At 56.4% G+C, this 47,831-nt stretch carries 38 protein-coding genes; 18 read left to right on the top strand and 20 right to left on the bottom strand.

The features are described 5' to 3' along the window. Window positions 1-103: 103 nt before the first annotated feature. From JUK32_RS20435 to glyA, 3 genes are all read right to left on the bottom strand, one after another. Window positions 104-994: a nucleoside monophosphate kinase gene (locus tag JUK32_RS20435; protein ID WP_204140716.1), complete on the bottom strand. Its 891-nt coding sequence runs from the start codon at window positions 992-994 to the stop codon at window positions 104-106. A 157-nt stretch (window positions 995-1,151) separates the two neighbouring features. Further along, window positions 1,152-2,210, bottom strand: a complete 1,059-nt coding sequence (locus JUK32_RS20430) for a glycosyltransferase family 4 protein (RefSeq protein WP_204140715.1) — start codon at window positions 2,208-2,210, stop codon at window positions 1,152-1,154. A gap of 246 nt (window positions 2,211-2,456) precedes the next feature. Next, window positions 2,457-3,740, bottom strand: a complete 1,284-nt coding sequence (glyA, locus tag JUK32_RS20425) for a serine hydroxymethyltransferase (protein WP_309224595.1) — start codon at window positions 3,738-3,740, stop codon at window positions 2,457-2,459. 310 nt (window positions 3,741-4,050) lie between these two features. Here glyA and pds point away from each other — a divergent pair, with 310 nt between their 5' ends. From pds to JUK32_RS20410, 3 genes are all read left to right on the top strand, one after another. Next, window positions 4,051-5,475: a 15-cis-phytoene desaturase gene (pds, locus tag JUK32_RS20420; protein WP_204140714.1), complete on the top strand. Its 1,425-nt coding sequence runs from the start codon at window positions 4,051-4,053 to the stop codon at window positions 5,473-5,475. Window positions 5,476-5,602: 127 nt separating this feature from the next. Beyond that, window positions 5,603-6,532 (top strand): 15-cis-phytoene synthase CrtB, encoded by a 930-nt coding sequence (gene crtB, locus JUK32_RS20415; RefSeq protein ID WP_204140713.1) that lies wholly within the window; start codon window positions 5,603-5,605, stop codon window positions 6,530-6,532. A gap of 41 nt (window positions 6,533-6,573) precedes the next feature. Next, a complete protein-coding gene (locus JUK32_RS20410; protein ID WP_204140712.1) occupies window positions 6,574-7,287 on the top strand; it encodes a M15 family metallopeptidase in 714 nt (237 codons plus the stop codon). A gap of 115 nt (window positions 7,288-7,402) precedes the next feature. On the opposite strand, the gene JUK32_RS20405 is transcribed toward JUK32_RS20410, so the two are convergent. From JUK32_RS20405 to rsmH, 3 genes are all read right to left on the bottom strand, one after another. Beyond that, on the bottom strand, window positions 7,403-7,870 hold the full coding sequence (locus JUK32_RS20405) for an anti-sigma regulatory factor (protein ID WP_204140717.1): 468 nt from the start codon (window positions 7,868-7,870) through the stop codon (window positions 7,403-7,405). Further along, the gene (locus tag JUK32_RS20400) at window positions 7,870-9,537 is read right to left on the bottom strand and encodes a SpoIIE family protein phosphatase (protein WP_204140711.1); all 1,668 of its coding nucleotides are present in this window, start codon (window positions 9,535-9,537) and stop codon (window positions 7,870-7,872) included. The genes JUK32_RS20405 and JUK32_RS20400 overlap by 1 nt, the downstream gene beginning before the upstream one ends. Before the next feature lie 323 nt (window positions 9,538-9,860). After that, window positions 9,861-10,754 (bottom strand): 16S rRNA (cytosine(1402)-N(4))-methyltransferase RsmH, encoded by an 894-nt coding sequence (gene rsmH, locus JUK32_RS20395; protein WP_204140710.1) that lies wholly within the window; start codon window positions 10,752-10,754, stop codon window positions 9,861-9,863. Window positions 10,755-11,058: 304 nt separating this feature from the next. Here rsmH and JUK32_RS20390 point away from each other — a divergent pair, with 304 nt between their 5' ends. Continuing rightward, window positions 11,059-12,243 (top strand): NAD(P)H-quinone oxidoreductase subunit H, encoded by a 1,185-nt coding sequence (locus JUK32_RS20390; RefSeq protein ID WP_204140709.1) that lies wholly within the window; start codon window positions 11,059-11,061, stop codon window positions 12,241-12,243. A 135-nt stretch (window positions 12,244-12,378) separates the two neighbouring features. Here the strand turns inward: JUK32_RS20390 and JUK32_RS28805 are convergent, their stop codons facing one another. Then, window positions 12,379-12,744, bottom strand: a complete 366-nt coding sequence (locus JUK32_RS28805; protein WP_204140708.1) for a transposase — start codon at window positions 12,742-12,744, stop codon at window positions 12,379-12,381. 89 nt (window positions 12,745-12,833) lie between these two features. Between JUK32_RS28805 and JUK32_RS20380 the strand changes: the two genes are divergently transcribed. The 7 genes from JUK32_RS20380 to JUK32_RS20350 all read left to right on the top strand — a co-directional run bounded on the left by JUK32_RS20380 (window position 12,834) and on the right by JUK32_RS20350 (window position 18,199). Continuing rightward, window positions 12,834-13,325 (top strand): hypothetical protein, encoded by a 492-nt coding sequence (locus tag JUK32_RS20380; RefSeq protein WP_204140707.1) that lies wholly within the window; start codon window positions 12,834-12,836, stop codon window positions 13,323-13,325. Window positions 13,326-13,470: 145 nt separating this feature from the next. After that, on the top strand, window positions 13,471-13,797 hold the full coding sequence (locus JUK32_RS20375) for a DUF433 domain-containing protein (RefSeq protein ID WP_204140706.1): 327 nt from the start codon (window positions 13,471-13,473) through the stop codon (window positions 13,795-13,797). Window positions 13,798-13,801: 4 nt separating this feature from the next. Further along, entirely contained in the window at window positions 13,802-14,113 is a 312-nt protein-coding gene (locus tag JUK32_RS20370) for a nucleotidyltransferase family protein (protein ID WP_204140705.1), read from the top strand. Continuing rightward, window positions 14,110-14,454, top strand: coding sequence for a DUF86 domain-containing protein (locus JUK32_RS20365; protein WP_204140704.1), 345 nt, complete (start codon window positions 14,110-14,112; stop codon window positions 14,452-14,454). The genes JUK32_RS20370 and JUK32_RS20365 overlap by 4 nt, the downstream gene beginning before the upstream one ends. Before the next feature lie 21 nt (window positions 14,455-14,475). Further along, window positions 14,476-14,625 (top strand): hypothetical protein, encoded by a 150-nt coding sequence (locus JUK32_RS20360; RefSeq protein ID WP_204140703.1) that lies wholly within the window; start codon window positions 14,476-14,478, stop codon window positions 14,623-14,625. Next, the gene (locus JUK32_RS20355) at window positions 14,594-15,064 is read left to right on the top strand and encodes a hypothetical protein (protein ID WP_204140702.1); all 471 of its coding nucleotides are present in this window, start codon (window positions 14,594-14,596) and stop codon (window positions 15,062-15,064) included. The genes JUK32_RS20360 and JUK32_RS20355 overlap by 32 nt, the downstream gene beginning before the upstream one ends. Before the next feature lie 144 nt (window positions 15,065-15,208). Then, entirely contained in the window at window positions 15,209-18,199 is a 2,991-nt protein-coding gene (locus tag JUK32_RS20350) for a glycerol-3-phosphate acyltransferase (RefSeq protein WP_204140701.1), read from the top strand. Window positions 18,200-18,364: 165 nt separating this feature from the next. Here the strand turns inward: JUK32_RS20350 and JUK32_RS20345 are convergent, their stop codons facing one another. After that, entirely contained in the window at window positions 18,365-19,066 is a 702-nt protein-coding gene (locus tag JUK32_RS20345) for an aspartate/glutamate racemase family protein (protein ID WP_204140700.1), read from the bottom strand. Between the two features lie 110 nt (window positions 19,067-19,176). Between JUK32_RS20345 and JUK32_RS20340 the strand changes: the two genes are divergently transcribed. After that, on the top strand, window positions 19,177-19,965 hold the full coding sequence (locus JUK32_RS20340; RefSeq protein ID WP_204140699.1) for a tryptophan-rich sensory protein: 789 nt from the start codon (window positions 19,177-19,179) through the stop codon (window positions 19,963-19,965). On the opposite strand, the gene JUK32_RS20335 is transcribed toward JUK32_RS20340, so the two are convergent. Then, window positions 19,952-21,025: a DUF72 domain-containing protein gene (locus JUK32_RS20335; protein ID WP_204140698.1), complete on the bottom strand. Its 1,074-nt coding sequence runs from the start codon at window positions 21,023-21,025 to the stop codon at window positions 19,952-19,954. The genes JUK32_RS20340 and JUK32_RS20335 overlap by 14 nt on opposite strands. A 33-nt stretch (window positions 21,026-21,058) precedes the next feature. Further along, window positions 21,059-21,367: a hypothetical protein gene (locus tag JUK32_RS20330; RefSeq protein ID WP_204140697.1), complete on the bottom strand. Its 309-nt coding sequence runs from the start codon at window positions 21,365-21,367 to the stop codon at window positions 21,059-21,061. A gap of 217 nt (window positions 21,368-21,584) precedes the next feature. Between JUK32_RS20330 and JUK32_RS20325 the strand changes: the two genes are divergently transcribed. Next, window positions 21,585-22,160 carry a pseudouridine synthase gene (locus JUK32_RS20325; protein ID WP_239112895.1) on the top strand — a complete coding sequence of 192 codons (576 nt, stop codon included), beginning with the start codon at window positions 21,585-21,587 and terminating at the stop codon, window positions 22,158-22,160. Window positions 22,161-22,395: 235 nt separating this feature from the next. After that, window positions 22,396-24,387, top strand: coding sequence for a serine/threonine phosphatase (locus tag JUK32_RS20320; RefSeq protein WP_204140695.1), 1,992 nt, complete (start codon window positions 22,396-22,398; stop codon window positions 24,385-24,387). Window positions 24,388-24,389: 2 nt separating this feature from the next. Here JUK32_RS20320 and JUK32_RS20315 read toward each other — a convergent pair whose 3' ends face one another. Then, a complete protein-coding gene (locus JUK32_RS20315; protein WP_204140694.1) occupies window positions 24,390-24,848 on the bottom strand; it encodes a DUF6691 family protein in 459 nt (152 codons plus the stop codon). Between the two features lie 50 nt (window positions 24,849-24,898). After that, window positions 24,899-25,318, bottom strand: a complete 420-nt coding sequence (locus JUK32_RS20310; protein WP_204140693.1) for a YeeE/YedE family protein — start codon at window positions 25,316-25,318, stop codon at window positions 24,899-24,901. 210 nt (window positions 25,319-25,528) lie between these two features. On the opposite strand from JUK32_RS20310, the gene JUK32_RS20305 reads away from it, so the two are divergent. Then, window positions 25,529-27,217: an alpha-glucosidase gene (locus tag JUK32_RS20305; RefSeq protein ID WP_204140692.1), complete on the top strand. Its 1,689-nt coding sequence runs from the start codon at window positions 25,529-25,531 to the stop codon at window positions 27,215-27,217. A 237-nt stretch (window positions 27,218-27,454) separates the two neighbouring features. On the opposite strand, the gene JUK32_RS20300 is transcribed toward JUK32_RS20305, so the two are convergent. From JUK32_RS20300 to patD, 6 genes are all read right to left on the bottom strand, one after another. Beyond that, window positions 27,455-29,974: a type II CAAX prenyl endopeptidase Rce1 family protein gene (locus JUK32_RS20300; protein WP_204140691.1), complete on the bottom strand. Its 2,520-nt coding sequence runs from the start codon at window positions 29,972-29,974 to the stop codon at window positions 27,455-27,457. A gap of 485 nt (window positions 29,975-30,459) precedes the next feature. Next, window positions 30,460-31,098: a Uma2 family endonuclease gene (locus tag JUK32_RS20295; RefSeq protein WP_204140690.1), complete on the bottom strand. Its 639-nt coding sequence runs from the start codon at window positions 31,096-31,098 to the stop codon at window positions 30,460-30,462. 246 nt (window positions 31,099-31,344) lie between these two features. Beyond that, a complete protein-coding gene (locus JUK32_RS20290) occupies window positions 31,345-34,356 on the bottom strand; it encodes a hypothetical protein (RefSeq protein WP_204140689.1) in 3,012 nt (1,003 codons plus the stop codon). After that, the gene (locus JUK32_RS20285; protein WP_204140688.1) at window positions 34,341-35,645 is read right to left on the bottom strand and encodes an ATP-binding protein; all 1,305 of its coding nucleotides are present in this window, start codon (window positions 35,643-35,645) and stop codon (window positions 34,341-34,343) included. Before JUK32_RS20285 ends, JUK32_RS20290 begins: the two co-directional genes overlap by 16 nt. 260 nt (window positions 35,646-35,905) lie before the next feature. Then, entirely contained in the window at window positions 35,906-36,700 is a 795-nt protein-coding gene (locus tag JUK32_RS20280; protein ID WP_204140687.1) for a hypothetical protein, read from the bottom strand. Between the two features lie 247 nt (window positions 36,701-36,947). After that, a complete protein-coding gene (patD, locus tag JUK32_RS20275) occupies window positions 36,948-37,325 on the bottom strand; it encodes a heterocyst frequency control protein PatD (RefSeq protein ID WP_204140686.1) in 378 nt (125 codons plus the stop codon). A gap of 402 nt (window positions 37,326-37,727) precedes the next feature. On the opposite strand from patD, the gene JUK32_RS20270 reads away from it, so the two are divergent. Then, window positions 37,728-40,082, top strand: a complete 2,355-nt coding sequence (locus JUK32_RS20270; RefSeq protein ID WP_204140685.1) for a bifunctional (p)ppGpp synthetase/guanosine-3',5'-bis(diphosphate) 3'-pyrophosphohydrolase — start codon at window positions 37,728-37,730, stop codon at window positions 40,080-40,082. Window positions 40,083-40,289: 207 nt separating this feature from the next. Here the strand turns inward: JUK32_RS20270 and JUK32_RS20265 are convergent, their stop codons facing one another. Continuing rightward, window positions 40,290-42,086: a PP2C family serine/threonine-protein phosphatase gene (locus tag JUK32_RS20265; protein ID WP_204140684.1), complete on the bottom strand. Its 1,797-nt coding sequence runs from the start codon at window positions 42,084-42,086 to the stop codon at window positions 40,290-40,292. A 613-nt stretch (window positions 42,087-42,699) separates the two neighbouring features. On the opposite strand from JUK32_RS20265, the gene JUK32_RS20260 reads away from it, so the two are divergent. Both JUK32_RS20260 and JUK32_RS20255 read left to right on the top strand, forming a co-directional pair. Next, a complete protein-coding gene (locus tag JUK32_RS20260) occupies window positions 42,700-43,122 on the top strand; it encodes an NfeD family protein (RefSeq protein WP_204140683.1) in 423 nt (140 codons plus the stop codon). A 390-nt stretch (window positions 43,123-43,512) separates the two neighbouring features. Next, the gene (locus tag JUK32_RS20255; RefSeq protein WP_204140682.1) at window positions 43,513-44,481 is read left to right on the top strand and encodes an SPFH domain-containing protein; all 969 of its coding nucleotides are present in this window, start codon (window positions 43,513-43,515) and stop codon (window positions 44,479-44,481) included. 122 nt (window positions 44,482-44,603) lie between these two features. Here JUK32_RS20255 and JUK32_RS20250 read toward each other — a convergent pair whose 3' ends face one another. Next, window positions 44,604-47,654, bottom strand: coding sequence for a Calx-beta domain-containing protein (locus tag JUK32_RS20250; protein ID WP_204140681.1), 3,051 nt, complete (start codon window positions 47,652-47,654; stop codon window positions 44,604-44,606). Window positions 47,655-47,831: the final 177 nt, after the last annotated feature.

The following is a 47,831-nucleotide window of genomic DNA, read 5'->3' as shown; positions in this document are numbered from 1 at the left end:
TGCTTGGGTGGCTGGGTAGCTGGGTGCCTGGGTCAGTTACGTGTCTGGAGTCGGTACTTTAGTTGCACGCGCATCCCAAAACTGAGTTCTCCCAGCTTCGGATTTACTGCAACAGGTTGGCGATCGCATGGCTGTATTCGGCGTAAGATTTCACGCCAGTTAGGGTCGTCTGTAGCTGTCCATGTTTGAAATATAAGACGGCTGGAATGCCCTGAAGCCCAAACCGCTTGGAAAGTTGGCGATTGGCATCAAAGTCGATTTTCATGACGTTGACGCGATCGCGATATTCCGCTGCCAGTTGGTCGATCAAGGGCGACACCTGCTGGCACGACCCACACCAAGGGGCCATGCAGTCTACGACTAGACACGACTCACCATAAATGAGCGTATCGAGTTCCGCCTCATCGGCAATCAATGGCGCTGCCTCTGACTGCGGCTGACCAATCCCCGCCAGGTCTCTCGCGACCTCCGCAAACGAAAGATTCGCGTTGATTTTGGTCAACTGCTCCTGCTGCTGGTAGTACTCGGTTAAGGGAAGCACCTCTGCTTGGTAGTGCTCTAAGCAGCGCTTGAGCGCGGGTGTCGTCGCCGTTTGACCAGGCTCAGCCGCAAGGCGATTCATCAAGATCCCTGTCATCGCTTTCAAATAAATCACAGTGGGCACCGGACGCCCCATCTTAGTCCACCAATCGTTTAAGCCCTGGGCTTGAGCGACGCTGCGGGGAAATCCTTCCAAAACCCAGCCTTTGAGCACGGCGTCGGGCTGCTCTAGCCGCCGTTTCACTAATTTGAGCGCCACCTCATCTGGCACAGGGTCGCCCGCCGCCAGATCGGGACGCACTGCTGCCGCGATCTCGCCACCATTGGCGATCGCCTGCTGCAATAGCTCTGACATCGATACCTGGGGCACGGCCCATCGCTTAGCGAGGGTCGCTGCATGTTCTGCGCCTCTAGTCCCCGGTGGCGCTAACAGAATAAACTGCTTGGTTTCCATGAAGCGAATACACCTTGGTCTGCATCGGAAGATCCTTGAATAGAGGATACTTGCCAAGCTTTTATCTAGGGCATAAAGAAACCTAAAATTCTCAAACGCTAGTCACTCTAAGCGTAAAACCAGGCCATAAGTCTCCCTGCTGCTGACGCTTTGTCGGCTAACGCGAGAGCTGCTTGACGCGCCAACCCGTGTAGGTCAAGAGTCCGGTGGCCCCCGCCGCGCACAGGAAGCCAGCCGGAATACCCGCGAAGGCTACCGCTAAGCTACCGGCCCACAGAGTCAGCGCATAGATGAACAAAACTGCCCAACGGTGGGATAAACCCGCCTTCAGCAGTCGGTGGTGCAGGTGGCGCTTGTCGGCCACGAAGGGCGAGTCACCAGAACGCAGGCGATCCAAAATAACGGCAGACATATCGAGAATGGGGACGGCCAGAATAATGTAAGGCAGCAACACCGCCACTGTGGTGACGCTCTTGATCAGGCCGATGACTCCAACCCCCGCCAGAGTAAAGCCGATAAAGTAGGAGCCGCCATCCCCCATGAAAATTTTGGCTGGATTGAAGTTGTAGCGCAGAAAGCTCAGACACCCCCCAGCGAGGGCCGCCGCAATGAGAGCAGCTGCGGGTTGAGCCATAAACAAGCTCACGATCAGCATGATTAGAGCCGCGATGCCGCAGACACCAGCGGCTAAACCATCCAAACCGTCGATCCAGTTGATGGCATTGGTCATGCCCACCAACCACACAATCGTGATGGGCAAACTAATCCACACTGGGAGGGACACCAAGCCCACAAAGGGAATTGTCAGGAAGTCAATGCTGACGCCAACATGCCAAGCGATCGCGGCGATCGCCGCCTGCATCAACAGCCGACTCGACGCTGACAAGCCAAACAAATCATCCAGCAGCCCAATCAGAAAGAAGGCAAACCCGCCGAGGGTGACGCCCCAGATTTCATACTCGTCGGTGGGGCTCAAATGGGTGCCCGAGGCGTCAATAAAACCGCCACTCCACCAGACAAACAGCAGCGAAGTCAGCGTGCCGAGAAAGATTGAAATGCCACCCAAACGCACCATCGGTTGAGTATGCACCTTGCGACCGCCGGGCACATCAACCCGACCACATTTCAGACCTATGCGCCGCACAATTGGGGTCGAGATCAAAACGACCGCGCCGGAAATTACAAAGGCCAATAGATGGTAAAGCTGAAAAGGCATAAAAATCGCTTCAACAAAGTCGAAGGGTGGCAATCAGCATTTGAGCAGGAGATTCGCGACCCATACTAAGGCCATTGGCGAGAATTGAACTCTGTTAAGGGCCGATTATTGAGTCTCTTAACAAAATTTAGAATCTTGACAATACTATAAAGCCCCATGGAGGATATGGCAGATCAAAACGATTGTCTACTGTCATACACTCCATAGAGCTGAGTTATCGGAATCGCTGGATTCGCGAACTGCCCTTTAGACCAATGCCGGTTGAGCTTGGCCCAAGTAGGGATACAGCGGGAAGCGATCGCACAGCGCCGCGACCCGCCGCCGACAGTTTTCCCGCACTACTTCATCATCAGGATTCGTCAAGCGCTCGGCGATGATGTCGGCAATTTCCTCAAATTCCTCAATCCCCATGCCTCGTGTGGTCATCGCGGGCGAGCCCAAGCGCAGACCGCTGGTAACAAACGGTGATTCCGGGTCAAAGGGCACCGTGTTTTTGTTGGCGGTGATATTGACTTCGCTCACGAGTCTGTCAGCTTGCTTGCCAGTGAGTCCAACGGAACGCAGATCCACCAAAATCAGGTGATTGTCGGTGCCGCCAGACACCAGCTTTAATCCCCGTGCTTGCAAGCGATCGCCCATCGCTTGAGCATTCGCAATCACCTGCTGGGAGTAGGTCTTAAACTCCGGCTGTAGCGCTTCACCAAACGCCACGGCTTTCGCCGCGATCACATGTTCCAGCGGGCCACCCTGAGAGCCAGGAAAAACGGCCTTGTCAAACTTTTTGCCTAGTTCCGGATCACGGGTCAAAATCAGACCGCCCCGAGGGCCGCGCAGGGTCTTGTGGGTAGTCGTGGTGACGACGTCGCAATGGGGTACCGGATTCGGATGCACGCCTGCCGCGACGAGGCCCGCAATGTGGGCAATGTCGGCCAGCAAGTAAGCTCCTACTTCGTCTGCGATCGCCCGGAATTTTTCAAACGGAATCGTGCGGGGATACGCTGAGTAGCCGCAGATAATCATCTTGGGCTTGTGCTCTAGCGCTAGTTGGCGAATCTGGTCAAAATCTAGCGTCTCGGTCTCTGGACTCACACCGTACTGCACCACGTTGAACCACTTGCCCGACACATTCACGGGCGAACCGTGGGTGAGGTGCCCCCCGTGGGACAAATCCATCCCCATAATCGTGTCGCCGGGCTTTAATAAAGCCAAAAAGACCGCAAAATTAGCCTGGGCTCCCGAGTGGGGTTGCACGTTGGCATGGGCCGCCCCAAACAACTCTTTGATGCGGGCGATCGCCAGACTCTCAACTTGATCAACAAACTCGCAACCACCGTAATACCGCTTACCCGGCAGCCCTTCGGCGTATTTATTGGTCAACACTGAGCCCTGCGCCGCCATCACCGCTGGTGAGGCAAAATTTTCACTCGCAATGAGTTCCAAGTGCTGGCGCTGGCGCTGTAATTCACTGGCCACCATGCCCGCCACCTGCGGATCACTGTCTTGAAGAATGTCCAAAATTGATTGCGTCACAGCTTTCAACCCCAAATAACCGATTCGATGTGTTGCGTATCTCAACTTTCGCGTAGTCGCCCAGTAGTCTTAGTCACCCGTGAGGATCTCGGTCATATGCTTGGCCTGCCCTGGCTAACAAAAACTCTGGATTCATTATTTTAGGAGGTTTATTCCTGAGAAACTACCCTCACCCGAGAATCACAGCGGCCAAAGGGAGGGGATCGCCCAGGAGATTCTTAGAGATTTCTGAGTTTGTTACGAAATGAAACATATAATGATGAAGAGACGGTAAAGCAGGCCAGGTGGCTTGCAAGGGGAATAGGCATTCATGCGAGTTGCGATCGCGGGTGGTGGGTTAGCTGGACTCGCCTGTGCAAAATACTTAGTCGATGCGGGACACACGCCTATCGTGTTGGAAAGCCGTGACGTCTTAGGGGGCTTAGTCGCCGCCTGGAAAGATGAAGATGGCGATTGGTACGAGACGGGTCTGCACGTCTTTTTTGGTGCCTATCCCAACATGCTGCAGTTGATGGAGGAGTTGGGCATTTCCGACCGCCTGCAATGGAAAGAGCACACCTTGATTTTCAACCAGCCTGAGCAGCCTGGTGTTCTGTCTCGCTTTGATGTGCCAGATATTCCCGCCCCGATCAACGTGGTCATGTCGATTCTGCGCAACAATGACATGCTGACCTGGGAACAAAAAATCCGCTTTGCCATTGGCCTGTTACCCGCGATCGTCCGGGGCCAAAAGTATGTGGAAAAGATGGACCAGTACAGCTTGCTGGAATGGCTGCGACGGCAAGGGGTGGACGATCGCGTCAACTCTGACATCTTCATTGCCGCCTCCAAAGCATTGACCTTCATTAACCCCGAAGATGTGTCGGCCACCGTGCCTTTGACCGCCCTGAATCGGTTTTTGCAAGAGCGCTACGGGTCAAAGGTGGCCTTTTTAGATGGCGCGCCCCCCGAGCGCCTCTGTCAGCCGATGGTGGACTATGTCACCGAGCACGGCGGCGAAGTTTTGCTTAATAAACCGCTGCGACAGATCTTGTTGAATGCGGACAGCACCGTTCAGGGGTACCTCGTGCGAGGACTCGACGGGGCAGAAGATGAAATCATCACGGCGGATGCCTATGTGTGCGCCACCTCCGTAGATGTGATCAAGGCATTGATGCCCGAGCCCTGGAAAGGAATTGACGTCTTCCAGAAAATGCAGAATTTGGTCGGTGTGCCGGTCATCAACATCCACCTCTGGTTCGATCGCAAAATGACCGACGTGGATCAGTTGCTCTTTTCGCGTTCCGAGTTGCTGAGTGTGTATGCCGACATGAGCAACACTTGCCACGAATACGCCGACCCAGACAAATCCATGCTGGAGTTGGTGCTAGCCCCGGCTAAAGACTGGATCGATCGCTCCGAGGCAGACATTCTGACGGCGACGATGGCTGAGCTAGAAAAGCTTTATCCGGAACAGCTAACGGGAGAGCATCCCGCTAAGTTGCTGAAGCATCGCATCGTCAAAACGCCGCGTTCAGTCTACACAGCAGCACCTGGTACCCAGGCTTGTCGGCCTGATCAGGCGACGCCGATCGCGAACTTCTTTTTGGCGGGCAGCTACACCATGCAACGCTACCTCGGCAGCATGGAAGGGGCGGTGCTTTCTGGTAAGCTAGCGGCGCAGGCAGTCAGTCAGCGGTCATCATCAGAGGCGCAGGATGCGGAGCGCAATCGTCAACCCGCTTCCGTGGCTTAGCCAAATCCCACGATTCCCAGTCAAATCGGGCTGAATTTCCCGTATTCTGTGAAAGGAAGTCAGTCCGTAATCAGCGGGTCTAAGCGCTGTAGTCTGAAAAGTTCCGAGTTTCCAGCTAACAAGATTAATGCTGCAATTGTCTCACTCGCTGCGGTCTAAAGATTTGGTTCCTAAGGAGGACGCCTACGAGGTTTGCCGTCAGATTACAGCGGAATATTCCAAAACCTTTTATCTAGGAACACTATTGATGACGCCCGCCAAACGTCGGGCGATTTGGGCGATTTACGTTTGGTGTCGTCGCACTGACGAACTCGTCGATGGTCCCCAAGCCGCGCTCACCACAACAGAGACACTGGATCGCTGGGAAAAACAGCTTCACTCGATCTTTCAGGGGCATCCAGTAGAAGATACCGATGTGGCTTTGGTGGATACCCTCAAGCAATTTCCCCTCGACATTCAGCCCTTCGTCGATATGATTGACGGTCAACGGATGGATCTTGATAAGGATCGCTATCACACCTTTGAGGAGCTGGAACTCTATTGCTATCGCGTGGCGGGCACGGTTGGCCTCATGTCAACGACGGTGATGGGGGTTGACTCTGAACAGACTACGGCTCCTTGGCGGCGCTACGGTGCTGTGCCCAACCCAACCCAGGAGGCCGTGGCCTTGGGCATTGCCAATCAGCTCACCAATATTCTGCGCGATGTCGGTGAAGATGCCTGCCGAGGCCGGATTTATCTGCCCTTAGATGACCTGGCTCTGTTCGATTACACCGAAGCCGATTTGCTGAACGGGGTGATCGACGATCGCTGGCGCGCCCTGATGCAGTTTGAAATTCAGCGGGCTCGCAAGTTTTACCAGGAGGCTGAAACGGGCATTAGTCAATTGAGTCCCGATGCGCGCTGGCCGGTATGGGCGGCCCAAGTGCTGTACAGCAAGATTTTGGACGTGATTGAGCAAAACGATTACGACGTGTTCAATCGCCGCGCCTTTGTGCCGACCTTGCAAAAATTGACCTGCCTACCGGGTACGCTCGTGCGATCTCGCATTTTGTAAACGCGCCTCTGTCACTTTATGCTTGTCTTGGTCAGAGTGAAATGAAGCCGTATCAGCACGTTCTGATTGCAGAATGCGGTGAGTCGCTGGTGCCGCTATCGCTAACTGAGTTTGCGGTGGTGACGCCTCACCCATATGTTGAGCGAGGAGCCCCCTATGGCGATCGCTCGCCCTATTGGGTACGCCAGTCGGTCGCGACGGCCCTCACTCAGGCGCAGCTGAACTTGCAGGCTATGCCCCTCGGCTGGCGTCTCCAGATCTTCGACGCTTATCGTCCCCTGGCAGTGCAACAATTCATGGTGGACCATACAGCGCAAGAGTTGGCGCAGCAGCAGGGCCTCGACCTGGCAAAAGTCTCAGACTTAGCAAGGCAAGCCCTCATGGAAGCGGTCTATCAATTTTGGGCGTTGCCCAGTGCCGACCCGAAAACGCCACCGCCTCATAGCACTGGAGCTGCAATCGATCTGACGTTGGTGGATAGCGACGGTCAGCCCATCGATATGGGCTCGCCGATTGATGAAGTGTCGGCGCGATCGCACCCCGACCACTTTCACAACCAGAGTCATGCCTACAGTCAGCAAGTCCATCAACATCGACGCCTGCTGCGACAGGTGATGAGTGAGGCGGGCTTCGAGCAACATCCCAACGAGTGGTGGCACTTCTCCCTAGGAGACCAAATGTGGGCGTGGCGACGAGCACAAGTTACCGGGCAGACGGCGATCGCTCGATACGGCAACATTACCCCAGCGGGCTAACGCCGATTTAGGAACGTGCGCGAAATAACAGTTCCTGTCCTTTCGCAACTGCGCTCCAGCCATCCAGCTACCCAACTACTGCCTTCAACCAGGAATTGGGGTTTCTCCCAAGTCCTTAGGGATGCGAGGGCGTGCGCGGTAGCGAGAGCGACGGAGACAGTTGATCAACGGGCAAATGTGCCTCTAGCCGCAAACAGTTGCCTTGGCCTGGCACCTGAACCTGATACTCCACCTTATCCATCAATCGATTGAGAATCATCCAGCCATAGCCGCCTTCTTGACACTTCTCTGGGGTGGGGGGCAGATACGTACTCAAATCAAATCCTTGCCCCTGATCCCACACTTCGATATGCAGCCGATCAACGGTGAGTTCCAGTCGCATGCAGACAGGCGTTTGGGGCTGATCTTGGTGGGCGTGGCGCACAACGTTGGAATAGGCCTCCACAATGACCAAGCGCAACCGACTTTCCCACTTCGGCCATTCCCCCCAGTCCCCTAATTCGAGCCGCAGGGCTCCCAACAGCCAATCTTCAATCACGGCTAGGAATTTCAGATCGCTGGGGATTCGGAGTTCTGTCCGCATCATGCCATCACCTCCAGCAATAATGCGGTTTGGTCGTCTTCTTGTTCCGTCCGGCCCGCTTGAATGCTGCTGAGGAGCTGATCTAAATCCAGCGATCGTGGATGTTGTTGCAGCAAGGCCCACAATCCCGCTTGTTGCAGCATCGCCGCGCCCCCAGTTTGGGTACTATTCGCCACCGTCGCTTCGGTCAAACCATCACTGGTGAGCAGCAACGTTTGCCCCGGCAACAGCTCAATTTCCCCGGCCGCTGCCGTCCACTCTGGCAAGATGCCCAGCGGCACGCCACGAGTTTTGAGATACAGCGGTTCCCCCTCTGGGTCATTGATTTGGGCCTCTGACCAAACCATCGGGTAAATGTGCCCCGCATTGGCATACCAAACTTGATGGCTGTTCGGGTCGTAGCAGATCAGCGCCAGGGTGATGAAGCAGTTGGTGTTGACCAAATCGTCCCACAGGCTGCGATTGAGATTTTGCATCACCTTGTCGGGGGCGGGCGATCGGTCTTGCGATAGCTCGCGCCGCAGGACCGAAATCGCACTGGCCATAAACAGCGCGGCGGGCACCCCCTTGCCCGACACATCCCCCACCGCCAGCCAAATATGCCCTTGGGGATGGGGGAAGATTTCGTAAAAATCGCCGCCCACTTCCCGCGCGGGAAGGCAGCGAGCTTGAATCCGCACATTTTCAATATCGGGCACGCTTTGCCGCAGCAGATTGGTCTGAATCTGTCGCGCCACCTCTAGCTCCGAACGCATCTGCTGAGTTTGCTGCTGGATACGCTGATAAAGTTTGGCCTGAGAAATCGCCAACGCGATTTGTTCCGCAACGCTATGCAGCAATTGAGCGGTGGCGTCGGCCCAGTTGGCGTCGGCAGCACTGTGATAAAGAGTCACGATCGCGAGCGTGGCTTGCTGATACCGCAGCGGTACCGTCAGCGACACCAGATCCGACGGCTGATCAACCGCATCGATTTTGCCCTCGCCGGTGTGGAGCACGTGCTCACTCACTTCCAAGCTATGGCTGGCAAAGCCGTCCTGCGGCTCAGACGTTGGCGCGGGTAGATTGAAGCTTAAAGCTTGATCCAGCACCGCTTGTTGCTCTTGGACCTCAACGGCGTACAGTACCGCATGAGTCGCGTCAAACGTTTTGCCCAAGGTGGTCACAATCGTCTGGAGCATGCTGTGATAATCCAGCGACTCGCGGATTGCCCGCATGACGTCATTAAAGAAAGATTCCCGCGCGAGCGCTTGGGTGAGGGCCTGAGTGCGCTGCTTGACCACGTTGAACGTTTCCGCCGCTTGCATGACGACCGATTTGAGTTCCTGCGGATTCCACGGCTTCGTAATGTACTTAAAGACTTTGCCAGAGTTGATCGCTTCGACCAGGTCTTCCACGTCGGTGTAGCCGGTCAGCACGATCCGAATGGTGTCGGGAAACTGCTCGACCGTGCGGCTCAAAAATTCGGTGCCATTCATGCGGGGCATGCGTTGGTCAGAAATGATGACGGCCATTTCACCGGCGGTTTCTAGCAGTTCCAGCGCCTTGAATCCATCTTCGGCTCGGTAAACTTCAAAATCACGGCGAAAAGCCCGGTACAACAAGTCCAGATTGTCGGGCTCGTCATCCACCACCATGAGTTTGAGACGGTTCTCGTCTTCCCAAGTCATCGGGAAAGTCCAACTAGAAGGGCAAGAGCTAATGATAGAACGCACATGATGCTGAAATCTATCGCAGCCATATTTTAGATAAAGTTAGTGCTTGTGAGCTTTTGCGCCCACTGGGCAATGCAGCCGACGGGGTTAAAGTTTGCGGCCCTCTGCCGACCATCGTGCAGTGACGAATGTTCAGCAGTCGCGATCGCATGAGCTCATAGCTATATCAGGCTGATTAACGTAACTCAGTTTGCCCAATTTCTGCACAAAGTCATCTTTGTTGATGCAGTGAAGGCGATTCATTCGTCTGAAAAGCCACTGTATATAGATCCCTCGCGTTAATGATCAGCCGGTTTTACTTTTTCGGCCACGCGGAGTTTAGCCGATCGCGACCGAGGATTGGCCTGCACTTCAGCCTCGGTTGCGACCAGTGGCTTTTTGGTCACGATCTTGAGGCGATCGTCTTGGCGAAAGGCATATTTGACAATGCGGTCTTCGAGGCTGTGGAAGCTGATGATGACGAGTCGTCCGCCGGGCACTAACCAGTCGGGAGCCTTGGCGAGAAAGGTTTTCAGTACGTCGAGTTCGGCATTGACGGCAATCCGCAGGGCTTGGAAGGTGCGCGTGGCCGGATGAATGCGACCGTAACGATATTTTTTAGGGACACAATAGGCGATCGCCTCAGCCAGTTCCGTCGTGGTTTGAAAAGGCCGCTGCTCGACAATTTTGCGAGCGATGCGGCGCGATAGCCGTTCTTCGCCATATTCGTAAATCAGGTTGGCGAGGTCCGTCTCGTCCCAATGGTTCACAATGTCGGCGGCGCTCAGGTCTTGGTGTTGATTCATCCGCATGTCGAGAGGAGCCGTCTGGCGAAAGCTAAAGCCCCGTTCTGGGGTATCGAGTTGGGCGGAGCTCACGCCAATATCGGCCAAAATACCGGCAAATTGCTGTTCACCAGGCTGGAATTCGCCAAAGTTGGTGTGATGAAAGGTGACGCGATCGCCAAACTCCGCCAGCTGCTCCCGGGCGGCTTGGAGGGCGATCGCATCTTGATCTAGCGCCACCAGCCGAATTTGGTCATCTCGCTGCAAAATCAGCGCACTGTGTCCCCCACCGCCCACCGTGGCATCCAAAAAACGCCGTGCATCCTGGGGCTTATCGAGATTTAAGCCCGTCAGCACCGCCTCTGGCATCACCGGCACATGCTGAAAAGCGCTTGCGTGATCACTCATGCTTGAATCATCCACCCCAACACCGACTCCATCCACCTCATCCACTCCATTCTCTCTACTTCTACTCCAGCCACCCGCTTTCACACCCAGCCACCCAGCCACTCTCCCGCCGCCCTATAGGCAGCGCCAATCCCATTCCAAAGCTTACGGTATAGAAATGCGTAGAAAATCTGGGGTCAGACCTTTTATATTAATGAAGGGCAACATTTTTCCTAACCCAAGTGTTTGACTTGATCGGGATGTTGTTGTCGCCCTGCCCTCCGAGGCGATCGCCCTCATTGTTGATACCCTTCCAGGCGGATTCATGACACGCATTGAAACCAAAACCGAACCCATGGTGATTAACATGGGGCCGCATCATCCCTCTATGCACGGGGTGTTGCGCCTCATTGTGACGCTGGATGGCGAAGATGTCGTCGACTGTGAGCCGGTGATTGGCTACCTGCATCGCGGTATGGAGAAAATCGCCGAGAGCCGCACCAATATCCAGTTCGTTCCCTATGTGAGCCGCTGGGATTATGCAGCGGGCATGTTCAATGAAGCGATTACGGTCAATGCGCCCGAAAAGCTCGCGGATATCGACGTGCCGAAACGCGCCAGCTACATTCGCGTCATCATGCTGGAGCTAAACCGCATTGCGAACCATTTGCTGTGGTTGGGGCCGTTTTTGGCGGACGTGGGGGCGCAAACGCCATTTTTCTATATTTTCCGCGAACGGGAGTTGATCTACGACCTATGGGAAGCCGCTACCGGCCAGCGGATGGTGAACAACAACTACTTCCGCATTGGGGGGGTCGCCGCTGATTTGCCCTACGGCTGGATTGATAAGTGCTTGGACTTTTGTGACTACTTTATACCCAAGGTGGATGAGTACGAAAAGCTGATCACTAATAACCCCATCTTCCGGCGGCGGATTGAAGGCATTGGCGTCATTTCGCGGGAAGATGCGATCTCCTGGGGGTTGTCTGGCCCGATGCTGCGCGGTTCCGGCGTGAAGTGGGATTTGCGTAAGGTTGACCACTACGAGTGCTATGACGAGCTGGATTGGGAGGTGCAGTACGCCACCGAAGGCGACTGCATGGCCCGTTACGTCGTGCGGATGGCGGAGATGCGCGAGTCGGTCAAAATCGTTCAGCAAGCTTGCCAGCAGCTGCCGGGTGGCCCTTACGAAAATCTGGAAGCCAAGCGCATGTCAGAAGGGCCAAAGTCGGAATGGAACGACTTTGACTATCAATTCGCTGGGAAGAAGATTCCGCCCACGTTCAAGATTCCTGAGGGCGAGCACTACGTCCGTCTGGAAAGTGGCAAGGGTGAACTGGGTGTCTTCATCATGGGCGATGACAACGTTTTCCCCTGGCGCTTTAAGATTCGCGCGGCAGACTTCAATAACCTGCAAATTCTGCCGCACTTGCTGCGGGGCATGAAGGTAGCGGACATCATGGCAATTTTGGGCAGTATCGACATCATCATGGGGTCGGTAGACCGCTAACCCCGCTACCCAGGGCAAAGTGAGCAAAGGGACGTGAGCGATCGCGGCCCTTTTGTGGTTTGAACGTCAATGAGAGCTAAGCGATCGCGGCCAAATTGATAGTGATTCTAATTAAGTATGAGAATTAGGTCGGCTTCAGGCACAGCGATAGTTGGCCACGACTTCATCGAGGGTGGTGCCGCCGGGGGCATAGGCCAAAATCTTTTTCAAGACGGCAAAGTCATGCTCGATTTTGTTGAAACCAGGGGAGTCAGGGGGCAGGAATAACACCTGATGTCCAGCGGCCTTGGCCATTGTGGTGATTTCCTCGGGACAATGAAAGCGGGCATTATCGAGAATCCAGCGCGATCGCGGGGGCCAGATAGGACCACGACGAAGTCCTCGTCCGCCGCCTCGATTTAAACCAAAAATGACATTTAGAAGAAGTTTGTGGGCACAAAGCAGCGGGCACTCTGAAACCGGGGAAAGTCCAAAATCTCCGAACTCTCCAAAAATTATCAAAATCTCAAACCGATGCTCTCACTATTCCTAGATTGGAATACTGACCACCGCCCTCACCCTGCAATGACCCTTGTCAGAGGAAATCGACCATGACTGCCGCCGCAAATCCCCGAAAAGTCAAAAAACTCGCCAAGAAAAACACCTGGATTGCGGGACTGCTGACGTTTTTTATCACCCCCGCTGGCTACTTTTACACCGGGCGTCAAAAGTTGGCGCTCATTGTGCTCGTCATTTGGCTGCCGCTGATCATGGCCGACACTGATAACGAGACCCTGAGCGCTCTGCTAGGTGTACTAGTGATTGGGGCCACTATTGAAAACGTCGTCGCCATCCATCGGGCCAGAGCCGCCGCCAAAGAACTGGGCGTCGATGCCGAACAAGCAGAAGAAACCGGCAATTTAAGAATCGAACTGCTCAAACTCGTGCAGCAAAAAGGCCCGGTCACCATGGCCGACTGTGTTATTCAAACGGGCAAAGAGGTCGATGAGATTCGCTCCATGCTCGTTCAGCTAGAGAGTCAAGACCTGGTGCGATCGGGCAATCGCGACAGCGACGGAGCCGTCATCTACACCATCGTCTAGCGCCTTGGGGCCATCGCCATTCGCAGAGACTGCCCCTTCTTTCCGCAATCATCTATCGAGTAATCAGCATGCCTAAAGTTCCGGTCTTCGCGACCAAGGTGTAAACGCTAGATTTAAGCAAAGCCAGCTTTCCCAGCCCCCCACCATGAACCCCAAACTCGTAGAATCCCTCGTTGAAGCGGTGCAGTCCTTACCCCCAGAGGACTATGCCCTCTTTCAAACCACCCTCAGCGATCGCCTGGGGCGCAAAACCCCTCGCATCGCGGTGTGGACGCTCAGCTTTCGCCAAAAACAGGGAGCCGATGAGGCTGAACTGCGGCACAACTTTCCCGGCCTGACTCCTTTAGATTTAGTAGCCGCGCGGGCATACTACGTCGGTCATCCCGAGGAAATCGACAACCTTATGGCCTCCCGCCATGACAAGGCGGTGGGAGCGGTCGTTGCAACCCCAGCCTTGACGATGGAGGTCTAAGCCGATGTCAGAACTGAGCAACAGTAAAATTCAGGACTTGCTTCGAGCTAGAAAAACCGAAATCCTCGCGATCGCCGCCCGGCATGGAGCCTACAACATCCGCGTGTTTGGTTCCGTAGCGCGTGACGAAGACACCGCTACCAGCGACATTGATCTGCTCGTCGATTATGACTCAACCAAGCGCAGCCCCTGGTTTCCCGTGGGCTTTGTGCAAGAGCTCGAAGCCTTGCTAAATCACAAAGTTGACGTGGCGACCCCTGCCATGCTCAAAGAGCGCATTCGCGATCGCGTGCTGCAGGAGGCGACGCCGCTATGAGGCGAGATGACGAACGACTGCGGGATATATTGGCGGCGATCGCCGCGATCGAGCGCTACCTCCAACCGGGGCGATCGGCCTTCGATGAACAAGAACTGATTCAGGTCTGGGTGGCCTACCACCTGCAAATGATTGGCGAAGCGGCCACCGCTCTATCCTCTGATCTCAAAGCGAGATATCCCAACGTTCCCTGGCCCCAAATCATCGGCCTCAGAAATCTCCTAGTGCATGAATACTTCCGCGTAGATATCCAAGTGCTTTGGGACATTGCCAGCAACGACCTGCCGCCGCTCAAAACTCACATTCAGGCCATCTTGCCAGACTTAGAAACCGACCGCTAACGCCACTCAGGAATCTGACTCTTGACCACGTTTGCTGACATCCGCGCCACCCTCGTTGAGGCCCTGAATATTGACCTCGTTGGTCCCACCCCCAACGATCCCACCCACGCCGAAGAAGTGCTCAAACAAGCCCCCTCCAGTGGTTCTCAGTGGCTTTTTGGCTCCCTTTGACGCACCGGCTGACCTGCGCTCTGACGACGATAGCGATGACGACCTGCCCGAAGCAGTCACCCAAGCCGACACCAGCGAAGACGGCCAAACGCCTGACCAACCCGCCGCTCGCAAGGCCCTATTTCCCGCCTCGATGGGGCTCAGCTTCTTGGCCTCTGGCGCGACGCAGACCGTGGCAGCGACGGTTACCTGGGGCGACTATCTGCCCATCGAACCCGGCCTCGAAGTCAATTTTGAAGATGATCTCAAAGAGCGCAGCAAGCGGCAGAAAAAGCTGGGAATCTGGCAGCGAGTGCCTCAGCAAGCCATCCTGACCGTCACCCTCGAGGCCAGCCCCGAGCCCGACGCCATCGATATTCTCGGTGGTAGTGGCCTTAACCTGGTCACGACCTGTCGTTCCGTCTGCGGCGGCCAGTTTCCCCTCGCGATCGCATTTTGAAGAGGGGCTGAAATTTTGACGAAACAGCGCGGCCGAGCGTGAGTTGCACTTCTGACTGCTGGGATTTGATCTGGCGGAGCCAGCAGCATTCAGCGATCGCGTTACTGTATCGGTGATGATCGACGCTGATGGTGCCTTGGGGGAATGACATTGCCAATTTCTGCTGCTACCGCTGGGGGGCTGTGCGCGATCGCCTTTGGCATCGGCGGCTTGCCGATCATTGCTTGGCTGGTGCAGGGGCTGACCCAGCAAAAATTGACAGAACTCGGTACGGGCAACATCAGTGTCTCGGCGGCGTTTTACCACGGTGGTACCCGGATTGGGCTATTGGCCGTGCTGTCAGAAGCCCTGAAAGGCATTGCCGTGGTGATGTTGGCGCGATCGCTATTGCCTGGGGTCGAAGCGTGGGAAATTATCGCGCTGATTGCGCTAGTCTTAGGACGTTTTATCGTGGGACGCGGCGCTGGCACCACCAACGTTGTGTGGGGCTATGTGGCCCATGACTGGGTGATTGCCGCGACGATCTTTGTTCTGTCCGGGGTAGTGTTCTCGGTGGTGCGGCGGCGACAGTGGGCGCGGCTGGGGGTGTTGGCAATGATCCCCGTATTGGAAGCCATCCGGCGACCGGAGCAGCCCGGGGCGATCGCCGCCGCGACCGGGCTGAGTTTGTTAATTGCGGGAATTTATCAGCAACTACCGGACGATTTGGCCTTGGCGGCCCCAGCGCCCACGGACAACTCTCGTAAGATGTTCCAATACCTGAGAGGACGGGATGTGATTGGGTCACTCAACGATAAACCGCAAGTCGCGTCGATGGGGCACAAAGCGGCCACCCTGGCGGAGCTGAAGCAAGCGGGCTATGCCGTGCCGAGGGGCTGGGTCTTGCCGATGGGGGCAGCGGCGCGATCGCTGATTCAGCATTTAGACCAGGTGGAGACTACCCCCTGGCAACAGTCGTGGATTGTCCGGTCTTCAGCCGTGGATGAAGACAGCTTGGAAGCTTCTGGAGCAGGACAGTACGAGTCGATCGCCCAGGTCACCAGCGCGACGGCACTCGAACAAGCTATCGAGCAATGTCGAGCCGCCTACAACCGGGACGGCGCAGTGCAATATCGGCGCGATCGCGGCTTGGCGGATCAAGCGGGCTTGGCGTTATTAGTGCAACCGCAAATTCAGGGGCAATATTCTGGCGTGGCCTTTAGTCGCGACCCGGTGGAACCTGGCTCCGCCGTCGTCGTCGAAGCGCTGGCGGGCGGGGCCGAGCAGGTGGTGTCGGGACAGGTGACCCCCGAGCAATATCAAGTGACGGTAGAGGCGGCGACGGTGGAGGCGATCGCCCCCGCCGATCTCGCCACAAGTCCAGTTTCTGAGCCAACCTCTGACGATCCCGCCATTCCATCGGCACTCATTCAACAAGTCGCGTTGTTGGCTCGCCACCTAGAGCGGCACTATCACGGCATTCCCCAGGATATTGAATGGAGCTTTGACGGCGAAAAGCTGTGGCTGCTGCAAGCGCGGCCCATCACCACCCTCACCCCAATTTGGACGCGAAAAATTGCCGCTGAAGTGATTCCCGGCGTCATTCGGCCCCTGACGTGGTCGATTAACCGCCCGCTCACCTGTGGCGTCTGGGGACAAATTTTCACTATTGTGTTGGGGCCACGGGCCGATGGTCTGAATTTTGAAGACACGGCGACGCTGCACTATTCCCGCGCGTACTTTAACGCCACGCTGCTGGGCGACATTTTTCGGCGTATGGGCCTGCCTCCCGAGAGCTTGGAATTTCTCACTATGGGGGCCAAATTTAGTCAGCCGCCGATCGCCAGTACCCTCAAAAATGTGCCCGGCCTCCTGCGTCTGGTTAAGCGAGAATGGACGCTGCGGCGAGACTTTGAGCAGGACGACCAGACTCATTTCAGCCCGACCCTGACCCACCTCGAACAACATCCTGCCGCTAAACTCACCGTGGAGGAGCTCTTTGGTCGGGTGGAACTAATTTTGGCCCAGCTAAACCGAGCGACCTACTACAACATTTTGGCCCCCCTGGGCTTTGCGCTCCGCCGCAGCCTGTTCAAAATTCCTGAAACGGCTCTGGATCAACGCCAACAGCCTGAAGTGGCCTCGATTCAAGCGGTGCAGGCACTCGCGCAAACCACTCGATCGCAGTCGCCGACGCTGGTGGCACAGTTGTCCGCGATCGCCCCTGACCTGCCGCCGGAAAAAGTGTGGACGGAATTGACGGCACTGCCTGACGGTGAAACGGTGAGCCAGCAGCTCGACGCGATCGCCCACCGCTACGGCTACTTGAGCGAAGTGGGTACCGACATTGCCGTGCCTACCTGGTACGAAGATCCGCAGCCCGTGCGCGACCTATTTTTGCAATTTTTGCTGTCGCCACCGACCCCCAGCGGAGAGCGCGACCCCGAGCCCCGCGAGTCTTCTACCGACCAAACCGGGTGGAGGTATCGCCAGGTGCAGCCGCGCCTCAACCTCAAAGGGCGGGTGGCAGAAGTGTATTTGCGACTGCTGGCCGAGCTGCGGTGGAGCCTCTTGGCCCTGGAGCAGGCGGCGATCGCCCAAGCCCTGATTGACCAACCGGGGGACGCCTTTTTCCTGACTTACGCCGAACTCCAAGCTGGGTTGAAAACCCAGCAACCGATGCAAGCATTGGTGGCCGAACGGCGATCGCAATTCACCCAGCACCAGGCCTTTTCCTCGGTGCCGTTTGTGGTGTACGGCGACGATCCGCCCCCTGACCCGTCCGCGATCGCCACCGCTCAGCCGCTGCAAGCAGGCGTCTTGCAGGGCATTGGGGCCAGTGCGGGGCAGGTGCAAGGCCCCGTCAAGGTGCTGACATCGCTCAAGCTGACGGCCAAGCTCGCGCCGAATACGATTCTTGTGGTGCCGTATACCGATGCAGGGTGGGCACCGGTGTTGGCCCAAGCAGCAGGATTGGTGGCCGAAGTGGGGGGGCGCTTGTCCCACGGGGCGATCGTCGCGCGGGAATACGGCATTCCCGCCGTGATGAATATTGAGCAGGCCACCCAGCAGTTTCACGATGGGCAGCTCATTCGGTTGGACGGTCGCACAGGAACGGTCGAAATTGTACCGTCCCCGCCCCCTGCCGATGCCTAAAAGAGTCAAAGACAGCCGTTCTCATACCGTTTGCCCTGAGTTAGTTGCCGGGTTAGTCGGCTTCGACGAGCTCAGCCTGAGCGGTATTGCTGAGGCCATAAAGCGGTTACTAAACGGGATGGCAATTTCACTCCACCAACACTGAACCATGCAGCCAAATTGGCGTTAAGCCACTGATGCCAAGGCATATTCCACAGCGGCGGCGGCGTGGAGTGCGGTCGTGTCAAAGAGGGGAACGGTCAGGTCGGCAGCGTTGATGAGTAGGGTGATTTCGGTGCAACCGGCGATGATGCCCTGAGCCCCCTGCTGTTGAAGCTTTTGGATGAAGGCGAGGTAAGCATCGCGGGAGGTGCGATCGATGATGCCCAGGCAAAGTTCATCGTAGATGATGCGGTGAATGACAGCCCGATCGCTGGCCTCGGGCACCAGCACGTTCAACCCATGTCGTTCAATCAAGCGATGTTTGTAGAAGGTCTGCTCCATGGTGAATTGAGTGCCGAGTAGGCCCACCGTCTGAATGCCTTGGGCGGTGATGGCGGCGGCAGTGGCATCGGCAATGTGCAAAATGGGAATGTCAATGGCAGCCGCGATCGCGGGCTCGACCTTGTGCATGGTATTCGTGCAGATCACCAGGAAATCGGCTCCCGCTACCTGGAGCGATCGCCCCGCCTGGGCCAATGCCGCCCCCGCTGCCGCCCAGTCGCCCTGACGCTGCAATTGCTCAATTTCGTGAAAATCCACGCTGTACAGCACAATCTTGGCGGAATGCAGTCCCCCCAGTCGCGCTTTCACCCCCTCATTAATCTGCTGGTAGTACGACATCGTACTTTCCCAGCTCATCCCCCCCAGCAGTCCAATCGTTTTCATCGCGCTCTTGTTGGCAAACGTTGCCTACATTCTGCCAAAGCCTGCGATTGGATAGAGGAGAAAGATCGCGTTGTGAGGCAGGATGGAAACAGGTCATTTGCAGGTGGGTTATGGATACAACCGGGCAGACAAAACGCGGCGGATGGCTGTTAGCGATCGCCACGCCCATTGCCATCATTGGCACCCTCGCCATCAATACTCTGTCGAACTTTTATCCACCTGGGGGGCAAAACGTCGGCGAAATTGCCAATACCGTGCTTGCCGGTGTGCTGATTACTCCCGCCAACTATGCCTTCGCCATTTGGGGCGTGATTTATCTGGGGCTCATTGCCTACGGCATTTACCAGATCAAGCCAGCCAGTCAGAGGGATCCGATTATCCGGCCAGTGGACTGGCTGTTGATTATCGCCTGCATCGCGCAAATCATCTGGATTTTTCTGTTTACCCTGCAATATTTCATCTGGTCAATCGTGGCGATGCTGGGCATTTTGCTACCGCTGATGGGGGCCTACGGCGTGTTGCGGATGGATCGGGTCGATCGCAAACGGCGCTGGTTTGCCATTTATCCTTTCAGTACTTACTTGGCGTGGATCTCGGTAGCGACCATCATTAATGTGGCTTCGGCCCTGTATGACGCGGGATGGCAGGGGGGGGGGCTCAGCGGTGAACTGTGGACGGTGATCATGATTTCGGTCAGCGCTGTCATCGCCCTCGCCGTCATTTTTACCCAACAAGATATTCCCTTTACGCTGGTGTATGTGTGGGCCTACATCGCGATCGCGGCACGCCATACCGACACCCCGGCGATTTCATCCATGGCCTATTTCGCTACCTTCATTTTGGTGGCGACGCTGATTTTGGTGCGCATACGGTTGCCGCGTCGTCTCAAAACAGACTGAGTTGGGCATCGGGCGGCTTTACGGAGTCCCAAGGTAGGGCGGGCAACTCCGGATAAGCCCCCTGCAATGTGTCGTAAAAGTAGCGGGCAATGGCAGGCGATCGCGCTTCATCAGGACAATGAATAAACAGATAGACCGTTTTGCCCTGGCGCATCCAGTCCACCAGGCACGGCACCCACTGCAAAATATAGGATTCGTTGAAATTCAAATCGGGGTGGCTGATGTAGCGCACGAGGGTGAAATCTGCCGTCGTGATGGGCTGTAAGGGCACCTGGGGCTTGCGCCGTTCGGAAGTCAGTTGCGGATCGGGCAGCCCGTCTGCCTGCCCGTCGTACATGGTGCGGGTATCCAGCAGCACGCGACCGACACCGAGTTGTTGCAGCGTATCGTTCAGCCGCTGGGCCTGGAGTCGCTCAAACCAGGCCAGGTGCCGCACTTCCACCGAGATGGGCGCACTCTCACGCGGCCATTGGGTCAGAAAATCCCGCAGGTCGGCAAAGCGATCGGGACTGTAGCTGGGCGGCAACTGCAAAAAGATTGGCCCGAGGCGCGGCCCCAGTCGTTGCAGGGTGGTGAGGAAGGCCAGCGCGTCGTCAAAATGGGGCATCAACGCGCCGCTGTGGGAATAGAGCCGGGGAATTTTGGGACAAAAGCGAAAGGTCTCGGGCGTTTGCGCGGCCCAGCGATCCACCGTAGCTGCATCGGGAATGGAATAAAACGTGGTGTTGCCTTCGACCGTGGTGAAGCGATCGCCATACAGCTGCAAAAAAGCACTGGACTTGGTTCCAGCGGGATAAAAATCTCCGACCCATGCCTTAAACGCCCACACCGCGCAACCAAGATAAAACACCCTGCCCCCTTCGCCACCCCGACCCGTCAGTCTGATGGGTTGAGTCTTCTCGGTAGCGTAACGAATCTTGGCTCCCGAGTCACGCGGCGGAACAGTCGGCCCCCTCGATCGCCGGAACTCGCGCTTCAGAGCAGCTCGGAAGCCGACGATCTCTGACTGCCCTAAAGCAATGTCCCGGAGATTGCCGTTAATGAGCGATCGCCGGGACATGGCAGTTCAAAGTAGCTCAGAATGGCGTTAACTTTAGACCGCTTGGGCGGGCTGCTGAGTAGCCGGAGCCGCACTCGCCGCTTTGGTTTCGGCTTGGGGCTCTACCGCGACAAACTCAATGTGGTTAACCAAGGTCGTGACAAACGCAAACAAGAGAAACGGCAAGGACAGAACCAATACCAAGCCTACCGAAACCAACGCATAGAGCGGTTGACGCGCTCCCATCAGTCCCATCGCTGCGGCCAGACTAATGAGCAAAACCATTAGCCAAGCAATTACCTGGCCATAAATGTCACCAAAGGTCAGTGTGCAGCTAAAGCGATATTTTTGTAACTTATCCATAATTTCTCTGAGATTTAGCAGCGAAGTTATTTATCAGGATATAAGCCTCATTTTCGCTAGCAGCATTTCTCAATATTTTTGAAAAAAACGCAGCAATCAGTTACATCTATTGACGCCATTTCGCAGTGAGGATGTTGTGCCCAAATCGGTAAACCGCGATCGCCGCCCTCGTTCCCGCCACTCAACCCATCGGGCCTCCGGCGGGCCATACCAATACCTGATTTTTTACAAGCCCTATGATGTGCTGAGCCAATTTACCGATAGTCAGGGCGATCGCGCTACCCTCAAAGACTTCATTCCCGTGGAAAATGTGTACCCAGTGGGACGGCTCGATCGCGATAGTGAAGGGCTGTTGCTGCTCACCAATCATGGGCAACTGCAACACCGCCTGAGCACGCCCGAGTATGGTCATCCGCGTACTTATTGGGTGCAGGTGGAGCGCATACCTGAAGCTGCGGCGATCGCGCAACTCTGTCAGGGCGTCATGATTCAAGGCCAGCCAACACGTCCGGCCCAAGTCCGGCTATTGCCGGAGCCCCCGCAGTTGCCGCCCCGCGATCCTCCTATTCGCTATCGCAAATCAGTGCCGACTGCTTGGTTAGAGATGACCTTGACCGAAGGCCGCAATCGCCAGGTGCGCCGCATGACCGCCGCCGTGGGTCATCCGACCCTGCGACTGGTGCGCTGGGCGATCGGCAGCCAGAACCTCGCCGGATTAGCCCCAGGCGAGTGGCGATCGCTTGCCCCCGCCGAGGTGCAACAGCTCCTGGTCGAAAATGCGCTGGCGCGGTAGTCATGGCGGTGACCCACACAAGTTGCGATCCCTCAAAATTGTTTCCGGAGGGGCGATCGTCCCCCTTGAACAGTTTTGAGTTGAGCAATTTATTTTTTCGCGTCAGGGTCGGGCACACTAGGCAAGATAAGATGACTGAATTTGTGTGAATCCACTCATTTAGAATTCTTCCGGTAAGCTATGGTGATACAGCTTTGCCCAATGCTTACCGACATAGCAGTTTAGGTCGCTGGCCATGTTTGTCTGTCCGCACTGCCAATCTGAGAATCCCCTTCAAAATCGGTTTTGCCAAAAATGTGGCAAAGCGCTCAGGGAGTTGCAGGCCATTGTGCTGCCCATTGATGGCCCCAGCGAGTGCTCATCCCAGGAGACCGCCCCGGTAAACTCAATCGATGCGGCCTCGCCGTCAGCGACCGCTGTGGCCACCGTCACCACGTTGCTCACCCCCCAAAATCGCCTCAAAGGCCAAGAACGCTATCAGCTCAGACAACCGACCGATGCCGATAAACCCCTCAGCGGTGCCGTCACCATTCTGAGCATTTTGGACTGTGAGCCGGCTGCCGATTCCCCGCTGGTCGAGTTTTTGGAAAATGCCCCAGACGATCTAGATCAGGCCGCGATCGACCAAATGATTCCCCCGCTGGCCTTTCCTTATTGGGAACTCCAAGAGTCACTGTATCCAGTAGTGCCAGAACTGCAAGCTGCCTGGCAAACTGAGGACTACGCCATCACGGTGATCGAAGATCGCACAACTTGGCGCACATTAATGGATCTGGTCAGCGCGGGGTTAGTGGAGCCCTTGGAGCTTGTGCACTGGTTTTATGAAATCATCGCGTTGTGGATCATCCTGTCGCCCTTTGCTGCTGAAACGAGCATCTTAGAGCCTGACAATCTGCGGGTCGATGACGACCAAATTGTGTGTCTCCAGCGTTTAATTTTCAACCCTGATGACACGCCCCCCACGCTGCCCACCTTGGGGCAACTGTGGCAAACCTGGCTGGCTCAGCTGGCGCTACCGCAATCTGAACGCTTAGATGACCTGGTGACGGATTTGGTCGCAGGGGTTTTAGACGACCCCACGATCGTCCAAAATCGACTGGTCGAGATTGCCGACCACTTATCGGATCCTGCAGCGGTGCCCCCACCCGCCGCCGATGAGGCTGCGCCGCCGCCCGTCGAGCCCGCCGAAGATTCCCTGGCGGCCCCAGAAGTATTATTGGCAGCAGCGATCGCCCCTGCCTCCGAGGCCACCACCATCGCCGACTCACCTCTCCTGGGCGTCGAAGACCTCTTGCTTGTCCCAGAACTCGAAGCCGACCCCAATGACTCCTTGACCGCTGAGGTGACAAGTGATGATAGCAACCTGGGTGACCTGCCCACCATGGCCTTGCCCATGCGACTGTATCGGCTGGATGAGGCCGGGCGCACCCATGTGGGGCGGCAACGGGCGCACAACGAAGATTCCTTTTTTGCCCATACTGAGATTCAACGGGTGAATAATCCGGCGGGCACTCAGATCACTGCCCGGGGACTATACATTTTGTGCGATGGCATGGGGGGCCATTCGGGGGGTGAAGTGGCCAGCCAAATTGCGGTCACCTCCCTCAAAGAGTATTTTGACGAGTATTGGCAAGGTGATTTGCCTGATGAAGATGTCATTAGAACGGGCATTTTGCAGGCTAACCAAGCCATTTTTGACCAGAATGAATCGGAAGAGCGGGCGGGTAATGCCCGGATGGGCACCACTTTGGTCATGGTGTTGGTGCATAACAGTCAAGTCGCCGTGGCCCATGTGGGGGACAGTCGCCTCTATGGCCTGACACGGCAGGGGTTAAGCCAACTCACGGTCGATCACGAGGTGGGGCAGCGAGAAATTAATCGCGGGGTGGAACCAGCGATCGCCTATGCCCGCCCCGATGCCTACCAACTGACCCAGGCCCTTGGCCCCCGCAGCAATCAGGAAATTGCGCCCACCATTACGTCTCTCACGGTTAGCCAAGATACGCTGTTGGTGCTGTGTTCGGACGGGCTCAGCGATAACGAACTGCTGGAGAGCCACGTCGAGTCACACCTCACGCCGCTGATGCGCACCAAAGTGAATTTAGAAGACGGGGTAGCGGATTTGATCGATCTGGCTAACGACCACAACGGCCATGACAACATTACGGCCATTGTGGTGCGCATGAAGCTGCGACCTCATCTCAACGCCGCCAACGAGACAGACTAGGGCTATTTAGTCACGGGCTGTGAGGGGGTCGGTGATTGGGGGGCAGCCAGTCGGGGGGCGATCGCTCGATACGCCAACGATCCGGCAATCATCGCGGCCAGAAAAATAAAGGGATTGGCAATGCCCAGCACCGTTGCGGTAATCGCTGGCCCCGGACAATAGCCGGCAATACCCCAGCCGATACCAAACAGTCCCGCCCCGATGAGTAGCGGGCGATCGATATCGTTACGGGTGGGCAGATAAAACTTGGTGCTAAAAATTGGGTGAGGTCGCCGCAACACAAAGCGAAAGCTAATCAGCGTGACCAAGACGGCCCCGCCCATCACAAAGGCTAGGGTCGGGTCCCAATCGCCTGTAACGTCTAAAAAGCCGAGCACTCGTTCGCGATCGATCATCTGGGATATGCCCAGTCCTAAACCAAACAATAATCCGGCAATCAGGGCTAACCCTTTTTCTCGCATGGTGATGTTCTCCTGAAATGGGTGAGTTAAATGAGTGAGCGGTTGTCGGACTAGAGGCCGATCACGTGGCGCGTGATGAAGACCGTCACAGCAGCAGTGACCATAAAGGTCATGACGGCGGCCAGCGATCGCCCCGACAAGCGTCCCAGCCCGCAGACCCCGTGACCACTGGTACAGCCATTGCCCATACGAGTGCCAAACCCAACGATAAAGCCGCCAATCACCATGGCCCAGGGCGCAAAGGTTGACGTGGGGGTGGGCTGAGGGGCCAACCCATATTCATACCAAGCGCCGCCCCCCAACATGCCGCCCAAAAACCACCAGCGCCACTGTTCGGCTCGGGCAAAGGTCAGCGCGCCATTCACCATGCCGCCAATGCCCGCAATGCGACCGTTAAAGGCTAATAAAATGGTGGCGCTTAGCCCGATCAAGATGCCGCCAATCAGTCCGGCAATCCAGCTTGCTTCCATGACATCATCCCTTGAATAAATGCTTTACAACTATACAGTAATATTTGAATTCTAGCGATCACTTTTTGGGGTGGATCATCCCCTTCGATTCTGCCTTGTCAGACTCGATCCGTAGGCGGCTTTGTGAGATTTCATATTACTTTTAGTTCCCCATAGCTGCTAACCGCCATGATGGAAGGGCGATCGCGCATTATTGCAGGCCCCATTTTCATGATCCAGTCCAATTTTTTTCGTTCTCATCGCTGGTGGGAAACTGGCGTCATCTACCAAATCTACCCTTTGACCTTTGCCGATGCTAACGGGGATGGCACTGGGGACTTGCGCGGCATTATTCAGCGACTGGACTATTTGAATGACGGCGATCCGAAGAGTCGCTCGGCCTTGGGGATCGACGCCATTTGGCTGTCGCCCATCAACAAATCCCCCATGATCGACAATGGCTATGACATTGTCGATTATCAAGACATTTGCCCCACGTTCGGCACGTTAGCAGACTTTGACGAGTTGCTGGCTAAAGCCCACGATCGCGGCATCAAAATCATTCTCGATTTAGTGGTGAACCACACCTCAAATCAGCATCCCTGGTTTGGGGAATCTTGCCGCAGTCAAGACAACCCAAAGGCCGACTGGTATCTTTGGCAGACCCCGTTTGAGGGGCGCGATCGCCCGAATAATTGGCAGTCTTACTTTGGCGGCAGTGGGTGGACCTATTGCGAACAGCGCGATCAGTTCTACTTCCATACCTTCAACCAAAACCAGCCCGATCTGAATTGGCAAAATCCTGACGTCCGCGCCGCCATTTATGACATTGTGCGGTTTTGGCTGGATCGTGGAGTCGATGGGTTTCGCCTGGATGCGTCTAGCGTGTACAGCAAGGATCCCTACTTTCGTGACAACCCGCTGAAATATGGCGCGACCGACAAAAACGATTACAACAATTACCACCACCTCTACGACAAAAATCTGCCGGACAATCACCAAATCATCCGGGAACTCCGCGCCATTTTGGAGACCTACGATGAGCGCGTGCTGATTGGTGAAACCTTCATCGATAACCGCCTCTACGATTCCGTGATTTTTCACGGCGTCCATAATGACGAATTGCACCTACCCATCACCTTTGAATTTCCCTTTAGTCCCTGGTATCCCGGTTATTTACAGCGGGAAATCGAGAAACAAGAAAAGATCAACCCACCCGACGCTTGGCCCTGCTACTTCTTGGATAACCACGATCTGCCTCGGCATCTGTCGCGCTGGGTTGAGTGCAGCCTCTGTGTTGATACCCAAGCGATCGCCAAGGCGGCAGCCACGCTGCTGTTGACGATTCGGGGCACGCCGCTGCTCTATTACGGTCAAGAGTTAGGGATGGTGGACAACACGGAGATTCCCCCGGATCAGCTGCAAGATCATGCCGTGCTGAAAAGCGCTACGGGCGAAACCCCGCCGCCCCGTGACGGTGCCCGCACCCCCATGCAGTGGGATGACTCACCCCAGGCTGGATTCAGCTTCGGTAAAGCGGTCGAGCCCTGGCTACCAGTGCACGCCAACTATGCCGATGTGAATGTGCAGAGCGAACTGGCTGACCCGGACTCTATTCTGAATTTCTATCGGCGGCTATTGCAGGTGCGGAACCATAGCACAGCGTTGCAATCTGGCCGTTGGCGGCCCCTCATCCATTATCCCCATGAGCATCTGGCCTATCTGCGGGAAACCGAGACCGAAACGGTGCTGGTGGCGATCAACTTTGCCTATGAGCAGCCGTTTACTCTAGATGTACCCGTCGATCGCACCGGCTGGCATGTTCTGCTGTCCACCGACTATGAAACCGGTAGCACCATCGATTTGCCCGACCACCTGCAATCCTTTGAAATCAGTCTCCTGCAAAAGCATGCCGAATGATCCACGGCGACCGCTTCATTTCGGTTCAGTGCATGGGGGGCGGACAGGCCACAGCACAGTGCGGACTTTAAATTTCAAAATTCAAAGTTCAAAATGCGGTCGGATTAAGCTTCTGACGGCTCTGGCTGTCCGCCCCTAATCCGTGGACGCGAGGTGCGATCGCGCTTGATTGCTGAAGATGGGGCCGTGCGGTGCGAGCGGCACGATGGCAACGCAGCGTTGGGTTCTGGCAACTGCTCAACCGTTGGCCGTGGCGTCCGGGCTCCTACCCTGCAATTGCGCCAGACCGCCAAAGCCGTAGAGCCAAGCCACAACAACCAGCCAATGCACCACGGTCACCGCCAACATTGACCCGGTGAGGCCGTATAGCACGGTTAAGACCAGTCCAATCCAACAGGCCAGCAGCAACAAACGGCGATCGCGCAATACTCCTCCAGCTTGGGGCCGGAGCCAACTGAAGGCGAAGTGGTACAGCACAAATAAGCCAATACTGAGGGCCGCCCACGCTAACCAGCGCCATGTGGGTACGCCTTCAGTCGGGTGCGGTAATAAGCTGACCCGGAAGATGATTTCCTCCAGCAGAGCGGGTATAAAAAACAATTTGACTAAATTCAGCACCGCTTTGAGCGGATTGTCTACGTTGAACTCAGCATGCAGCAGGCCGCTCCGCCGCCCGTAACTGAGGGTGACAGCAGCGATCGCCCCTAATGCCAGCAGGGTATAGCCCACCACCGCGCCGGAAAGGGGGACGGCAAAGCTCCGCGCCAGCCGCAGCGCCACCCGCGACACGCCAGGAATCAGCCCAAACAAAGCCGTGGGAGGGATGGGCGCGATCGTCGGGTCATCGCCGCCAACTTGGTTGGGCCGCAAGAACCAGAGGTCGGCTCCATTTTTGAGAAAGATAAACGCGATATCGTCCTGTCCCCAGCGGGGCATCATCGAGCGCCAGCTCAAGATCCCCGCTAGCAAGCCGCTACGGGTAGCCAACTCGTTGCCCCGCGCGTTGACTCCAGCCAGGGTTTCGGCATTATTCTGCCAGTCGGGACGGATCACGCCGTAGGGGGCCAAGGACTGGCGCAAATCGGTCGCTAAAGCCACGAACTGCTCAACTTTCTGGACCTCGGGATCGTTCGGGTTGGCCTCAATATATGACTGGACGTTGGGATCTTGTTGCGCCCGCAAGCGAATTTGCTCGGTCGCAATAAACAGCGCCTGGTTCGAGTCCTGCATACAAGAGGTGGCGGGCGAAATTGCCGTGACTCCCGCCCCATCGCCCGTCCGATAGCGGGCCGCAATAATCTGCGCCTGAATCAGCAGTTCCCGAAATAAAGACAGCGTGGTGTCGCCGAGCTGCAAGTCTTCGATGAAATAGTCGAGCTTGACCACAATATCGGACAGGGGTCGCTGCCCCAGCCAACCCCGCTGCATGTCGCCCGTGTAAGACGCCCAATCGTGGGTGCCGGCGATGATCGCGCCCCCATTGTGGGTATAGATTTGCTGGTAATTAATTTGAAATTGCGGTTCCTGGGCGATGGGCTCTTCGATCACTTGGGCCAGCCCGTAGGCAAAGTGTCCCGTCACCGTACCCGCCGGGGTGAATTCTTGATTTTCGCCACCGATGCCCCCAAACAGATGCATCAGCAGCGCATAGTCGCCCACCTGCCAGGCCGCGATCGCCGCCTCTGGAGTCTCCGCTGTGGGACTCACCAGCACCTTTTGGGCCAGTCCTTTACGCTCTGGAGTATTGTTCCAGTTCTGGCGATCTAGATAGTTGCGTCCCGCTTTTTCGCCCAAGATGACTTCATCTGGGTTGAGCTGCATGAGGTGGCGCGGCTTCAGCGCCTGCACCGTAAACACGCCTGCGTCATCCCGCGCACCATATACATACCAGCCCTCGCTACCGGCCGGGGAGTCGGCCAGTTCGTGAATATTGGAAAAGAAGCGATCGCCCTTCAGCATGGGCTGCTGGGGAATGCGAATCGTTTCGGCTGGCCCGGTGAAATCCTTGGTGGTCGCGTTGAAATGCTGGACTTGGAAATATTCCGTTGGGCAGGGGGTTGCCCCTGGGCACGCTTCTGGCAAGGGCTGATCAACCGTCGTATCAGGTTCCAGCACCTGCACCAGAGCATATTCGCGCCCCGTCACTTGCACGGGTTCTAAACCCACCCGCACCACGGGTTGACCGTTTTCATTGGCTAGCACTGGGTCGCCGACTAGCTTGACGGTGACATCGTCTTTGGGGCGAGCCCCCGCCAGTGATTGCAGTGGCCCCACGTTTTGCCGACCATCTAACCGGATAGGCACAATAGTGCCCCCCTCCCAAAACTTGTAGGCGCGATCGGAAAATGCCACATCCCGCGTGACGGCTTCCACATAGGACTGAAGTAAGGGGGCGTCCTGCCAGGCGACTTTGACCTGCTGCCCCAATAGTTCTGGATTGGCCGGGGTATGCCACACTTCTAACCACGCCCAGTCGCTGGGGTCAGCGGCATAGTCCTCTTCGCTGGGCAAAATGAGTCGCCCAGTCCAGTCGCCCAGGGGCCGATAGGTCGCCGCTGACGGTAGCGCCGTGATGGGATAGGTCGTCACCTGGTTAAACGGTGCGGCCTGCGCCAACTCGTAGTTCGACTCGGGCGCATCGGCACTGGTCCCAGAGACGGATAGCACGATCGCCGCGATCGCCCCCAGGACAACCCATCGAGATCGGTGGATCAGTTGCCGCGTCAAACGTAAAGCGCCCCAAGAATATTGATGCATCAAAAAAGTCTGGAGTGTAACAGTATGGCGATCGCGCCCTGCCGAATTCGCATCCAGTGCTCCCTGTGCGTACCAGGCAAGTTCCGGTTAAACGACTCAGTGGCTACGATGGCTAATTAGCGTACCATCTTCTCTGAACCCTGAAATCTAAAGTATGGTAAGCGACACCAATCGTCATTTCAGGGTCTTGGCAAATTAAATTGAAGCGTTGCCATTAGGATGCCTAGACAGCGGTGGGGCGATCGCCCGCTGGACAGGCGAGTGCGATCGCGGCCACACGTAACGGGTGGGCAGTTCGTAGGTTGCAGAACCTCACCGCCTACGGCACCTCTCCTTGCATAAGGAGAGGTTTATCCACATATCGGCTTTGTTGTTCACCGATAACGGCTCAGAACTCCGGTTCCTCTCCTTGGCTAAGGAGAGGCTAGGTGAGGTCGAATCACTGCCGCAGCCAACCCACCACCAACCCGAAAAGCTACCAAGGCTCAAGTACCAGCTATTTGCTCCCTGATCCACTGGCGAAACTCTTTGACCCAACTGGTTTCACCCATTGTTTGACTCTTTTGCAAAAACTGCAAAATATCGGTTTGCTTGAGGATGGGTAGAACTTGGGAGGTTTCTTGCGGTTGATATTGGCCGCTGACGAGGCGATAGATCAACAATGCTTCACCATCAAAACGCCAAACTTCTGGGACACCAATCGCCGCGTAAATCTCCAATCGATTGAGCGAACTCTGAGTATTGTCTACTTCAATCGCTAGATCGGGGGGCGGATCCACGGATAAATCAATCGCATTCTTGCCCCGCACCGCTGGTTCATTTTGAATGTAGAAACACTCATCGGCTTCCAACCCCTTTTGCAAATCTTCGCGGCTCCAGGTCGTCGATCCCAGGCTGGCAATTTCAGTTTCAGTTTCCTCGGTCGTCACTTCGACTAAGCGCCCCATCAGGCTTTTGTAGCGCTCGTGAGGCGGCAGCGGCACCATGATTTCTAAAGTCCCCTGGTTATACGTCAGGCGTTTGCTCGGCTCCGCCTCTAAATCATGAATCAGAGCCAGATAGGTGGCCCAATTGATGCCATGCAACACCATCAAATTGCTGGGGGCGACGAGCGTAGCGGTCATAGAAAACCTCTCGATGATGGGTATCTAGCCATCACTGCCAATATAGCGAAGTGTTTTTGAACCTCACCGCCTGCCGCACCCAACCCACCACTGCCCCGAACGGTGCCCCCGCCGGACTCGCCGTCTAATAACAACCCAACAACTCCTTCTCCGCTTCAAGGCAAAACTTGAAAGATGTAATACTTCTGAACGCACAAAATCAGGAAAGAGCTGGATTAATTGAAAAACACGAATAGCAAGTTGTTCTTAATCTGAAGGATTTGCCTGGCTCTCTAGGCTATAAAAATGCCAGCACAGTTGCACAACAAGCATAATTAAGAAAGCAGCTGAAATGAATAGTCCCTTGTGCATACCTTGTAATAGTACACTCGCTTCTTCCTTGAAATCTGTCCATTCAGATTGTCCTTTTACTAGCATGTACTTTAGGCGTACGTTTGCTTTTCCCAGCTTGTCCCGCTCCAGCTTCGCCTCCGCTGCTTTCGCAGTGGCTGCTTTCACACTTGCTTGTGCCTTCTCCAACGCCTCCATCAGCCGAGATTGTGGCTCCTCGCGGACGTAGCGCACCAGGTAGTCATGCACCAGTTGATACCGATCCTCCGGTTCCTCCGGCACCTCAAACACCAGGCCCGACCCCACGAGAATGTTCACCACCATGGTGAGCTGATCCACCTTGAAGGGCATTGCCACCAGCGCCAGTTCGTATTCCAGTTCTTCCCGCGTTTTCAAGGGGCGATAGAGACGCTGTTCGCGGTCTTCGTCCGTGAGCAAATAGAGCACAATCCAGGCGAGGTTTTCGTTGGGGGGGCCGCAGTCGCGGACGACGTAGGTGAGGTAGTCCTGCACCAGTTGTTGCTTGGGCCGATCGCCGATCGCGGCATACTGCTCCAGCGTGTTGATATCGGCGCGCTGGAGCTGCGCCCCGACGACCTGGAGTTCGATCGGGCGCACGTCTCCGGTTTCCGCCGCCAGGTCAGCCACCAAGCGGTGGATCAAGTCTTCGGCGATGGTGTACTGGGCAGCGCTAGTGAGCTGGCGAATCACCGCTTCCGCCGCCGCCGGACTGAAATTGGCGAGGGGATAGCGCTGGTCGCGGCTGAGCAGGTCTTGATCCTGCATTTGGCTGGCGGCGTTGATGACGGTTTCCGCTTCTAGCAGGTGGTGCAGGTAGTCTTCGCGCAGGGCCAGCACCACTTTCACAAAGGGTTGGTCAATGCACTGACCGAGAAATTCGTAGAACTGGCGGCGGTCTTGGGGGTCGTCTTTATCAAAAAAGAACTCCTCAAACTGGTCAAAGATCAGCACAAAGGCGCGATTTTTGCTGACCCCCTGCCGCAGTTTACCCATCAGCACTGTGCCTGTGACGGGGGCATCGTCCGCTGAGGCAGCGGGCGAAAACCACGGCGCGAGGGCGTTATCCAAGGCAGCGTTGAGACTTTGCGCCCAGTTGCCGTAGGTCTGAATCAGCAGGGGGATCGTGGGGTTGCCTTCAATGGCACTCCCCTGCCGCCGCAACATCGGCACCAGTCCCGCCGTGAGGATGGAGCTTTTGCCCACCCCCGATGGCCCATGAACGATGACAATGGCGTGGGGATTGCCCCGCAGGCGTTGGGCCAGTTGCTCCACATCGTATAGGCGACCCGACGCCCGAATTTCTGCTGCCACTGCCGCTTCGGTGATGGTGTCGAACTGCGTTGGCGTCGCCAAATGGCGGTGGGGCTGCACCGCTCCGGCTCCGATAAAGGCCCGCAGGTTATAGCGATATTCCACCCGTCGCAGCTCTTGCTTAACGCAAAAGGCTTCCCAATAGTCCCCCAGCTCAAAATAATGGTGAATCAGCTCTTCCAGCACTTTCAGGTGCAGAGTGAGATCCACCTCAGGATCGGTTTCCCGGCGAGCGTCTTCTAAGTAATGGATGGCGGCGTGGGGATCGCTGAGGTGCATTTGCGCTTCCCCCAGCAAAAAGCGATACCAGCCCCGCTGAAACCGTTTGGCCACGGCTAACGCCTGGGTGAGTTCGCGATCGCCCGTTTCCCCGTCTTCCAGTTCGGCCTCAGCGGTGTCGAGAATATCCAGGGCTTGAGCAGCTTCACTCTGGGCGGTGAGCCAGTCTTCTTTAATCAGGGCCACTTCGGCGAGAAACCCGTGGTCGCGGGCCAGGCGCACCGGATCATGGGTTTCTTGATGCAGGGAAATTCCTTCGTTGGCGAGGGTTTCCAGCGTCGCCCAATCCCGCTGTTTTTGCAGCACTTCCGCCAGCACGTGAATGAAACGGGCGAGGTGGGGCGTTTGGTCGCGATCGCGAAACTGCCCCACCAACTGCTCAAAATAGCGCCGCGCCTGCCGCAGTGACGGGTCATAGGTGGCTCGCTGCACCACGGCATAGGTGCGCCACCACAGCCCGAGATGGAGCCACAGCACCGCCCGACAATCTGCGGCTGTAAGCCCCTCGGCATCGAGGATGGGAGACGGTTCAGGGTCGGCGGGGGCGGCCCAAAAGGCCAGACTGCGCTCATACCGGTCCCGCGCGGTGTCCATTGCTAAGCGGCTGTGGGCCTCCCGCCCCTGCAAAAAGTCGAGACTCGCTTGCAGGCAGGGGTCGGGGGTCACGTTTTGGGCGGTTAGGTCGGCCACGGCAAATTCCAGCTCGCTGCGCAGGGCATCGCTGCCGATGAGGCGAATGGAGGTGCTGGACAGTTCGCGATCGCCCCCGCGCGCCAGGATCGTGTTGAACAGCTGCTGCGTCCCCGCTTTGAGGGCATGAATCAGTTCGCCCACAGGCAGGTGGAAGGCGATCGCGGCGGGGGAAAAACTGCGGGAGTCGGGGGCCTGTTGGAGAAACTGCTGCCGCACCCGACGATTCATCCACAGGGCAATGGGAAACGGAAACTGTTGCCGCAAGTCGTCGCGCCCCATGTTGGTGGCGTGGAGCACCGCTTGCAAATCGGCTCTGGTGAGGTAGTCTAACCCCACGATCACCAGGGCGGGCGGCGGGCGATCGGCGGTGGCTTGCTGAATGATTTCGCGCAGATTTTGAAACTGTTGGGGCAGTTGCAGCACCGCCGCCAGTCCCGCGTTGACTAGATCTTGGTTGACCAGGTGACGCAGCCGATGATAATCGCACCCCAGGGCAATCAGGGAAAATTCTCCCTGGGCGAGTTGCAGGGCGTTGCGCAACTCTGCTAACGCCGTCTGGTTATGGTGCAGCAGTTCCGCGTCGGTATAGGCGTGTCCGGTGTAGTCGTCTAGGTCGCCAGCCACTGTTTGTAGCCCTCGTTGTCGGCTAGAACGGGATTGATATCGACCCAGCGCCCGCGATCATCCCGATACTCATACAAAAAGAGTCCCATTAGCAAACTATTGTACTCATCATTGCCTTGGAAGGTGCGGGCCTTGACGGCCTGGGCCAGCAGTTGCCATTCACCCGCGTCGATGATGCCAACCAGCTCATTTTGTTCATCCCGCAGTTCTTGTTCTAGCGTCTCAGCGGTGATGGGCAACCCCTGTTTGCGCAGGCAGCCCGTGACGTAGCGCAGCACATTGCGCACATGGCCTCCACTGGCGAGGCAGAGGCGATCCAGCGTGGCCGGATCGTCAAAAATAGCGGTGATGTGGTTGAGGCGATCGCCCGCACTCACATCGGGAAAGGCCCGCGCCATCACCATTTGCCGCAGCTTGGCCATGCTGGTGGGATTGATCTCACCGTCAATGGTTTTCACCGGCACCATGGTCAGCACCCGAGGCCGCAAGCCAAACCGATTCATCAGCATGGGCAAATCGTTGGAAAAGACTAGCTCTAGGGGAATGGTGTAGATCACATGGCAGTCCAATCGCTTCAGTTGATCCCCGCGATCCACAAACAGATACTCCGGCTGCGATCGCCCGTTGGGTTTCGCATTCCGCAGCATTTTTTCGAGGTTGTCCGCGATCGCCACCAGCCCCTGTTTTCCCTGGGCTTTGAGCTTGGCGATCCCCGGGGCCAGCAACTCCCCATTGATCGCGTCCAAAATGTTTTTCGTGCGCGGTTCCAGGTACTGGTGGAGCTGCGATCGCAGATTGGTACTCTCCTTCGACTGGGCGGTGATTTCCGCAATGCCCACGGACAAGGTCACATCCGAAATCTCGATCGGCATCTGCAACGTCTCGACAATGCTGCGAAACAACCGCTGAAAATAGGGCGGTTTCAGGGCAATGTCCGCCGCTTCTAAACTGGCGCTAATCTGCCGCGCCATCACCAGCAAAATATCCGTCACCTCCACATCCGCCAACTCTAGATCTAGCCCTGAGTCAAAGTAGACAACGTGAAAGCCCGCCTGCTGGAGCCGCTGCCGCAGTTGCAACAACTCGGTCGATTTGCCCGACCCGACGTGCCCCGTCAGTAGTTGAGTCGTGGCTTCATCGGGCGATAGGTCGATGATGGTGCGGGCCAGCTCGCGCACAATGTCGCCCCCCCGCACATCCGAAAAATCAATGTAGTAGCGCGGGTCTGACACCGGATTGCCCGGATTCGATGCTTTGAAAAAATTGCGGAGGAAACTAGCATCCACCATCGCGACCCCACTCCTGACGGCACGACTTTTATAGCACGTCCACTCCAATAGCAAGGATGGCTCAATGACGTCAGCTCCGGCTGCCCAGGGGACGGTTCCCTCGAACTTCCGACCATATCGGTTAATTCGATAGGGAACCGTCCCCTCACCCCGTCCCCGAAGCCACTGGTGCGCTGCTCCTCTTTTTGCTCTTGCGGAGTGGCGTACCAGTGGCCTGATCTGGCTAGTGAAAGAAAACTACGTTTCCTGATGGACTCCCCTTAAGGGCACTGTGCCAGATCCTCAAGGATTACTGTGTTGTTGGGCCGTTGACGGGGAACCCACGCTTTGCTGCCGTCGTAGATGCTGACCGCGATAAACGTATTACCATCCCATGTGCCATCCCTCAAAGGCACATCAGGCGTCAGGTCATTGGTTCGGTAAGCGGTATCGCCCACCGCATAGCGACCTTTGATGGCTGAATTAAATGAAGGGGCTGAGTACACGTTCGTCGGTACCTTGATGCCAAAACAAGCAATCTGCTGAGGATCACCAGTGACGGGGAAGGTCGCCGCATTCAACCCCGGATTGGAACATTCTTCAGGCGGATACTCCTCCAAGAGTTGTGTGCCGTCGGGTGTGTAAAGCGGCACCCAAGCAGTGTTGCCGTCGTAGATTGCAACCTTAACGAAATTGGTACCGACGCCGAAGTTGTTCCATGCGAACGTGGGCGGGATGGTGGTGGCGTAGGCTCTGTCACCAACTCCGAAGCTGACCCCCGCATCTGAGTCAAAAGATGGGGTTGTGTACAGACTAGTTGGCATTGTGACGTAATAGCAGAAACCATTCGCACCTGATTGATTTTGGGCCTTTGATGGGTTTTGAGCGCTGGGCAAGAACATTGCGAGAGAACTCGCGAAAATGCCTAGCCCCAAACAGGCGGCAGATTTTCGCCACAGTCTGGAGGAATTCACGCGGGCGGATGATGGGTGAGATAAAGGTTGTTGTGGCATGACGGTAGTCTTTCCCTGGTTGTTGAACGGGAAAAGACAAACACCGATCGCGAGTTTAAACATTGCTGTCGCCACTCACCGCTGGGCTCGATGTGAGCGAGTCACATCTTGCGAGTCGGGTTGCCTCGCCCCGTGGGGGTCAATTCCAAGATGCCTGACTTTTTTAGATACGTCGATAGGGAAAAGTTCAGGACTCCCTTGGGTATTCCACACAAAACCTCATCTATGTTCAGGTTTGTAGGGCTTTCGTACTATTCAGGCGATCGCTGTGAAAGACTGAAAAACCTTGCTGAGCGATCGCTGACACCGTTCATGACTCGGCCATCGCGGCCTGCAAGCCCTGGCAGAACGCCAATAGCGTCTGGAGCTGCTGTTGCATCTGGGCCTGGCGTTTTTGAAGCGTTACCGAATTTTTGGCAGACTGTAAGAAAGCCACATCCATGCCCAAGAGTCGCAATGCTCGATTGATCTCAGTTTGGTAAGACATAAACTTTTCGGCGGTGGGTGATGCCATGAGGGTGGGCAGCAATTGCGTTTGGTACAGCTGTTGGGCTTGGAGAAACTGTTGCTGGAGCGATCGCCCATTCACCTGAGCCGCTTGCGCACTATTTTGGAGCCCGATCAACTGCTCGACAAATTGCGCCAAAAGTTCAATGGCCGTCGTTTCAGCATTCGTTGTGTCAGTCATTGCTGCCCTCTTTCTGCCTATTCATTTGCGCGTCCCATGACATTGAGACCGCAAAACTTTCAAATAATTGCGATTTACCCCAACCAGAGTTAACTCGGTATAGAATTCCTCAACTTTGTTTATAGTAATGAGATAAACCCGTAACAATTACGACTTTTAGTTAGTAATTCCGTTCTACTTTTAGCCAGCGTCTAGGCTTCTTTGCTGAGTCAAAAACCCTCACCCATAGGGTCAGATATGTCTCTGATGGAGAACTTTTCTGCCGTTTCGGTGAGGGCACGATTACTCGCTTTTTTTGACTAGAACCCGTGACTCTTGCTGCTTCATGAATCCCTACAGCCTGCGTAGGTTTTTCCGCTAGTGCATCACTAGCGACCCTGTCGTTTATTTTCGTTCCCCGTGATGGCCCACTCAACCGCGACCCTTCCGCAAGACTGCACCGTGCCCGATTGGCTCGCCAACTGCCTGCTGACCCAGGATGAAGAGTCAGCCAGCGGGCACCATGACGGCAATGGCAATGGTCATCACGCTGCTGCCGCGATCGCCCCTCCGATCAACGGCAAAGGGGCCACTCCTCAAGCCCTGGATGAAGCCGGGTGTGATCTGGTGAGCCGGGCCTTTCAATTTGCTTACACCCTGCACGAAGGCCAAAAGCGAGCCTCAGGCGAAGCCTACATTTGCCATCCCATCGAGGTCGCCTGTTTGCTGCGGGACTTGGGCGGCGACAGCGCCATGATTGCCGCCGGATTTCTCCATGACGTGGTCGAAGACACCGACGTCACCGCTGACGAAATCGAAGCGAATTTTGGCGAAGAAGTGCGCCACCTGGTCGAAGGGGTCACCAAGCTCTCTAAATTTAACTTTCACAGCAAAACCGAACGGCAAGCCGAGAACTTTCGCCGCATGTTTTTGGCGATGGCCCAAGACGTGCGGGTGATTGTGGTGAAACTGGCCGATCGCCTCCACAACATGCGCACCCTGGAACACCTCAAACCCGAAAAACAGCGCCGCATTGCCGCCGAGACCTTGGAAATTTTTGCACCCCTCGCCAATCGCTTGGGGATCGGTCGCTTCAAGTGGGAACTGGAGGATTTATCGTTCAAATATTTGGAACCCGATGCCTACCGCATGATGCAAACCCATGTGGCTGGCAAGCGCACCGATCGCGAAACTCGGTTACAGGCAGTCGCCTCCACCCTGCGGGAGCGCATGGAGCAGTCGGGGCTCGGCATCGTAGACGTGAGTAGCCGTCCCAAACACCTCTACGGCATCTTCCGCAAAATGGAGCAGCAGCAAAAAGATTTCAGTGAGATCTATGATGTGGCGGCCATTCGCCTGATTGTGAATACCAACGAAGACTGTTATCGGGCCTTAGCGATCGCCCACGATGCGTTTCGCCCGATCCCCGGTCGCTTTAAGGACTACATTGGCCTGCCCAAACCCAACCGCTATCAGTCGCTGCATACAGTGGTGATTGGCAGCTATGGTCGCCCGATTGAAGTGCAAATCCGCACTTTGGAAATGCACCACATTGCGGAATACGGGATCGCCGCCCACTGGAAATATAAGGAATCCGGTGGCGCGAGCACGACCCCCGTCTCCGCGGACGAAGAACGCTTTACCTGGTTGCGGCAACTGCTGGAGTGGCAGAGCGACCTGAAAGATGCCCAAGAGTTCATGGACAACGTCAAGGGCAATCTGTTCGACGAAGATGTGTATGTCTTTACGCCGGATGGCGATGTCATTTCCCTCACGCGAGGAGCGACTCCCATCGACTTTGCCTATCGCATCCATACGGAGGTGGGCAACCATTGCGCGGGCGGGCGGGTCAATGGCCGCATCGTGCCCCTCGATACCCCGCTGGAAAACGGCGATATTGTCGAAATCATTACCCAACGGACGAGTCATCCTAATCTGGATTGGTTGAACTCGGTGGTGACGGCGAGCGCCCGTAATCGCATCCGGCAGTGGTATAAGCGATCGCACCGGGATGAAAACATTGCTCGCGGTCGCGACATGCTCGAAAAAGAAATGGGCAAAAGCGGGCTGGATGCCATGCTCAAGTCTGAGCCGGCTCAGGCGGTGGCCGAACGGTGTAATTACCCCAGTGCTGAAGATTTGCTGGCGGGTCTGGGTTATGGCGAAGTGACGTTAAATCTCGTGGTCAACCGTCTGCGAGAAGCTGTCAAAGAACACCAGCCCCTGCAGTCGCGCCACCCGAAGACGGCGGAAGAAGATGCCGAAACCTTGTTGGCGGAGGCGATCAGTACGCCCACTCGCCCTGCTAAGACGCACTCTGATTCCCCCATTTTTGGTGTTGAGGGGCTGCTGTATCACATGGCGGGCTGCTGCAATCCCCTGCCGGGTGAGTCGATTATTGGGACCGTATCGATGGGCTCGCGGGGCATTGCCATTCACCGTCAAAACTGTCCGAATGTGGAACGCATTCCGGGCGATCGCCTCATCCCCACCAGTTGGAACTTGGAAGAAGCCACCGCTAAACGGACTTCTACCTATCCGGTACAGGTGCGCATCCAAGTCATCGATCGCGTCGGCGTGCTCAAAGATATCCTTAGTCACCTGTCCGACCTCGATATCAATGTTCACAAAGCCCAGGTCAAAACCTTCCCCGGCCAAACGGCGGAAATTGAATTGGGCCTGGACGTGCGGGATCACAACCATCTAGAGCAGACGTTTACCCAATTGCGCAAAATGACTGATGTGCTCTCGATCCACCGTGTCAGCGAATCCGGGTAAGGAACACAAGACTTACGGAAACGCTGATGTCGGGCCCTTCCTCAAGGCTGAGGGTCGGAGAGAGCAATGGGCTGCAATGAGGTTTATCCGAACATTTTGGTGCGTGCGATCGCGGGTGAACATCATCTCTCAATCCAGACCACCCCAACCCAAACGACCGCCAGAAACTAATTTCTGACGGTTACTGATGTTGCCCAGCCGACCCGCTTATTCGACGGATTCGACATCACTCTCGGTGGGCGGTGCCGATAATTGACCGGCGATCCACCAGCCAAAGACCCCCGCAAAAAAGAGAATGCCCACCGCCACCGCCGCGATCCACCACTGCGGCAAGGTTGCGGTCGGGCCACCTTTGGTATTTTCGGTATGGGTCGCCGCGTCTTCTTCGCCATAAAGCAGTGCTTTCGAGGCATCGGTGAGGTCTTCTGCTGCTGCGTCGTCGGCCTCGGTGGGCGCTGTGGGCGCTGCCCCAAACGCATCTGCCAACAAAGGCTTAACGTGCATCAGGGCGACGGCGACATTGTCGTGACCGTTCTTCTGGTTCGCGAGCTGAATCCAAGAATCCACAGCGGCCTGCAGCGAAATGATGTCTTTGGTGATCAGGCCAATGTAGTTAGCCCAGGCATTTTCTACCTGATAGTGATCACTCAGGCCGTCCGTACACAGCAGCAATACCCCTTCCTCATCCAGCGTCAGCCGCTGCACGTGGGGGGTAAGGTATTGGCTATTACGGGTCCCGATCGCCTGCGTGAGGGAACTGGCTTCGGGGCGATCGCGCAACGTACTGTAGAAAGCCCGTCCGGCGAGGGTTTCCCGCCCCGCGATGTCGTCATCCACAGTGAGCAAATGGCAATAGTCGGGGGTGACCCAATAGGCGCGACTGTCGCCCACTTGGGCGATATACACCTCTTCGACCTGAATCCAGCCATTCGGGGTCTTGATGCGTTGGGGCACCACGAGCGCCATGACCAGAGTAGTGCCCATGCGCTGCCGCTCACTGCGACCCTGCAAATCATTTTGCGCATTGACCAGATCATTCACCACGCGAATGGCCGCTTCGATTTGTTGCGCCACGACTTGCGGCGGCACGGCAATCTCTTCCCGACCACATTCCGCTAAGAGCCCTTGCAGTTGGGGACGCAGCGATCGCACCACAATCTGACTGGCGACCTCTCCCGCTTCGTGGCCGCCCACCCCATCACACACAATCGCGATGCGCGGCGTCGGCATTTCTGACTGCTCGCCAACGGGAAAACAAGCATCTTCGTTGCGGGGTTGGTTGGGGCCGGGGTCGGTATTGCCTGCCACGCGAAACCGGGGACGATAGGTGGCGGATTCCCGCAGCAATAAATAATTGAGATCAACGGCCAGTTGCTCTGGAGCCAGCTCGCTCGTGGTCATCGACTGCACCAGATTGGTCAGGGAGGCGGCGATCGCCCCCTGAGCCGACTCGATGAGTCCGGCCCAGCTCGCGCCTAAATCTTGTAAGGTCGGGGCCTGCTCATCGGGGATAAGTTGCAGTAGCCGGACTCGCCAGCCCTCTACTCGAACATTTTCTGCGTCGAGCAAACTATTCGCGACTTTGAGCGGCTCCAGCACCTGCCAGAGCTGCCAAATCTGCCACAGCCAGGACAACTGCCGTACCGCCGACACCTGCGGCCACTGCTCCGCTAATGGGGAAAACAGCAACCCAGAGCGGGCATTGATCGGGGCATTTTCGAGTAAAACCCAGGACTCTTTTTTGCCTGTTTGGGGCAGCACATCATAAACCCCTGGCACATGCAGCCGTTGCCGATGGGCTTGCAGATACGATCGCACCATGGGTGGCCAGGCGTCTGGGGGCGACGGGGGCGTTTCGGGTTTGAGGTCTTGCCAAATGTGGGGGGCAATCACCTCATAGCGATCGCCGATGGTGTCCCCCACTGCGACCGCTTCCGTCCCGGCCCCAATGGCCCAGAGACATACCCGCGTTTGTGTTCCGACTCGCTCTGCACTTACTGTCATTGGTTCAGATGGTCTACGTCCATCACAACACTGCCGATCGCTTGTCCTGACGCTAGGGTCAGGAAATTAGGTTAATCCTAGTGGATCTTTTCGTTTTTGCTCACTCAATTTGCGGCATATTTAGCGTCGCACCCTAAACCTAAACGAATTGTGCTGATTGTACGTAACTCTGGAAAAACAGCGCCATCATATTGATGAAGCGTTACTCATCGCGTGGTTTGTCCGCTGAAAACCAGGTTCAAAGCCGCCCTCAAGGTGGATTGCCGCCGGGTCAGGTCACTTGGGTCACCCAGGGGGGTGAGGGTTGCCGGTCAGTAACCTGATGCCGTCAACACCGGAGGCGCTGGCCGAAGCAAAGGAGATTTGAGCGATTTTCAGGGAAACGGCATGGTTATGGTGTAGTTTCTACTGAATTTCAAACATCCCCGATTTTGGAGGGCGATTTTCTCGCGCTGAGGGCAATTTTGTCGGTGCTGGCAGGCGACTCGCGCCGCCGCGATGTCGGTTGTCGCGATCGCCCCTGTGTTCCGTTTGAGGGCGGTGACATCAATTTGTTGTCCGGGCGACTCGATGGGTCACAGCTATTAAGACGATTTTGGATTTTGGGCCGGCTATGAGTCTTCCTCTGTTTTGGTTAGTCGTGGGCGGCGTGCTCTGTTTAATGGAGCTGCTTTTGCCGACGGCATTTATTGAAGCCACGCTGGGGGTCAGTGCCCTCGTGGTCTCCGTTGTGGCGTTGGTGATACCGCAGTTTTCCATTCAGGTGGCGATTTGGATGGTGCTGTCGGTACTGGCAAACTGGGCTCTCAAGCGCTTTGTGCCCAAACGCACGCCCTACACCCTGGCCGACTCAACCGAAGCCCGCACCCTCACCGCGATCGCCGCTGGCCAAACGGGCCGCGTGTTGTATGAAGGCAATTCTTGGCAGGCCCGCTGTGATGATCAGGAGACCACGATCGGCGCTGACGAACCCGTCATCGTCGTTGGCCGCAAAGGCAACACGCTCTTCATCATGCCCGAACACAGCATTCGTTAGTGACTGATGACATCTCCATGGTTTCGAGTATCCCCCGGCTTTCGCCCCCTTTCTCAAAGTCACTACGGACTTGCTTGCTTGTATGTCTACCCGCACCCTAAATCCCCCTCCTAAGGCTGGGCTGCTGCGTACACACATCTTGGCCCTCACCCCCAAGCCCTCTGGGCAGGCTACGCCAACGGCCTCCTTCGCCTGTTCTGGGAGAAGGGGTTGGGGGATGCGGGGAAAGCCTGCACAGCAAGAGGTTCAGAACTTATGTGTACTGAGTAGCCTCAGTCTGAGAGAGGGACTTGCTCTGGCTCCCCTGCTCTCCAAAACGGAGAAGAGACTGGGAGATGAGGGGGGCCTGTATCGTTCTATCCACATTCGCCGTATTTGAGGAAATTGAGTATGAATCCCATTGTTTTCTTGATTGTCTTAGCGTTGGGAGGTGGCGTTGCATCTAGTGCCGTCAAAATCGTGAACCAAAGCGACGAAGCCCTCGTGGAAACGCTGGGTCGCTATAACGGCAAAAAGCTTACTCCCGGTCTGAACTTCGTCACCCCCGTCCTCGACAAGGTGGTGTATAAGCAAACCGTACGGGAGCGGGTGCTCGACGTGCCGCCTCAGTCTTGCATCACCCGCGACAACGTCTCCATCTCGGTGGATGCCGTCGTTTACTGGCGCATCATCGATTTAGAAAAGGCCTACTACAAGGTTGAGAATTTGCAAGCCGCCATGGTGAACTTGGTCTTGACCCAGATTCGCTCGGAGATGGGCAAGCTGGAACTTGATGAAACCTTTACCGCCCGTTCCGAAATCAACGAGTCGCTGCTACGGGAGTTAGATATCTCCACCGATCCGTGGGGCGTCAAGGTCACCCGCGTCGAACTGCGGGACATCATGCCGTCCAAAGCCGTGCAAGATTCGATGGAACTGCAAATGGCGGCTGAGCGGCGCAAGCGGGCCGCCGTCCTAACGTCTGAGGGGGAACGCGAGTCAGCGGTCAACAGCGCTAAAGGGAAGGCTGAGTCAGAAGTCTTAGCGGCAGAATCGGGCAAAAAGGCGGCGATTTTAGACGCGGAAGCCCAGCAAAAGGCGATCGTTCTGAAGGCGCAGGCTTACCGTCAGGAAGCGGTGCTCAAAGCTCAGGCGACCTCGGAAGCCATGGCGATCATTGCGGACAAGTTGCGTACGGATCCGCAGGCGACCGACGCCTTGCAGTATCTCTTGGCGCAAAGCTATATCGAGATGGGCCAGCACATTGGAGAAAGTGGCAGCAGTAAGGTCATGTTTATGGATCCGCGCACGATTCCCGCTACCCTCGAAGGGATGAAGGCGATCGTCGGCGACGGCAATACGAACGCCCCTCTGTCGTAGACTTCGCTGGGTCAAGTACTCCATCCAGGTTGCCGTGGCTCGTCATCTTTCCCCAAAGGTGGCGAGCCACTATTGTAGGCTCGCGGCACCGTGATTCAGCCCCCTGGGCAACTGGCGAAGACTTACACAGGTGTGCGCCCTTCAGCCCGGCCAGAGAGCATATAGTGCTCAAAGCCACTGGCAAAGCTGCCACCCGCCACGGCGGCGGCGACATCGCCATAGCGGGCCAGATAGGCACTCTGGTCAAATAGTGAGGACGGGTCGCGCCCTTCGCGTTGGCCGAAGGAGAGGAAGTGATATAGCGCTAGCGCAACGTCACCCCGCTGCACCGCCCCGGCGACATCGGGGTTTTGCTGGAGGTAAAATGCCTCTTCAAACAAGAGCCCTGATAAACGTCCCTCTGCCGCGCCGAATTCGATGTAATGTTCAAACGCACTGTCGAAGCCGCCTGCCGTTACCGCCCCGGCGACATCAGGGTTGCTCACCAGGTAGTCACTGGCATCGAAGAAGGCACTGGGGTCGCGGTTTTCGCGGTGGCCAAAATTGAGGAAATGGGCGATCGCCGTTGTTTCCCCCCGGCTCACTGCTGCCGCCACATCGGCATTTTGCGCCAGATAGTAATCGGTATCAAACCAATCAGAAGGACTCCGCCCCTCGTTGATGCCAAACTGCACAAAGTGCTCAAACCCGTAGCGCAAGCCGCCCTGCTGCACCGCTGCCGCCACATCCGGGTGATCGCTCAGGTAGTCGGTTTCGTCGAATAACGGCGCGATGCGGAGACCGCCAATTTCGACGTTGAAGTCGACTACAGGGCTTTGGTATTCCAGGCCAGTCAGGATGGTTTGGCGCGAAACCCACTGCTCAAAGTTAAAGACCCCGGCGATCGCGACACTGGCACTCGGAGCCGGTGGAGCCACATCGTTATCCGCGATCGCGATACTTTGATTCGTCGTCGCCCCCAACAGCACCCCCGCCGAAGGATTGCTCAGCGATAGCGTGGCCGTTTCCAGCCCCTCTATCAGCGCATCATCCAGCACGGTAAAGGTCGCGGTGCCCGTCGTCTGCCCATCGAGAATGGTGATCACAGCTTTGCTGAGGCTGTAGTCTCCAGCGGTAATGTTGCTGCCGGTGACGTTCAAATCGATAGTTTGGTCGCCGGTGACCGCCCCATCAGCGATCGCCGTCACCGTAATCGCCGTGCCGTCGGCTTCGGTGCCGCTGGTGGCACTGGCGGTTAAATTCACGGTCTGAATGTCGTTGTCTGTCACGGCCACCGCGATCGCGGCCACCCCCAAACCGTTGTATTTGTTGTCGGTGCTGGTGACTTTCGCGTTGATCGTGCTGCTGTGAGCCCCTTCGATCGCGGCAGCATCCACCGCCGTCACCGTTACCGTCTGGGCCTGATCCCAGTTGGCCGTGGTGAAGGTCAAAGCCGTTTGATCGAGCTGAGTTTGTCCGTCTGGGGTGAAAGCGATCGTCACCTCAGCGGTCGGCTGGGAGTCGAGCACGACGGTATAGCTGTCGGTGGTGCCCCCTTCGGTGACGGTGGTGGTGCCCCCCGATGCCACCACGGTAATGCCCGCCGTGTCGTTGTCGAGGGTGGTCACTGTCACTTTTTGATCCGCCAGCGCATCAAAGGCATCGTCACTGTCGGCAGCAATCACGCTGAGGGTCAGGGTGCTAGTTTGGTCGCTATCGTCATCGTCATCGTCAACGCCGTTCACCGTGACGGTTTGAGCCACATTCCAGTTGGCCTGAGTAAAGGTCAGTGCAGCCAAGTTGACTGTGGCTTCGGTGGCATCATCACTGACCACTGACAGCTTGACATCGCTGAGGGGCTGACTATTCAGTACGACAGTAAAGGTATCGGTCGTGCCTGACTCATCCACTTGCGTCGTGCCACCAGACTCGATGATGGTGAAGCCGGGGCTGTCGTTATCAGCGATGTTGAGGGTGGTGGTGGTTTGAGGGCCTAAGTTCCCCCCAGTTGGATTCTGCAAGCTCAGGACAAGGGTTTCGTCACCTTCGGTGGCCTTGTCATCAATGAGGGCAATATCGACGGTCTGGCTGGCTTCACCGTCGGCAAAAGTCACCGTGAGGGGAAAGCCGGGGTCGGTGTAGTCGCTGCCGCTAGTCGCAGTACTGGTTCCTTGCAGGGCGATTTCCACTGAGGCCGTGCCAGTGGTAAAGGCGCGGGTAACGGTTACAAGTTGGCTGGTACCGTCACCTTCGTTGTTGGTGTAAGACGCTTGAGAAAAGGCAATGTTAGCGTTGGCTACCTGGTAAGACTCGTCAGTGGTCGGCTCGGCAGGAGTGAGGGCATTGCCTGCGAGGTCTTGGATATTTTGCGCTCCGGCTAAATCTAGGCCGACGGTGCCGTTGAGGTTGGCGAGGTCGCCGCCGGAGAGGGTGATTTCGTAGGTGTCGCCGTTGCCTGTAACGTTCGTGACTGTAGCCGTGGTGCCATTCACCTCAAAGTCAGTCTTATCGACGTTTTGCACTGCTTCGGTAAAGGTCGCTTGGAAAGTCAGCGTATCGGCGTCTGTCGTGCCGACGGTGGGTGTTTTACGAGTAAAGCTGGTGACGCTGGGATTGGTTGTATCGTTCACCGTAATGGTGAAGGTTTGAGGCACAGCGGTATCCACACCACCGTTAGCCGTGCCGCCGTTATCTTGCACCGTGACCTTGAAGTCTGATGTGCCGACTGCGGTTGCATCAAGCGTATAGGTCAGTTCGCCTGTGGTGCTGATGCTGGGCGAGACGCTGAATAGGCTGGCGTTAGTGATGCCGCTGACGGTATAGGCCAATGCCGTTTGACTAGCTTCATCCGTGCCGCCGCCGGGGGCAAAGGTGGCCCAGTTCGCAAGGGTAACAGCAGTTTCGCCGCGCTCGTTGGTCGCTGGATTGGTTGCACTGAAGCTCGGTTCATCGTTGACTGCCATGACGCTGACCTGGGCCGTGACGGCTGGGGTCGATGCGGCACTTTGGTCATCTTGGGCCACGACGGAGAAAGCATCCAGAGTGCCGTTCGTATCGGCATCGGGTGTCCAGTAGGCATTGATGCCCGCCGTGATGGTGTCATTCGTCCCAGCCGCAAAAGCTGTAGCACTACCCGCATCGGCTCCTAACAACAGGGTGCCACTGGTAACCGCTTGCACCTCAAAGCTAGTCACAGTGCCGTCAATATCGGCTTCATTACCCTGGGCGGCAAGGTCGGCAAAGGTCAGCTCTACCAGCGCATCTTCATTGGTGGTCTCTACTGGCGCCGCAAAGCTAGTACCGCATGGCGGAAATGCATATATCCTTAAGGAGTGAGTTTTAGAGGCTGACGTCGAATGCCTGGTCCCGCC

The sequence above is a fragment of the Halomicronema sp. CCY15110 genome, from assembly GCF_016888165.1.
GTDB lineage: Bacteria > Cyanobacteriota > Cyanobacteriia > Phormidesmidales > Phormidesmidaceae > Halomicronema.
Note: the sequence above shows the minus strand (reverse complement) of the source record. Positions and strands in the feature narration are given on the sequence as shown.

Bases quoted from the DNA above. Each gene is read 5' to 3' on its own strand.
- JUK32_RS20285 (WP_204140688.1), bottom strand. From the start codon at position 35,645: ATGGTGGATGCTAGTTTCCTCCGCAATTTTTTCAAAGCATCGAATCCG.
- JUK32_RS20260 (WP_204140683.1), top strand. From the start codon at position 42,700: ATGAGTCTTCCTCTGTTTTGGTTAGTCGTGGGCGGCGTGCTCTGTTTA.
- JUK32_RS20430 (WP_204140715.1), bottom strand. From the start codon at position 2,210: ATGCCTTTTCAGCTTTACCATCTATTGGCCTTTGTAATTTCCGGCGCG.
- JUK32_RS20280 (WP_204140687.1), bottom strand. From the start codon at position 36,700: ATGTTTAAACTCGCGATCGGTGTTTGTCTTTTCCCGTTCAACAACCAG.
- JUK32_RS20345 (WP_204140700.1), bottom strand. From the start codon at position 19,066: ATGAAAACGATTGGACTGCTGGGGGGGATGAGCTGGGAAAGTACGATG.
- JUK32_RS20410 (WP_204140712.1), top strand. From the start codon at position 6,574: ATGAAGCCGTATCAGCACGTTCTGATTGCAGAATGCGGTGAGTCGCTG.
- JUK32_RS20315 (WP_204140694.1), bottom strand. From the start codon at position 24,848: ATGCGAGAAAAAGGGTTAGCCCTGATTGCCGGATTATTGTTTGGTTTA.
- JUK32_RS20300 (WP_204140691.1), bottom strand. From the start codon at position 29,974: ATGCATCAATATTCTTGGGGCGCTTTACGTTTGACGCGGCAACTGATC.
- JUK32_RS20335 (WP_204140698.1), bottom strand. From the start codon at position 21,025: ATGTCCCGGCGATCGCTCATTAACGGCAATCTCCGGGACATTGCTTTA.
- JUK32_RS20270 (WP_204140685.1), top strand. From the start codon at position 37,728: ATGGCCCACTCAACCGCGACCCTTCCGCAAGACTGCACCGTGCCCGAT.
- JUK32_RS20305 (WP_204140692.1), top strand. From the start codon at position 25,529: ATGATCCAGTCCAATTTTTTTCGTTCTCATCGCTGGTGGGAAACTGGC.
- pds (WP_204140714.1), top strand. From the start codon at position 4,051: ATGCGAGTTGCGATCGCGGGTGGTGGGTTAGCTGGACTCGCCTGTGCA.
- JUK32_RS20375 (WP_204140706.1), top strand. From the start codon at position 13,471: ATGAACCCCAAACTCGTAGAATCCCTCGTTGAAGCGGTGCAGTCCTTA.
- JUK32_RS20310 (WP_204140693.1), bottom strand. From the start codon at position 25,318: ATGGAAGCAAGCTGGATTGCCGGACTGATTGGCGGCATCTTGATCGGG.
- JUK32_RS20370 (WP_204140705.1), top strand. From the start codon at position 13,802: ATGTCAGAACTGAGCAACAGTAAAATTCAGGACTTGCTTCGAGCTAGA.
- patD (WP_204140686.1), bottom strand. From the start codon at position 37,325: ATGACTGACACAACGAATGCTGAAACGACGGCCATTGAACTTTTGGCG.
- JUK32_RS20405 (WP_204140717.1), bottom strand. From the start codon at position 7,870: ATGCGGACAGAACTCCGAATCCCCAGCGATCTGAAATTCCTAGCCGTG.
- JUK32_RS20390 (WP_204140709.1), top strand. From the start codon at position 11,059: ATGACACGCATTGAAACCAAAACCGAACCCATGGTGATTAACATGGGG.
- rsmH (WP_204140710.1), bottom strand. From the start codon at position 10,754: ATGAGTGATCACGCAAGCGCTTTTCAGCATGTGCCGGTGATGCCAGAG.
- JUK32_RS20435 (WP_204140716.1), bottom strand. From the start codon at position 994: ATGGAAACCAAGCAGTTTATTCTGTTAGCGCCACCGGGGACTAGAGGC.
- JUK32_RS20265 (WP_204140684.1), bottom strand. From the start codon at position 42,086: ATGACAGTAAGTGCAGAGCGAGTCGGAACACAAACGCGGGTATGTCTC.
- JUK32_RS20255 (WP_204140682.1), top strand. From the start codon at position 43,513: ATGAATCCCATTGTTTTCTTGATTGTCTTAGCGTTGGGAGGTGGCGTT.
- JUK32_RS20400 (WP_204140711.1), bottom strand. From the start codon at position 9,537: ATGACTTGGGAAGACGAGAACCGTCTCAAACTCATGGTGGTGGATGAC.
- JUK32_RS20340 (WP_204140699.1), top strand. From the start codon at position 19,177: ATGGATACAACCGGGCAGACAAAACGCGGCGGATGGCTGTTAGCGATC.
- JUK32_RS20295 (WP_204140690.1), bottom strand. From the start codon at position 31,098: ATGACCGCTACGCTCGTCGCCCCCAGCAATTTGATGGTGTTGCATGGC.
- JUK32_RS20330 (WP_204140697.1), bottom strand. From the start codon at position 21,367: ATGGATAAGTTACAAAAATATCGCTTTAGCTGCACACTGACCTTTGGT.
- JUK32_RS20320 (WP_204140695.1), top strand. From the start codon at position 22,396: ATGTTTGTCTGTCCGCACTGCCAATCTGAGAATCCCCTTCAAAATCGG.
- JUK32_RS20365 (WP_204140704.1), top strand. From the start codon at position 14,110: ATGAGGCGAGATGACGAACGACTGCGGGATATATTGGCGGCGATCGCC.
- JUK32_RS20350 (WP_204140701.1), top strand. From the start codon at position 15,209: ATGACATTGCCAATTTCTGCTGCTACCGCTGGGGGGCTGTGCGCGATC.
- JUK32_RS20380 (WP_204140707.1), top strand. From the start codon at position 12,834: ATGACTGCCGCCGCAAATCCCCGAAAAGTCAAAAAACTCGCCAAGAAA.
- crtB (WP_204140713.1), top strand. From the start codon at position 5,603: ATGCTGCAATTGTCTCACTCGCTGCGGTCTAAAGATTTGGTTCCTAAG.